At 35.8% G+C, this 43,571-nt stretch carries 33 protein-coding genes, 2 pseudogenes and 1 riboswitch; of the genes and pseudogenes, 12 read left to right on the forward strand and 23 right to left on the reverse strand.

From position 1 onward, the window contains the following. Positions 1-104: 104 nt before the first annotated feature. From csaB to BAU28_RS24775, 3 genes are all read right to left on the reverse strand, one after another. Positions 105-1,202: a polysaccharide pyruvyl transferase CsaB gene (gene csaB / locus BAU28_RS24765; RefSeq protein ID WP_071720448.1), complete on the reverse strand. Its 1,098-nt coding sequence runs from the start codon at positions 1,200-1,202 to the stop codon at positions 105-107. A gap of 164 nt (positions 1,203-1,366) precedes the next feature. Beyond that, entirely contained in the window at positions 1,367-2,887 is a 1,521-nt protein-coding gene (locus BAU28_RS24770; RefSeq protein ID WP_071720450.1) for a putative polysaccharide biosynthesis protein, read from the reverse strand. 561 nt (positions 2,888-3,448) lie between these two features. Continuing rightward, positions 3,449-4,927, reverse strand: coding sequence for a SulP family inorganic anion transporter (locus BAU28_RS24775; protein ID WP_071720452.1), 1,479 nt, complete (start codon positions 4,925-4,927; stop codon positions 3,449-3,451). A 198-nt stretch (positions 4,928-5,125) separates the two neighbouring features. Here BAU28_RS24775 and BAU28_RS24780 point away from each other — a divergent pair, with 198 nt between their 5' ends. Then, positions 5,126-5,590 carry a hypothetical protein gene (locus BAU28_RS24780; protein ID WP_002170575.1) on the forward strand — a complete coding sequence of 155 codons (465 nt, stop codon included), beginning with the start codon at positions 5,126-5,128 and terminating at the stop codon, positions 5,588-5,590. A 63-nt stretch (positions 5,591-5,653) separates the two neighbouring features. On the opposite strand, the gene BAU28_RS24785 is transcribed toward BAU28_RS24780, so the two are convergent. Further along, positions 5,654-6,472, reverse strand: coding sequence for a MerR family transcriptional regulator (locus tag BAU28_RS24785; protein ID WP_002170574.1), 819 nt, complete (start codon positions 6,470-6,472; stop codon positions 5,654-5,656). 111 nt (positions 6,473-6,583) lie between these two features. Here BAU28_RS24785 and BAU28_RS24790 point away from each other — a divergent pair, with 111 nt between their 5' ends. Further along, positions 6,584-7,216 (forward strand): GNAT family N-acetyltransferase, encoded by a 633-nt coding sequence (locus BAU28_RS24790; RefSeq protein ID WP_071720454.1) that lies wholly within the window; start codon positions 6,584-6,586, stop codon positions 7,214-7,216. A 339-nt stretch (positions 7,217-7,555) separates the two neighbouring features. After that, entirely contained in the window at positions 7,556-8,155 is a 600-nt protein-coding gene (locus BAU28_RS24795) for a DedA family protein (protein WP_071720456.1), read from the forward strand. A gap of 518 nt (positions 8,156-8,673) precedes the next feature. On the opposite strand, the gene BAU28_RS24800 is transcribed toward BAU28_RS24795, so the two are convergent. From BAU28_RS24800 to BAU28_RS24820, 5 genes are all read right to left on the reverse strand, one after another. Then, entirely contained in the window at positions 8,674-9,456 is a 783-nt protein-coding gene (locus BAU28_RS24800; protein WP_071720457.1) for a putative protein N(5)-glutamine methyltransferase, read from the reverse strand. A gap of 281 nt (positions 9,457-9,737) precedes the next feature. After that, complete coding sequence (locus tag BAU28_RS24805; protein WP_071720459.1) at positions 9,738-11,294, reverse strand: fatty acid--CoA ligase; 1,557 nt, start codon at positions 11,292-11,294, stop codon at positions 9,738-9,740. A gap of 258 nt (positions 11,295-11,552) precedes the next feature. Further along, positions 11,553-13,043 carry a coproporphyrinogen III oxidase gene (locus BAU28_RS24810; RefSeq protein WP_002170566.1) on the reverse strand — a complete coding sequence of 497 codons (1,491 nt, stop codon included), beginning with the start codon at positions 13,041-13,043 and terminating at the stop codon, positions 11,553-11,555. A gap of 143 nt (positions 13,044-13,186) precedes the next feature. Continuing rightward, complete coding sequence (locus BAU28_RS24815) at positions 13,187-17,662, reverse strand: SpaA isopeptide-forming pilin-related protein (RefSeq protein WP_071720461.1); 4,476 nt, start codon at positions 17,660-17,662, stop codon at positions 13,187-13,189. A gap of 418 nt (positions 17,663-18,080) precedes the next feature. After that, the gene (locus BAU28_RS24820; RefSeq protein WP_071720463.1) at positions 18,081-18,953 is read right to left on the reverse strand and encodes a Cof-type HAD-IIB family hydrolase; all 873 of its coding nucleotides are present in this window, start codon (positions 18,951-18,953) and stop codon (positions 18,081-18,083) included. 134 nt (positions 18,954-19,087) lie between these two features. On the opposite strand from BAU28_RS24820, the gene BAU28_RS24825 reads away from it, so the two are divergent. Continuing rightward, positions 19,088-19,702: a DNA-3-methyladenine glycosylase gene (locus tag BAU28_RS24825; protein WP_071720465.1), complete on the forward strand. Its 615-nt coding sequence runs from the start codon at positions 19,088-19,090 to the stop codon at positions 19,700-19,702. Positions 19,703-19,755: 53 nt separating this feature from the next. On the opposite strand, the gene BAU28_RS24830 is transcribed toward BAU28_RS24825, so the two are convergent. Further along, the gene (locus tag BAU28_RS24830) at positions 19,756-19,941 is read right to left on the reverse strand and encodes an IS3 family transposase (RefSeq protein WP_420271349.1); all 186 of its coding nucleotides are present in this window, start codon (positions 19,939-19,941) and stop codon (positions 19,756-19,758) included. Positions 19,942-20,019: 78 nt separating this feature from the next. On the opposite strand from BAU28_RS24830, the pseudogene BAU28_RS24835 reads away from it, so the two are divergent. Continuing rightward, positions 20,020-20,160, forward strand: a pseudogene (locus tag BAU28_RS24835) (helix-turn-helix domain-containing protein); the annotation flags it as partial. 59 nt (positions 20,161-20,219) lie between these two features. On the opposite strand, the gene BAU28_RS24840 reads toward BAU28_RS24835, so the two are convergent. The 5 genes and pseudogenes from BAU28_RS24840 to alsS all read right to left on the reverse strand — a co-directional run bounded on the left by BAU28_RS24840 (position 20,220) and on the right by alsS (position 25,847). Then, positions 20,220-21,437, reverse strand: a complete 1,218-nt coding sequence (locus BAU28_RS24840) for an alginate O-acetyltransferase AlgX-related protein (protein ID WP_071720466.1) — start codon at positions 21,435-21,437, stop codon at positions 20,220-20,222. 12 nt (positions 21,438-21,449) lie between these two features. Then, entirely contained in the window at positions 21,450-22,844 is a 1,395-nt protein-coding gene (locus BAU28_RS24845) for an MBOAT family O-acyltransferase (RefSeq protein WP_048373520.1), read from the reverse strand. 221 nt (positions 22,845-23,065) lie between these two features. Beyond that, positions 23,066-23,296, reverse strand: a pseudogene (locus BAU28_RS31155) (integrase core domain-containing protein); the annotation flags it as partial. 86 nt (positions 23,297-23,382) lie between these two features. Beyond that, a complete protein-coding gene (gene alsD / locus BAU28_RS24855) occupies positions 23,383-24,141 on the reverse strand; it encodes an alpha-acetolactate decarboxylase (RefSeq protein ID WP_071720468.1) in 759 nt (252 codons plus the stop codon). A gap of 17 nt (positions 24,142-24,158) precedes the next feature. Further along, positions 24,159-25,847, reverse strand: a complete 1,689-nt coding sequence (alsS, locus tag BAU28_RS24860; RefSeq protein WP_071720470.1) for an acetolactate synthase AlsS — start codon at positions 25,845-25,847, stop codon at positions 24,159-24,161. Between the two features lie 584 nt (positions 25,848-26,431). Here alsS and BAU28_RS24865 point away from each other — a divergent pair. Beyond that, positions 26,432-26,992 (forward strand): HAAS signaling domain-containing protein, encoded by a 561-nt coding sequence (locus BAU28_RS24865; protein ID WP_071720471.1) that lies wholly within the window; start codon positions 26,432-26,434, stop codon positions 26,990-26,992. 21 nt (positions 26,993-27,013) lie between these two features. Then, the gene (locus BAU28_RS24870; protein WP_071720472.1) at positions 27,014-27,634 is read left to right on the forward strand and encodes an NDxxF motif lipoprotein; all 621 of its coding nucleotides are present in this window, start codon (positions 27,014-27,016) and stop codon (positions 27,632-27,634) included. Between the two features lie 160 nt (positions 27,635-27,794). Here the strand turns inward: BAU28_RS24870 and BAU28_RS24875 are convergent, their stop codons facing one another. Both BAU28_RS24875 and BAU28_RS24880 read right to left on the reverse strand, forming a co-directional pair. Next, complete coding sequence (locus tag BAU28_RS24875; protein ID WP_002170555.1) at positions 27,795-28,148, reverse strand: YlbF/YmcA family competence regulator; 354 nt, start codon at positions 28,146-28,148, stop codon at positions 27,795-27,797. Between the two features lie 142 nt (positions 28,149-28,290). Further along, positions 28,291-29,436, reverse strand: coding sequence for a DUF445 domain-containing protein (locus BAU28_RS24880; RefSeq protein ID WP_071720473.1), 1,146 nt, complete (start codon positions 29,434-29,436; stop codon positions 28,291-28,293). A gap of 125 nt (positions 29,437-29,561) precedes the next feature. Between BAU28_RS24880 and BAU28_RS24885 the strand changes: the two genes are divergently transcribed. Both BAU28_RS24885 and BAU28_RS24890 read left to right on the forward strand, forming a co-directional pair. After that, positions 29,562-30,614 carry a YheC/YheD family protein gene (locus BAU28_RS24885; RefSeq protein WP_071720474.1) on the forward strand — a complete coding sequence of 351 codons (1,053 nt, stop codon included), beginning with the start codon at positions 29,562-29,564 and terminating at the stop codon, positions 30,612-30,614. Between the two features lie 20 nt (positions 30,615-30,634). Continuing rightward, positions 30,635-32,089: a YheC/YheD family endospore coat-associated protein gene (locus BAU28_RS24890; RefSeq protein WP_071720475.1), complete on the forward strand. Its 1,455-nt coding sequence runs from the start codon at positions 30,635-30,637 to the stop codon at positions 32,087-32,089. 85 nt (positions 32,090-32,174) lie between these two features. Here BAU28_RS24890 and BAU28_RS24895 read toward each other — a convergent pair whose 3' ends face one another. Further along, on the reverse strand, positions 32,175-32,420 hold the full coding sequence (locus BAU28_RS24895; RefSeq protein ID WP_071720477.1) for a hypothetical protein: 246 nt from the start codon (positions 32,418-32,420) through the stop codon (positions 32,175-32,177). A 486-nt stretch (positions 32,421-32,906) separates the two neighbouring features. Between BAU28_RS24895 and sasP the strand changes: the two genes are divergently transcribed. Next, positions 32,907-33,110, forward strand: coding sequence for a small acid-soluble spore protein, SasP family (gene sasP / locus BAU28_RS24900; protein ID WP_000013349.1), 204 nt, complete (start codon positions 32,907-32,909; stop codon positions 33,108-33,110). Positions 33,111-33,160: 50 nt separating this feature from the next. Here the strand turns inward: sasP and BAU28_RS24905 are convergent, their stop codons facing one another. The 5 genes from BAU28_RS24905 to BAU28_RS24930 form a co-directional block, all read right to left on the reverse strand. Continuing rightward, complete coding sequence (locus BAU28_RS24905; RefSeq protein ID WP_002170550.1) at positions 33,161-33,895, reverse strand: amino acid ABC transporter ATP-binding protein; 735 nt, start codon at positions 33,893-33,895, stop codon at positions 33,161-33,163. 28 nt (positions 33,896-33,923) lie between these two features. Further along, a complete protein-coding gene (locus BAU28_RS24910) occupies positions 33,924-34,622 on the reverse strand; it encodes an amino acid ABC transporter permease (RefSeq protein WP_071720479.1) in 699 nt (232 codons plus the stop codon). Then, positions 34,609-35,406, reverse strand: a complete 798-nt coding sequence (locus BAU28_RS24915) for an amino acid ABC transporter substrate-binding protein (protein WP_071720481.1) — start codon at positions 35,404-35,406, stop codon at positions 34,609-34,611. The genes BAU28_RS24910 and BAU28_RS24915 overlap by 14 nt, the downstream gene beginning before the upstream one ends. Before the next feature lie 316 nt (positions 35,407-35,722). Further along, positions 35,723-37,723: an ABC transporter ATP-binding protein gene (locus BAU28_RS24925; RefSeq protein WP_071720483.1), complete on the reverse strand. Its 2,001-nt coding sequence runs from the start codon at positions 37,721-37,723 to the stop codon at positions 35,723-35,725. Beyond that, on the reverse strand, positions 37,720-39,474 hold the full coding sequence (locus tag BAU28_RS24930) for an ABC transporter ATP-binding protein (protein ID WP_071720485.1): 1,755 nt from the start codon (positions 39,472-39,474) through the stop codon (positions 37,720-37,722). Before BAU28_RS24930 ends, BAU28_RS24925 begins: the two co-directional genes overlap by 4 nt. 718 nt (positions 39,475-40,192) lie before the next feature. Here BAU28_RS24930 and gapN point away from each other — a divergent pair. Both gapN and BAU28_RS24950 read left to right on the forward strand, forming a co-directional pair. Further along, positions 40,193-41,632 carry an NADP-dependent glyceraldehyde-3-phosphate dehydrogenase gene (gapN, locus tag BAU28_RS24945; RefSeq protein WP_071720487.1) on the forward strand — a complete coding sequence of 480 codons (1,440 nt, stop codon included), beginning with the start codon at positions 40,193-40,195 and terminating at the stop codon, positions 41,630-41,632. Positions 41,633-41,809: 177 nt separating this feature from the next. Next, a riboswitch (Lysine riboswitch) is annotated at positions 41,810-41,991 on the forward strand. Between the two features lie 147 nt (positions 41,992-42,138). Next, positions 42,139-43,563, forward strand: coding sequence for an amino acid permease (locus BAU28_RS24950; protein WP_071720489.1), 1,425 nt, complete (start codon positions 42,139-42,141; stop codon positions 43,561-43,563). Positions 43,564-43,571: the final 8 nt, after the last annotated feature.

Below are 43,571 nucleotides of genomic sequence, written 5' to 3' on the forward strand. Positions count from 1 at the left end.
TTAAACTATTATGGATTTCGACATTGTTATTATTTCACTTGTACCTTCAACTACAAAAAGGAGAAAGAGCTAGGAAATTTCCCTCTACCTCTCTAAAACTAAGATTACATCCCTCTTTTTATAGACTCTTTTGCATGTAAGTCACTAATAATATGTTTGGATGCTCTTGAAATTTGTTCTCGTAATTCCTCTACCCTTTGCCCTAAAGTTTCTTGCATATATTCTTTTTGTTCTATTTGGTTGATTGCCATGCTATATAGTGTCCCTGGCGTCCAGCCTCCATCTACACTCCCAATACTTGGTTGGTTTACTTGTTGTACAAACGAATCAATCTTTGGATCATATGAAATACCAATCATAGGAGTATTAGCAACTGCCGCTAATATAAGAGCATGGAGCCTCATTCCGATTAGCAAGGAGCATTCTGATAAAATAGAGATTTTTTCATGAATATCCATTTTATAAGGGAGCATGTGTGCTTCTTCTCCCATCAAATTAATGATTTCCCTTGATGCATTTTGATCAAATGGACCATGCATCGGTACAAATAAAATATGATATCCCTCTTGCTTAAGTCTTTTTAGCGTGCCTGCTAACTTCTTCATATAATTTTCTTTTGCATCCCAGTACCGTACACTAACCGCAACAATTTTCCCTTGTAAAGAATGTTTTTGCAGCCAATTGGTCTTCTTTTTTTCTGGCATACAAGCTAATACTGGATCTGGAACAAGTTCGATGTCTTTCTTAATACCAATTTCTTTTAAGTACAAAAAAGAATCTTCATCACGCACTGATATATACTCAGCCTTAGATATATGCCATTTCACCAATAAACGATTTTGCTTCTTCGTAATAGGCCCGATTCCTTGGGCATAAATATAATACGGCTTTTTCAACAAAAGAGCCAACCGCATAATACCTGTATAATATAGAATACTTCTTATACTCGTCTTATCTTGCAAGAGGCTACCGCCTCCACTAATTAAACCATTACTTTTCTTTATTTCTCGGTAAACCGCTCCTATATCCCAACGATTTACCGCCTCTACACCGTACATTTCCCTTGTATAGTCGGGGTCATTAGAAAGTACAACAAGCTCAAGAGTAGGATCCTCTTCATGCAGCGCTTGAATAATTGATTGTAAAATTGCTTCGTCCCCAACATTATAAAAACCATAATATCCTGATAAAACTAACCGCACTCTTAGCCTCCTCCAACGTTTCACAATCAGCTCTTTTGTAATTAAACAAATTGCTATTAATTCCTTACCGAGAAAGGTTTGATAACTTCAAATTGAATTCTTTTAAAAACATATAACAAACCATACTTATTTATAATGCTGTTCATTTTCTATAATAATCGAATTTATTTACGTAAAAACGAAATTTGTTCTTTCGATATCCAGTTTAATTTCAACGCACATACGCCATATAACAAGGAAGCTATTCCTAGCGCTACAGCACTATATATCATTGCAAAAAGTCTAGAATCTGTCACATTGATAAGTGTAGACACAAAGTATAATGCTGCCCCTAAAATACTAGATACTACAATCACCGCTATAAATTTCCCTATATGTATTGGATAGGAAAGGTCTTTTCTAATATAAATGTAATTCGCAATACAAATCAGTATATATATGATTAGAGTACTATACGCTGCTCCATTTATACCAACTTGTTTTACTAGCGTTATATTTAAAATAATTTTTACGAAGCTCGCACCAATGATAATCCATGCCGCTTGCATTGAACGCTTAATCCCTTGCAGAATTCCTATTGATAATACCGTAAGTGATGTGAAATACGAACTACCAATTAAAATGGCTAGCATGCCACTTCCTTTTGTGTCTGTAAATAATCCAACATTAAGCGGTACTGCGAGCGCCATAAGCCATATCGTTAGCGGCATTGTTAAAACATGCGCAAACTCATTTGTGCGCTTTACTGTCAATTTAGCTAAAGCTATATCTTTTTTTGTTAAAGCAGCTGTTAATAATGGAATTAATGGAAATACCATTGCGCTTGCAAGTACAACAATTAATTGCGTAAATGCAAAACCACGGCTATATATACCGAATTGCTCTTGAATAGTTGCAGAAGATTCATGTAGTACATGTGGAATTGTTACGGAATCAACTAAATTTAAAACCGGCATAGATAACGCTCCAATGGCAATGGGAATTGAAACACGGAGTATTTTTTTCGCGTTTTTCTTAAAGTCTTGTAACGAATACGTTTTACTCTTATAACGATACGTGCTTCTCACATATTTTACTCGTAAATATATAAGTGACGTAATAACGCCAAAGCAAGAGCCAATCATTGCTCCACCTGTTATGATATCACTACTTTTATTCAAATATACAAATACATAAGCAATCGTTAGCATAAAGAACACGCGAATCAACTGCTCAATTACTTGTGATACGCCCGTAGGTATCATATCTCCAAACCCTTGGAAATATCCACGATACACTGCCATGTATGGTGCGATTAACAAGGCAAATGAAGTAACAATTAATGGTAGCCTCGTCTCTTGTCCACCAAGCATATTTGCAATACTACTCGATCCAATGATAATAATTAAAAATCCGAATATCCCACATATAACACCGATAATAGATGCGGACGTAAACAATTTAGCAATTCCGTCCTGATCATTTTTTTCATGAAGTTCAGCAATTAGCTGGGATATTGCTAGCGGAACCCCCGCTACTGATAAAGTTAAGGCTATCATATATACAGGAAAAACGAGGCGAAAAATCCCAAGTACTTCATCTCCCGCTATATTTTGCAATGGAATTTGAAAAAAACTCCCCACCACTTTCGATAGGAACGTTGTAATGGTTAAAATTGCAGCGCCTTTTACAAACTTTTTATTCATCTTCTATCTCTTTTCTTTCAAATATGATTTAAATAAATATCAAGTCAGTATTCTTGCTTAATCTAGAGAAACTTCACTCTATTTCATTTAGTTATCATACCAAATTTCTTATATATTGAATACTCTCGTTCCAAATATAATAAGTACAAAACAAGATTATTTCCATCCTATTTTCCCTTAAATTTACTACTTTTACTTATTCAAGATAAACCTGTAATATACTGTAGCTCTTGTCAGTAAGAGGATTGTTTGCAACACGCTAAATTAAGTAAAATAATTCTTAAATTTCCCTTTTCAAGATGAAGTTAAGAAATCCGAAAAAAACAGACGAAATGTGGCTTATTCAATCATCTTAAGTTTATAATTTCGTTAACCGTACACAATTAATTTGTGAAGGTAGCCATTTCTCAAATCCTGAATATAATTTGAAGTTAGATGATCTAACTGATGCTCAACAGATTTATAAAATCCAGACATAAGGATTTTCCACATAAGCAACACATATATAAATAAGAAGAACCCTCACACTCTACAACGCAACTCGTGTGAAGGTTCTTCTTATTATACTGCCTTAACTTCTAAAAACTGTAGTTTCTCTTTTTGCTCATCATTCGCCATCATAACTATCGTCTTTTCAACATGTGGATGTACATTTTCAAGCGTCACACTCGCTCCTACTTTATCTGACTGCTCAACAAAGTTTAATAACGCCATAGCTCCTGATACATCCATATAACGTACATCTTTCATACGTAAAACAACCGGTGACTTCACATCTTGTAAAGAAGTAAAAATACGATCTACTGATAGGAAAGAAAGTGATCCCTGAATCGTGTACGTCGCTTCTTTTTCTTTTATAATAGAAGCTTTCCGTTCTTTACATCTCACCATATATATAATGAAAGAAAGAATAATACCAAACGCAACAGCAACCATTAAATCAAATTTCACTGTCACAAACATCGTCACGAACATAACAATAACATCACCCTTTGGGGCTACGTGCACTTTCCTCATACTTTCCCAATCAAACATCCCTATACCAGTTAAAATTAAAATACCTGATAATACAGCAAGTGGGATATATTGTACCACCGAACCGAGTCCCATAATGAAAATAAATAATATGACACTATGCATACAAGCTGAAAGTGCCGTTTTCCCGCCACTTCTTATATTTACAATAGACCTAACAGTCGCCCCTGCTCCTGCTAATCCTCCGAACAAACCGCTCGCAATATTACCAATACCTTGTCCGATTAGCTCTTTATTACTTTTATGCCGTGTCCCTGTCACATTATCCATTACGACAGACGTTAATAATGAGTCAATGGATCCTAGTAAAGCAATACTTAGAGCTGGTAATACAAGTTCCAACATTCCCGATCCGCTTAAAGCCGGTACGTGAAGAGCTGGCATCGCCTCCGGAATTGCACCTATCTTTTCAATTACCTTATTTAAAGAAATAGTTCCTACAACCGGTAAGTGTACTGTAAGTCCTTGTAGCATAGAAGAAAATAACGGCAATAGTGCTGTAACACCTACTAATGCCACTAAACTTGATGGAATCGCCTTAATCCATTTTCCAGAAACAATCATTACAATAATCGTTAATAACACGAGTAGAAAACTATTTTGTACGTGCTTCATTTCACCTAAAATAATGATAAGTGCAATCCCATTCATAAACCCTGAAACTACAGAGTACGGAATATAGCGAACGTAAGAGCCAAGCTTACATACACCAAATAAAATTTGAAATACCCCTGCCATCATAAATGCAATAAAACTTGCTTCTAATCCGTAAGTTGCAATAACGCCTGTTGCAATAACTGTAATCGGCCCAGTTGGTCCAGTTACTTGCCCTGGTGTGCCGCCAAATAACGCCGCAAACAAACCTGCAAAAATCGCACCATACAATCCGACTAGTGCCCCTTCAGACGTTCCCGTCGCGGCAATACCAAATGCAATTGCTAGCGGCAAAGCAACAATCGCAACAGTAAACCCTGCTAAACATTCCTTTGCTATTTTTTGAATCATAAAAAAACCACCTTCATATAAAGTCCACGTTCCATTGTACACCCAAAAAGATTCATTCGTTAGCGTATTTATAAGAAACTCTTTACAGTCTCGTGAAGTAAACGTATTCAATGAAAAGTTTCTCCCTTACCTTTGGAAACAATTACAACTATGCTATAATGAACAAATTAAATCTTTTACTATACACTTGGAGGCACTATGCTAACTTTTGAAGAAAAATTATCGATTATTGAATCTTTCCCAGAATTAGAAAGAAAGAACGTATCATTAAAACGCGTAAACTTTCACTTTGAAGAAAGTCGTTTAGATAAAAAGAACGTTGTATATCATTTACATCCAAACGGAAACGGATTTGTATACGCAAGCGGTATTAAAGGCTACAAAACGGACGACAAAGGTATGATTAACATCCGTGAATTTTCAGCAGAGGAATTACGTTCAGTAATTGAGCAATCCATTGAACTACTATCACAAGAAGAAATAGTGGTTCCTGCAGAACCTGCGAAAGAAGAAGAATGGCATAACGAAGATGGTCATATTCTTACTCTTATATCTGAGGATGACATGTGGAACGTTTACGCTGGCGTAAACTTAGACGGTACATTCAACTCTTATCCAGAAGCTGCGGAATACCTTGACGAAGAAGGTTTTTCACGTAAATAATAAGCTCTCCACTATGTATGATACCCTCGTAAATTACGGGGTATCATACATCAAATTATGAAATCAAAACTTCTTATTCTCACTATCCCCTATAAAACTTTGAAGTTGACAACTATAAGACTCCGTATTAAAAACATCATTAACTAACTCCACTTCAATAAAACTCTCCACTTCTATATTGTTTTCTTTTACATATTTAATCATGGTATTTCTACGTTCCTCTTCATTCTCTTTACTATACGCTAATGTTAAATATTTCCCGCCCGGTAATATTTTTATATTTTGCTCCTCTTCCATATGTACATTATCTTGCACCTTATTAAAAACATACTTTGGTTCTACATCCCACTTTTCATTTACATTGTATAAAATCCCCATTTCCATTGACATTTTCCCTTCATAATTTTGAATGATTTTCTCCAAATCGGAATAATAAAGTAACTCTTGTAAACTCCCCACTTCTTTACAAGGGGCTACAATTACATAACGCTGTTCAAAGAACTGAATAGATATTTCATCATTCTTTAATATATCCTGTGAACTTCCTACTTTCGCATTTAAACAATCAATCGTTTCGATTACTTCTTTCATTTTCTTTATATTTTCTTCCGCTTCTTCTCTCTTTAATTGTAAAAATTGCAGCAATTTATCCGTATTACATTCCTTAAAAATCTCTTGAAGTTCTACTATACTGGTGTTTAACTCTCTACAGCTTTTTATAATATCAATGTGAATAAATTGATCTATAGAATAATATCTATATCCAGTTGATTCATCAATATGTTTTGGAATAAGAATTCCCATTTTATGATAGTACCTTAATGCTTTTATCGTTATATCCTTTATTTTTGCAACTTCTCCAATAGAAAATAATTTTTTCACTTTAATCTCTTCCTTTATATTTTTTCCCTCACTACCATTGACTCTCCCCTTAGAGGAGACCTTACTATTTATATAATAAGTTATTTACATTGATAAAGGGAGTATACAATTATGAACACAGTAAAATATAGAAGTCTTGTTAAGGAAGACTATGAGCCTATAAAACATTTAATTGGCGAGGCATTTGGATTTAATCAATTCATTACAGATAAAAAATTTTTAAATTCATTATTAAGCTTCTATCTACAAAGTTGTATTTTAGGAAGTTCCTTTAGTAAGGTAGCTGAAAAAGATAATAAAATTATTGGTGTCATTTTAGGCGATTCCGAAAAGGATAAGAACCGTTTAAAGAAATTTCATAATACTTTTAGCTTTGCCTATAACACGCTTAAACTATTCATGACTAATAAAGAGAATAGAGAATTTTTAAAAGCATTTATAAAAGTTCAAAAAACATATAAAGAACTAATTAAAGGAAAAGAAGATCATTTTCAAGGCTGTATACAATTATTCATCGTATCCGAAGAATCTAGAGGTCTTGGAGTTGGGAAAACTTTAATGAATGCATTGTTCCAATATATGACAAAAGAAGATGTGACATCTTTATATTTATATACAGATAACGCATGCAACTATGGATTTTATGACAAACAAAACTTCAAACGTGTACAAGAAAAAGCAATTCATTTTGGACCAAAGGAAGAAGATTTTAATATATTTTTATACCGCTATGATTTTCTCTAATAGCAACATTTACGACTCGACGCTCTTTACTAATTAGTAAAGAGCTATATTAAGTATGATCGATCCTATCTAGAAATATGAAGAGAATGTGGTTATCCAAAAACAATGCCAGCACAAGGTCTCCAGCCAAACTCTTTCACTGCCATCATACAAATTGCGGGTGAACCGTTTGGTGTGGGTTAATAACTAGTAGATGATGCTCTACTAATTAAAGTTTCAATTTATTACAGTGTGATTTAGAGTTTGAACTGTTCAACATGGAAAGAGGAAGATATTTAACAACATCAGTGTACATTGGGTATTGCACATGAGTAATACCGTAAAAAAGGAGAGCACAGCATGGAATGGATTTATGAATTATTTCAGCAATATGGGTATTATGTAGTACTTATTGGATTGCTGTTAGAATATATCGCTCTTCCGTTTCCAGGAGAGCCAACATTAGCCTATGCAGGATTTTTATCGCATCAAGGTGATTTGAGTTTACCAATTTTAATTATTTTATCCTTTATTGGGACAAGTGTAGGTATGACATTCCAATACTTTTTAGGAAATAAACTTGGCATGCCTTTCATTCAGAAATACGGGAAATATGTATTTTTAACACAACGAAAAATTGATTTAACGAAAATGTGGTTTGATAAATACGGATATTTTCTAATCTTTATCGCTTTTTTCATTCCAGGTGTCCGCCACTTTACAGGATACTTTGCAGGAATTATCAACTTACCGTTTCGCCGTTTTGCAATTACAATTTATTCAGGCGCCCTATTTTGGGTATCTTTCTTCTTAATTTGCGGTTACTGGTTAGGCGACAACTTACAAGATATATTCACAGTACTTGGACAGCACATTGGGAAAATTATTTTTGGTATGATTGCCATTATGCTAATCACCCGATTTCGCAAAAAATTAAAGCTTGTGTTTGTAAAAAATTAAAGCACGTATTTGTAAAAAAACATAGTAGAGTAGAAAACTGAAACAGATTATATTTTCTTTAGAGATGGCTCTGCCATCTCTTTTCCGTTTCAGCTTCCCCTCATCAAACCGTACGTGAGGTTTTCCCTCATATGGCTTTCCGATGTTTTTCCTTCTTTGGTTTTCAGTTTGTTCTAGCTTCCGACTTTCACGAGTATGTATGTTGTTTTGTTTGGCATACGATGACAAAGTCATCGGCATATCGAATAAGTTCTGTAAAAAGACAATAAAGTTATTTAATTTTAAAACCTAAAACAAGCATAACCCCGTTCTAAATTTAGGACGGGGTTAAAATATAGTTGTTTAATTTTCGATATAAGATACTTCACTGTACTCAAAAATATAACAATAAAGTCGTTTAATAATCTAAGGTTTATTCAACAATAGCGCCCTTTAATTGAATAAGGATTTTTTGTTTATTTGTATATTGCTAGGAAATTATCATTTCATTTGTGAATAAGACTACGTACTGATTTATGCTAAAAAACAGAATTCGATCCTATAACGACAGTGGCGTCTAGTTCCTCGTCTCTAGCCACTTTCGTGGTAAGCCCAGCACCAGCAAAGATTTCAAAGGTCTGAGTTGCCTGCATTTCGCTCGTCTCTATTAAAAGATGTCCTCCCGGTGCTAGCCAGAGAATTGCTTCTTTTGCTACTCTTCGCTGAATGTCAAGTCCATCCTCTCCTCCGTCAAGCGCCCACTTCGGTTCATGTAGGCGAGCCTCTTGTGGGAGCAGCTTTATTGCCTTGGTAGGAACATAAGGTACGTTCGCAACTAGGGTGTTCACATGGCCTTTAATTGAGTGAGGCAGGGCTGTATACAAGTCACCTTCAAAAACATGGCCACCGAAATCTGTTACGTTGCGGCTTGCACATCGTACTGCGACAGGGTCAATGTCAGCAGAGTACAATTCAACTTGTCCTAAAGCTGCTGCCAGTGCTACACCCACAGCACCTGACCCGCAACATAGATCAACGACGATATCACCAAAACATGACAGAGCTTCTGCCTGGTGAACAAGAAACTCGGTACGTTGACGAGGCACGAAAACGCCTTGGTCCACTTCTATCCGCAACCCACAGAATTCTGCGTATCCAACAACATATTCAAGTGGTAAACCATCGGCTCGCATTTCTACCATTTTCTTGAGGTCCTCTGGAGTTCGTGCCTCTGAAATAAGTAACCGGGTCTCCTCTTCTGCGAAAACACAACCCGCGCTCTGAAGCCTGTTAATTATACATTTTTCCGTTTTATTGTCCAAAAAGAAATTAAATTTTTTTCCTATTTATCTCACCACTTTTGCTTATTTATAACCCTGTATTCGTTAAAAATTGGAGATATCCTTTTTCAACAAAATGGTCCCATTCAAAAAAATACGACTTTATTCAATTAAATGGCCTTGTAGGAAGGAATTATAAATAGAAGGTACATACTATTTTTTTGATCACTCTATTTATCATATCTAATAATTTCCAAAAAAATAAGGCTACCTTTCCTTATTAAGAAAGATAGCCTTATCTGTATAAACGACTGTTCTACTCCCTATTTATTCGATCCTTGTAACGACTCTCTCAGCACAAACTTTTGCAGTTTTCCGCTCGCATTACGAGGAAGTTCATCTACAAATAAGTAATGACGTGGACGTTTATAATCTGCTAATTCATCACTTTCTTTACAATACGTTTCTAAATCAGCCTCTGTAATATTTTCATCTTTCTTTACAACGACCGCAACAACACGTTCTCCCCATAGTTCATCTGGCTCACCAAGTACTGCAACATCTAATACACCAGGGTGGCTATGAAGGAAATCTTCAATTTCACGAGGATAAATATTTACACCACCGCTAATTACCATATCATCAACGCGGTCTGCAACGAATAAATAGCCGTCTTTATCGAAGTAGCCTAAATCACCAGAATGATACCATCCTTTATACATTGATTTTGCATTTGCTTCTTCTCGATTATGATAGCCAGCCATCATAGTTGGACCACGCAAAATAATTTCCCCTACTTCATAAGGAGGCAACATATCATCTGGCTCTGCCGGTGCATCTTCGTTCGGTTTGACAATTCGAATTTCATGGCTAAAGCATGGTGTTCCTGCTGAACCAGCTTTCGTAATCTGATCCTCTTCTACGAGAAACGCAACAACTGGTCCCATTTCTGTCATTCCGTAAATTTGAACAAGATCAATATAAAGACGTTCTTTACATTCCTTCACTAACGCTGGAGCCATTGCAGCCCCGCCATATACGCCAATCTTCATCGAAGTTAAATCATACTCGGCTAGATTTTTTTGCAGTAACATATTCCACATCGTCGGTGCTGCAAAAAACGTCGTAACCTTCTCTTCTTGAATCGTATGTAATACTGTTTTCGTATCAAAGTGATGCAAAATAACATTCTTGCCACCAACTTGAATGCGCGGTATGATTCCAGCGTTTAACTCGCCGCAATGATATAAAGGCGCTACTACAAGCCCAACACTATCCCTGTTATATTTTATGAAATACGTACAAATCATACTATGCTCAGCCATATCACGATGACGATGTAGTACGCCTTTCGGACGACCAGTCGTACCGCTCGTATAAAGCATAGAACAAAAATCCATTTCATCAACTACAATATCTACTTTTTCAGCTGATGCTTCATTTACTTTTTCATGGTAGGAACTAGCATAGGAAGGTGTATCGTCTTCTACATACCAAAAAGATGTATTTGGAAAATCTCGTTCAATCATAGCAACAGTTGATTCGACTTCTTTTTCAAAGACAACTACTTTCGAGGCTGCATCTTGGAGGATATACGATAATTCTTTTGCTTTTAGGCGGAAATTAATTGGGTTAAATATCGCGCCAATTTTCGCACAAGCTAAGTAAACGTTTACAAATTCACGACAGTTATATAAGTAAACAGATACACAATCTCCCTTTCTTACGCCTTCTTTCAATAGAGCTTGCGCTGTTTTATTTATTTGCTCATCCCACTGTTTATATGTCCAGCGAATATTTTTTTCTGGTTCTACTAACGCCTCTTTATTCGGATACTTGCCCACTGCTAAATCAAAAATTCTCCCTATCGTCATGTACATGCCAACAATTTCCCCCTTTTCTCTTTCATAAATCTATCATTTCGTCTATAAGTAGACATTGTCCTCTAATAATTTGACTAATTTTTCTGATTATTATCGACATAGTTTTACAAATGAAGTTAGTTTTTGATCCACATCTCAGTAAATGCAATTATATCGGCGGTTTTTCAAATATATCGATTTATCGACAAAAGCTGATAGCAACATCCCCCTATATTAAAAAGAAGCTATCCCAAAATTGGGACAGCCTTCTTCTCCTTACGCGAATAGCTCTTCTAAAATTTTCAGTTTATCTTCTGTATATTTCACAAAGCCATCGTTATATGATTTTGGATCTTTCGGATTCGCAAAGTGTGTAATTGCTCCTGTTTGTGGGTGAACAAATTTACTTGATGCCCCGCAACCAAGTCCGATAATAGATTGCACTTCTTCCATAATAACAATATTGTAGATACTTTCTTGCGATGGTATTGCATAACCAACGTTTTCTAAGTTACCTAAAATATTCTTTTGACGATATAAATAGTATGGCACGTAATTGTGGTTCTTCGTCCACTCTTCTGCCTCATGCATCATCGCAGTAATTTCTTCACGACCTGCTACTTTATATTTACGTTTGTTTTGCGTCATTTCAGAAGCACGTTTAAATGATAACGTATGAACTGTTAACGATTCTGGCATTAACTTTTCTGTTTCATCTAACGTGTGCTTAAAGATTTCTAATCCTTCACCAGGAAGACCAATAATTAAGTCCATATTAATATTGTTCATTCCCATTTCACGTGCTAAATGATATTTCTCAATTGTTTCTTCTACAGTATGATGACGTCCAATTGCTTTCAATGTTTCTTGATGGTATGACTGCGGATTAATACTAATACGGTCAATATTCCATTTATTTAACACTTCTAGCTTTTCTGGTGTAATCGTATCTGGGCGACCTGCCTCAACTGTTACTTCACGCACATCTTTCACATCTGGGAACGCTTCGTACATTTCTTCATACAGCATATCCATCTCTTCTGCTGTAATACTTGTCGGTGTACCACCGCCGTAATAAATCGTCGTAACTTTAACACCTTTTTCTTTTAAAAACTTACCAATTTCACGAACTTCATAGTGTAAGCCACCTAAGAATGAATCAACAGATCCTTGGCGTCCGTTAATTGCATAAGCCGGGAACGTACAGTACGCACATTTTGTGGGACAAAACGGAATACCAATGTAAATACTTACTTCTTCTTTCAAGCGGTATAAATCCGGAACGACCGCTAATTGGCAATCTACGATACGTTGCAGAAGCTCAATTTTCTCTTCATGAATTAAATAACTTTCACGAAGTTCTTTATGCGCTTCTTCTTTTGACATACCATTTTGAAGCATTTTGTGAAGAAGTTTCGTTGGGCGTACCCCAGTTAAAATTCCCCAACTCTGTTCAAGTCCAGTTAGCTGTTGAAGCACAGAAAGATATACGTAAGAAACAACATGTTTCACTTGCTTCATACGTTCTTTTTCTTCTGTGAAAGCAGATAAATCTTTCGAGAATGTTTCTTCATACACATTTCCGGTTGCAACATCCGTTAAACGGGCCGATGCTGTCACATTACCTTCTATCTGTATATCAACGATCAGATTTGCTTCTTCTTGCTCAAACCCTATCGTGCTCTCTTCAAAAAATAAACCGCCAATATTTTGTAGCGGACGTAAAAAACGATCATCTTGTAACGTTTTAATTGAAATTAACAACATTATCACCTTTTCATTTGCAAACTCTCTTTAGTTTACTTGAAGGGCGTTTGCAGGTCAATACAGAAGCTTTTACCTTATTTTTTCTATATAAAAGCAAAAGGCATAAGAGAAAACATTTTCTCTTATGCCTTTTATAAATCCTATTAACTATTTTTAATCATAAATCTTAAACGTAGCCCTAATAGTACAAGAATTACCCCTATAAACGGAAGATAATTCGTATTATGCCCTGTAGCTGGAAGCTCTTGATCATTAGAGCCGCCTTGTTCTTTCTCTGGTAAGTTAGGCTTTCCTACTTCTTCACCTGGCTTTTCTGTTCCTTCACCCGGTTTTCCTGTTCCTTCACCTGGCTTTTCTGTTCCTTCACCCGGTTTTTCTGTTCCTTCACCTGGCTTTTCTGTTCCTTCACCCGGTTTTCCTGTTCCTTCACCTGGTTTTCCTGTTCCTTCACCTGGCTTTTCTGTTCCTTCACCTGGCTTTTCTGTTCCTTCACCTGGCTTTTCTGTTCCTTCACCTGGCTTTTCTGTTCCTTCACCCGGTTTTTCTGGTTCTTTACCTGTATCTTTTTCATTTGTAATTTGAAGTTTTACAACTTCGATTTTTTGATTAGAAATCGTGAACTTGATTTCTTTATCGGATAAATTGTATCCTTCTGGTGCTTGAATTTCTTTTAAAATATAATCTCCTGGCTCCAGTTTTTTCGAAGTCGCTTTACCATTTTTATTTGTTGTTAATGTGTCTATTTTTGTTCCATCTTTCCAAACTTCAAATACTGCACCAGCTAATGTTTTATCTGTATTATTAGCGTCTACCTTTGTAATTTCTAGTTGACCTGTTATTTTTTCTTTTACTTTTTCATTCATCACTTCGTGTTTTACTACTTCATTCGCTACAACGTTTACTTCCACTGTTACTTCTACCGCTTTGTAGCCTTCTGGTGCTTTCGTTTCTTCTAGCGTGTATTTTCCTGGCACTACGTTTTCGAATGTAACAACGCCATCTTTATTAGTTGTTTTTGCTTCTCCAACTACTTGACCGGCTTCGTTTTTCAGTATAAATTCTGCGCCTTCTAGAACTTTTCCGCTCTCCGCATCCTTTTTAATTACTTGTAAGCTTCCTAGTTCTTTTGCATTTTCTACTTGTACTTGTACTACTTTATTTGCTTCCACAACGACTTCAATTTCTTCTTTTAATAAAGTGTATCCTTGTGGCGCTTTCGTTTCTTTTAATGTGTATTTTCCTGGTTCTAATTTTTTAGAGGTTACTTTACCTGTTTTATCTGTTCGTAACGTATCTATTTTCTTACCATCTTTATACACTTCAAACTCCGCGTCCGGTAGTACCTTCGTTTTATCGTTTGCATCTACTTTTACGATTTCAAATTGACCAAGGCTCTTACTATTCGTTACTTTTACATCAACAACTTTTTCACCATCAACTGTTACTTGAATTACTTGTTTTGTTAACTCATAACCTTCTGGTGCTTTTGTTTCTTCTAACGTATATTCACCCGGCACTAGTCCGTCTACTTTAACAGTTCCAGACTCATCTGTTGTAATTCCTTCTTTTACAACATTTCCTTCAGCATCTTTCAATGTAAATACTGCGCCAGCTAAACGTTTCGCTTGATCTTTATCATCCGTTTTAATAATTTGTAGAGAACCTAAGATTTTTTCGTTTTCTGCCTCTACTTTTACTACTTCTTTCTCGTTTTGAATTGTTACTTTCCATTCTTTATTTGAAAGTTTATAACCCGCTGGTGCCTTCGTTTCTTTCACTGTGTATTCACCTAATGGTAACTTCGGTGACATCACTTTTCCACTCTCATCTGTTTTCAGTTCCGCTACCTTTTTACCATCTTTATATACTGTGAATTCTGCACCTGATAATACTTTCGTTTTATCATTCGCATCTACTTTTACAATTTCAATTTGACCTGTTACTTTTTCGTTCGTAACTTCTTGTTTTACTACTTCATTTGCTACAACGTTTACTCCCACCGTTACTTCTACCGCTTTGTAACCTTCTGGTGCTTTCGTTTCTTCTAGCGTGTACTTACCTGGCACTACGTTTTCGAATATCACAACACCATCTTTATCTGTTGTTTTCGCTTCTCCAACTACTTGACCAGCTTCGTTCTTTAATTTAAATTCTGCACCTGCTAGAACCTTTCCACTCTCCGCATCCTTTTTGATTACTTGTAAGCTTCCTAATTCTTTCGCATTTTCTACTTGTACTTCTACTACTTTATTCGCTTCCACAATGACTTCAATTTCTTCTTTTAGCAACTTATATCCTTGTGGTGCTTTCGTTTCTTTTAATGTATATTTTCCTGGTTCTAATTTCTGAGAGATTACTTTACCTGTTTTATCTGTTCGTAATGTATCTATTTTTTTACCATCTTTATACACTTCGAATTCTGCGTCTGATAATACTTTCGCTTTATCGTTCGCATCTACTTTTACAATTTCGAATTGACCTGTTACTTTTTCGTTCGTAACTTCTTGTTTTACTACTTCATTCGCTACAACGTTTACTTCCACTTTTACTTCTACTGCTTTATAACCTTCTGGTGCTTTCGTTTCTTCTAGTGTGTACTTTCCTGGCACTAGATTTTCGAAGGTAACAACGCCATCTTTATTCGTTGTTTTCGCTTCTCCAACTACTTGACCACTTTCGTTTTTCAGTCTAAATTCCGCGCCTTCTAGAACTTTTCCGCTCTCCGCATCCTTTTTGATTACTTGTAAGCTTCCTAATTCTTTTGCATTTTCTACTTGTACTTCTACTACTTTATTCGCTTCTACAACGACTTCAATTTCTTCTTTTAGTAATTTATATCCTTGTGGTGCTTTCGTTTCTTTTAATGTGTATTTTCCTGGTTCTAATTTCTGAGAAATTACTTTACCTGTTTTATCTGTTCGTAATGTATCTACTTTTTTACCATCTTTATACACTTCGAATTCTGCACCTGATAATACTTTCGTTTTATCATTCGCATCTACTTTTACGATTTCAAATTGACCTGTTACTTTTTCATCGATTTTTTTATTTAATGCTTCTACCGTAACAACCTCATTAGATACTACATCAACACGAACTGAGCTAGATGATAGTTCATAACCTTTTGGCGCTTCAACTTCTTTTAATGTATATGTTCCAACTGGAAGCTGTTTTGATAAAGCCTCACCTTTATCGTCTGTAATAATCGTTTCCACAACATTCCCATCTTTATCTATAACATCAAATTTTGCACCTGGTAGCAGTTGACCAGATTCACTATCCTTCTTCAATAATTTAAATTGGCCATTTTCTACTTTTTTCGTATTCTTCATAACAAGTTCAATTACGTTTGTCTTATCAATTGTTACTTTTACTGGTGTATCAACTTTTATATATCCTTCTGGTGCACTTATTTCTTTTACAAAATAGTCACCAAGTCGTAAGTCTTTAACTTCCGCAATACCCTTGTCGTTTGTTGTAACAGTAGCCACAACAGTATTATCTTTATCTATAACATCAAATTTTGCGTCTTTTAAAACAATATTTTCATCGTTTTCATCAACTTTTTTAATTTGTAAATTTCCTTTTTCAACTGATGGCTTTTTCCATTTCGGCCAGTTAAATTTGAAATTATGAACCTCAAATCCATCTCTTTGGTGTAATCCACCAACATAGGCTTGTCCGTTAATAGAACCACCTTTTGTTTCCACAACTGCGTTAGGCGCAAACACGCTTCCTACTACACCATAACCTTTAGTGGATATTTTAGTAGCATTTGGAAACACCCAAATTACTTTATTAGCTAACTCAGTAAAAGATGAATTAGGATCATATGCTTGAGATGTATTAATTAAGTCTGTTGCCATCCCAGTATTTCTTGTATCATACAAAATTGCACCACTACCAAAATTCACTTCTTCCGCATCTGAATAAATAACAATAAAGTCTTTGTTATCTATGTTCGGAAGATAAACATCTCTTACATCAAATGTTTTCTTTCCTGTTAAGCCTGAAGAAACATAAATATTAGGATTCTTTACATCTTCTCCGATACCAAAGCTCATATTAGGTTTTGGTGTATCTGTATGTAGTTGGCTCGCATCCCCAATTACACCATCAACGTCTTTTCTAAACTCTTTAAATTTGGCATCAATCTCTGCTTGCTCTCTATAAGAGATACGATCATATGATGATTTCATTGCACCTTCAGGGTCACCATCTTTTGTCATCGCCACTGTTCCATCTTGGATAATTACTTGTCCTGTTCCCGCTTTCGTAAATTGACCACCTAGTAATAATGATGGATATCCTTCATCTACCCATGTTGCTCCAGCTAAGTTACTCGCTCCAGTTGCAGCCGCTACGACTGTATAACTTGATGCGTTCATATTCTTTTGAACAGCCATCGCACCCTCAATATCCGCACTTGTTGCACTATGATCTCCAAAAATGATTGCGTTGTAATAAGATACATCACCTAAACCTTTTAATTCTGTTGTAGCTGCCTCTGCTTTGTTTGGTAAATGGATTAAAAAATTCATACATACTAATAATACGACCATAAAACTACTACTTATTTTTTTTACCTTTTGCCTAAATGATTTCTTCAAGAAATTCATTCCCCCTTTTCAAATTTCAAAAACTTATAAAAAGAAGTACATTTCATATGTACTTAAAACCTATTCATACTAATTTACAAATAATCCATTTAGATAAAACAAAGAAGCTCTACAACTAATTGGCGAAACTACTACAATTCATTTTTGAGATAATACGTGAACTAAACTAACATGCGAAAGTGCTTTTACTTATGGGAGCTCAATGAAATTAATCTGAAGAATATTTCATGTGGTGTAACTGTTTTGGCAACATCATCCACTCTACAACAGTTTTCTAAAGTATTCAAGTGAATTGTCTGGATTTCAGACACAATTCACCACCTAAAACGCTTTCATTTTTCATTTGAATATGAATATGAATTTAAATTTTTCAAATAAGGTCGACAAAAAAACGTAGCCAAAAAGCTACGTTTTTCTTTCATCGTTTCGGTGTATGTTTATGATTCTTTAAAAATGGAAGCGGGAATTGTTTACGGAAATGCTCTTTAATCATATACTCTACGCCGTTCTCATTATTAGAGCGTGTAATCCAGTCCGCCGTTTGCTTTAATTCTACAGGAGCATTCCCCATCGCTACCCCGAGCCCAACATTTTCAATCACATCTAAATCTTCTAAACTATCCCCTATCGCCACCATTTCATTTAGCGGTATGTTCAAATGTTCACCAAGCAATTGTAACCCACGTAACTTCGATACATTCTCTGGAAGAATTTCTATTCGTTTCGCATCACAATCGACATATGATATATCTTTAAACGCTTTTTTTAGCGTGTTAAGCCCTCTTTCTTGTTCACCCTTACTATGAAAGACAACGTCAATTTTCGGCGCAGCTACTGGATGATCACGCAGTGCATCTCCTAAAGAATCTACAAATTGAACCGGATAAAATAACGGGTCTGCACTTGATAATACAGTACGCGCAATTAAGTTTGGTGTATTTCTCTCACGATTCCCAATTGAAAATCGTTCATGCGAAATGCGAATATTACAATCAAAATGCTCTAATACTTGCACAATATTAAAGGTTTTCTCTTCAGATAACCTCCTTTGAGCGAACGGCTTATCTAACGATGCTGAAACGAAAGCACCACTATGTGTAACTAATATAGAATCTAATTTTAACGACTTCGCTATTTTATGAGCGGATTGAAAATTACGACTCGTAAACAATGTAACGTATACATCTTTTCTTTTCACAAAGTCAATTGTTTCCCGTAACCCTTTTGCGATTTTTCCGTTGTTGTATAGTAGTGTCCCATCTATATTAAGAGCTAGTAAGCGATAAATCATGTCGCACTCCCCCTCTTCGCTGTTGTACTCTATCCATAATTTATGAAATAAATGTAGTAAATAGAACGAGTTAGAATTACTACTGAAAATTTGGTTTACTATATACATATACAACTGGCAAAGGAGATAGTACTATGCAAGCACCACCTTCTTTTTATGAAGGCGATACGTTAGAAGTCGCCCAAAAGTTACTCGGACATAAACTTGTACATATTGTAGATGGCATAAAGCGGAGCGGAATTATTGTAGAAGTAGAAGCGTATAAAGGTCCAGATGATAAGGCCGCACATAGTTACGGAGGAAGACGGACAGATCGAACAGAAGTCATGTTCGGCGCACCAGGACATGCTTACGTATATCTTATTTACGGTATGTACCATTGTTTTAACGTTATTACAGCACCAGTCGGCACCCCGCAAGGAGTTCTCATTCGCGCTCTTGAGCCTGTAGACGGAATCGAAGAAATGAAACTAGCGCGCTACAACAAAACCGACATTACGAAAGCACAGTACAAAAACTTAACAAATGGCCCTGGAAAACTATGCCGCGCACTCGGAATCACTTTAGAAGAACGCGGGGTATCACTCCAAAGTAATACGTTACATATTGAACTCGTTCCAGAGGAAGAACATTTATCATCCACATATAACATAATAGCCGGCCCTCGCATTAATATTGATTATGCGGAAGAAGCTGTTCATTATCCGTGGCGATTTTATTATGAGAAGCATCCATTTGTTTCAAAATAAAAAAAGGAAGCTTACATTAATCTGTACCCTTTGTAAAGGACATTTTAAAAAAGTTAGGCAACATCAAAAAGATAATTTCTGTATTCAACAGAAGTCATCTTTTTTAAGTTCCATTGATATCTATAGTGATTATAGTACGTCATATATTTCTTAATCTCTTGTTTCAACTTAATAACAGACTCGCGAGTTTCTATGTAGGTAGTAGTTTTGCTACTTGCTAATGTAAATTTAAATTGAATTTATATTTACATTAGATGCGAAATTAAGTTTAGGAGAGGAGAGAAGACAGGAAAGAAAAAGAGCGCTTGATTATAGAGATGGCCATGAAGTTATTTGCGACTACGGGTATAAATGCAACGTCAGTACAAGAAATCGTCACAGCTTGTAGTATATCAAAAGGGGCGTTTTATTTGTATTTTAAATCGAAAGATGAGCTTTTATTAGCGACACTTCGATTTAAATTGAGACTTTAATCAGTGGGATTGAAATCCCACTGATTAAAGTTGAAAATAAGTTTTTATTTTACATTTTGAAATTTATACATATCACCATAAACGTTGGTATCGTTGTATATAAACAACACAATGTCTGCTTTTTGTTCTTCTAGTTGCTGTTTCACACTTTTTCCTTGCGTGTAACGAGGATCAATAAAAGTTGTTTTAGCAAAATTCCGTGCAAATAAAGGATATGTAGCATCGGCATAAGAATCTTTTAAGATAACAATGTGTAAATCGTTTTCTGCCTTTTCGTTAATGATGTTTATTTCAGGGAAATCCGTTTGATAAACACTAGCATATCCAGGAGCAGGCAGATCTTTTTCTTTTCCGTAAAACTGAGCCATAGATTCCTTAGCAGTATCATCTTTAATAGGACCATAGTAAACTGTATAGTCGTCCCAAGATTCATCCGAATTATAATGGACATATGGGATTTGTACAGATGAAGTATCAATTAAGCGGTACAATTGATTATTCCAGCTGCCAACAAACTTCCCTTTCGGTTTTTCCCAGTTAATGGTGTAATCCTCTTTCTTTATTGGTTGTCCTTTATATTTGTTTGAATGAGAATTAATAAAATTCATCGTATCCTCATACGCATAAAAGGCACCTTCCATATTCCAATGATGGTCTGTAGTGAAATACATTCGTTCTAGTTCTTTGTTAGTAAATCTTTCTTTAAACATTGGTAATACATCAATAATAGGGAATTTCGTTTCTGCCATTTTCTTAACAAGGTGATCCCTAAGTATTTGTTCGTACCCAAGGTTTAGGTAAGAGGGAAGCTTATATTGTAAAGCTGTTTGTTTACTAGGAACTAAAGAAAAATAGAATTCTGTTTGTGGAAAATCTTTTTTCAAAGTATTTAATTCATGAACCCCAGCATCAACATCGTTTAAATGATTTTCCATATTAGGTCTATTGAAAATAAATTGATCGTTTGTAACGTGAATGCTGTTTACGAATGTCCGATTCATAGACAGTTGGAATTTTATATAACTTTCAAGAAATAAATCTCTAGGACCAATATGGTCTGTAAATTGTTTTTCGATACCTTTAAATAATTCTCCAGTTTTTATAGTGGAAGCATTTACAGCAGGTCTAATTGCTAAATTTCTGTTCTCAAATTCAGAAAATGTCTTTTTATCTATAAGGATAACTTTTGCTGTCCAAATACCCATTCCAAAAATAACTGTAAGAAACCCCATTATTAAAGTGAGGTTTTGAATTTTTTTCATAGTGAACCTCCTTTAAAAACGGAAATAAATAAATGGATTATAAGTTGCATTTGTTAGGAATACTAAAACAATGACCAAAATGCTTAAATAATATACTGGTGATAAAATAGCAAATCTTTTTGTTGATAACATTTTTTGTAACCATGGAAATACGGGAGCTGCGGTAATAATAGCTAATAAGAAAATGCCCCAATAATTCATTATATAGAAATAACTATTAATATCTGTTAACGGACCGTTAAATCCGAACATGGATTTTAAAAACTCAAAGCAATAACTGAAATTATCTGCACGGAAAAATACCCATCCAATAATAACTAAAAACATTACGTAAATATGTTGGAGAGGACTCCATAATTTTTGAAGTAGGTTTTCAAGTCCAGCTTTTTCAAGTGCAATCAGAATTCCATAATAAATACCCCAAATCATAAAGGTCCAACTGGCCCCATGCCAAAAACCGGTTAATCCCCATACGATGAAGAGGTTACGATAAACTTTCCAAGTTGTAACGCGATTTCCTCCAAGAGGAATATAGACATAATCACGGAACCAAGAACCGAGCGAAATATGCCAACGACGCCAAAATTCAGAAATGGATTTTGAAATATATGGATAATTAAAGTTTTCTAGAAAATCAAATCCAAACATCTTTCCTAATCCAATGGCCATGTCACTATATCCAGAAAAATCAAAGTAAATTTGTAACGTATAGGCAATGGCTCCCATCCAAGCTAATGATACACTCATATCAGAAGGATTCATTGCAAAAATCTCATCGGCTATAGCACCTAATTGGTTAGCAATTAAAACCTTTTTACCTAAACCAATAATAAATCGGCGAATACCTTCAGAGAATTTTTTGGCATCAACAGTTCGCTGGTGTAATTGGTGAGAAATTGTATTATAACGAACAATTGGTCCTGCTACTAATTGTGGAAACACAGTAAAGTATAAAGCTAAATCAAAGATATTTCGTTGAGCATCGACTTTTTTCTTATAAATGTCGATAATATAGCTCATTGCATGGAACGTGAAAAATGAAATACCAATTGGTAAAGGTATTTTTTCAAGAATAATATTGGTATGGAAGATAGAATTAATATTATCCACTAAGAAGTTTGCATATTTAAAATATCCTAAAATAGCGGTATTCATTACAATTGCAAACGTTAACAACATTTTCCTTTGACCATTTGTGAAGCGACTATTCCCTAACAAGATACCAAACCAATAGTTAACAAAGATAGAGAACAGCATTAGGAAAACATAAATGGGCTCGCCCCAAGCATAAAATACTAAACTAAAAAATAATAACACTATATTTTGTAGTTCTTTGCGTACAGCATAATAAATTAAGAGTACAGCAGGTAAAAATAAGCATAAAAAAAAGAGGTTACTAAATACCATTCTAATTAATTCCTTTCCTATTTTATCTAAATTATACCAAAATTATCTTGGTAATGTAAGATAATAGAATTTAGAATGATATTTATATTGCGAGAGATAAAAAAATCCTTTTTTACCGATATGAAATGTAATCTGTACCCTTTGTAAAGGACATTTAAAAAAAGTTAGGCAACATCAAAAAGACGATTTCTGTATTCAACAGAAGTCATCTTTTTTAAATTCTATTGATATCTATAGTGATTATAGTACGTCACATATTTCTTACTCTCTTGTTTCAACTCACTAAAAGACTCGCGAGTTTCTATATGTGCTTCCTCTTTCAGGTGACCCAAAAACGATTTATGTGGGGCGTTATCTCAACAGTTCCCTCCTCTTGACATGGATTGTCCGAGCTTTAACTTTTTGACTAATTTTTGATAAGTAGTGCTTGTATAGTGGGCTCCTTGATCTGACAAATCCTCTTATTATACAAGAAATACCCTATGGAATAGACCTTTTTAAGTGTCTATTCCATAGGGCACATTTTAATAGATTCCTTTTACTCCGCACCTTCCGCAGTCGCAATATCATTCTCTAAGTTTTCTCTTGATAATTCAGCTGTCATAAAATCAGCTGTTTCTGGAAGTGCTAAATGCATATGAGCTTTTTGACAAATTTGGATTGTACAGTTTTCTACAATATAGTCGAAAACATGTCCGCCTCCACTTCTTTCATCATTAATGTAATGTAAGTGAAAACCTGCTACACCGATACCTTGCGCGTAATCGGGTGTCCAAAATCCAGCCAACGTACCTTCTGTATTTTTAAATGAAAAGATTGGTTGTGATTTTGTCACTTCAACGAGCGGCGTATACGGTTTTTCTTGTCTTGGAACGGTTCTCGTTCTTACTTCACGGAACGTACCATCCATTCGAATCGCGTAAAATAAGTTTTTACTAGGCATTAATTCATGTAATAATGCTTCTACTTCTTGGCGATTCATCGGACGCTCTACCCGATAACTCATTTCTTTTTCAAAAAACGTTACAGTCGCAAACGGTGTTGTTTCTTCTGGTTCTACTTGTTCCGCCGAACCGTCTGAGCGTAAATGGTAAAAATCATTATCAAATGCAATCATTTCACCATCTAATTGATCAAATGTACCGATGCCGAAATCCCCGCGCTCTTTTAATTCTTCAAAGTTAATAACACCATCGTATATACCATCTAATAACGCAAGCATTGTAGATGTTTGATATACTTCATTATTCGTTTTCGTTCTTTTTGCATCAATGTCAATTACTTGTGCAACACTCATCTCACTCATGCCCCTCGTTAATTTAATTGGTTTGGTAATAATTTTTCGCTTAATTTAATGTTGTCACGGTAATCGATTGGAATATCAATAATGACAGGGCCCTCTGCTTCTAACGCCGTTTTTAATACATCTTCTAATTCGTCTGGTGTATTGACACGAAGACCTATTGCACCGAAACTTTCCGCATATTTCACAAGATCAACATCGCCAAATTCTGTAGCTGATGTTCTGCCGTATTTCATCATTTGTTGGAACGCAACCATATCATATGTACCGTCTCTCCAAACGAGATGTACAACCGGCGCATTTAAACGTACCGCTGTTTCCAGTTCCATCGAAGAGAATAAGAAACCACCATCACCTGACACGGAAACTACTTTTTTACCTGGTTCTACTAACGTTGCAGCGATTGCCCAAGGTAGCGCAACACCTAACGTTTGCATACCGTTACTAAATAATAGTCTACGTGGTTCATAAGAACGGAAACATCTCGCCATCCAAATAGAATGTGAACCGATGTCACACGTAACAGTTGTATCGTCACTAATTAAAGAACGCAATGTACGAATGACTTGCAATGGATGAGTAACACCTTCTGAAGCACGATTTGGAACTTCCGCTTGTTCTGATAATTTCGCACGCAATCGTTCTAAAACTGCTTCTGATTCCGTCTTTAATACAAGCTTCGGTAATTTCTCTGCAATACTATTTACAGTTAAAGCGATATCACCAATTAATTCGCGCTCTGGTTGATAATCATGGTCGATATCTGCTTGGTGATCGTCAAGATGAATAATTGTTCTGTCTCCAAGCTTATTCCAGAACTTTGGATCATACTCAATTGGATCATAACCGATAGATACAACAAGATCGGCTTCTTCTAGTAAAATATCACCTGGTTGATTGCGGAATAATCCAACGCGGCCGAAGAAATGATCTTCTAACTCACGTGAAATCGCACCCGCTGCTTGATACGTTTCTACAACAGGAAGTTCTGTACCAGCAATTAATTCACGAACCGCTTTCGTTACTTCATTTGTACTCGCTCTCATACCAAGTAAAATAACTGGTAATTTCGCTGATTTTATTTTTTCTACTACATATGTAATATCTTGTGTGGGAGCGATTCCAAGCTGTGGCTTAGAAAGCGCACCGATAGACTCTACAGTCGTTTCCGCAGTCATAACGTCTTGCGGAAGACTTACTAAAGTTGCTCCTGGATTTGTAGAAGTAGCACTTCGAAATGCATTTGATAGTGCTTCTGGCACATTATCAGGATGCTCTACTTCTACGCTATATTTTGTGATTGGTTCGAATAGTGCAGCATTATCCATAGATTGATGCGTACGTTTTAATCGATCAGTACGCGGAACCGCACCAGCTAAAGCAACAACGGGATCACTCTCCGCATTCGCAGTAACAAGACCTGTCGCTAAATTTGATGTCCCTGGTCCTGAAGTTACAAGACATACACCCGGTTTCCCTGTTAATCTACCAATAGCCGCTGCCATAAATGCTGCGTTTTGTTCATGACGACAAACAATTAACTCTGGTCCTCTTTCTTGCAGTACATCAAATACAGAGTCAATCTTCGCTCCTGGAATACCGAAAACATGTGTAACACCTTGTTTAATTAAACAATCAACAACAAGATCTGCTCCTCTTGTTTTTGTTTTCACGTCGTTTGCTTTTACACCTGTACTCAAACTAATCATCCCTTTATTTCATAATGTGTGTAATAAAGATTTTAATTTCACCTAGTTAATTAATGTGGTGAAGTATTGTTTATCATTATATTACAAATACATTATTTTTCCAATGAGATGAATTTGACAGTATTTTGACAACCACTAAAGAATACGCTTACAATTATTTATTTATCTTAAAATACCATTCTGATATTGTCACTTTACCCATAAATTTGCCGGGAATTTTACAAAATAATAAATAAAAATACTTATCAGTGTAGGATATTCGAAATGATTAGCTTATTCATTAGAATCTTTGTGATTTAAACCATAACTTTGCCACTTGGGCAATATTATGCTTCTTGTTATAGATATCCCCCTCTAGGAATATATAAATAGACTTTCACCTATTCATGGTATTAACAATATTACAGTACCTTGCAAAGAACACTAGTAAATGGTATATTTGTAAATAATTGAATAACCATTAATTGGAATCGGTATGTATCCATTTCAAAAGTGCAGAAAGGTTGTGCTGTTTATAAAAAAATAGATAAGATTCTCAGATGGGATTAATCATTTTATAAAGGAAAGTGATTGAAATGAACAAAAGTGAATTTTTAAAACAACTTAATTCTTCTCTAAGGAATATGCCTAATTCAGAAAGACAAGATATTATCTCGGAGTACGAAACTCATTTTATCAGTGGTAAACAGGATGGGAAGTCTGAAGAAGAAATTTCTAAAAAGCTAGGAAACCCTAAAACTATCGCTAAAGAACTTAATGTTACATATGCTATAAGCAACGCCGATCATAAACGCAGCCTCAAAAATATTATAACAGCAATATTTTCTGTTATGAGCCTAAGTTTTTTGAACTTTATATTTATCATTATCGCCTTTTTCTTGTTACTCTTTCTATTACCGATTCTTCTAGCACTTATAATTGCTACTCCATTATTAATCATTTCACCTATCTTATTACTAGGATTAGGATTTTTTAAAGGGTTTCATCAAATCAGTTATTCAGATGTATATAGTGTATTCATAGCTTTTTGCATCGGCTTACTAATCTCTGCAATATATTACCAAATGATAAAACATGTATACTCACTTTTAGTAAAGTATTTAAAATGGAATTTAGCCGTTTTACAAAGATACTAATGAATGAAAAAGGAGATTAAAATGAAGAAATATACTTTATATCTACTCATGCTACTTACTCTTTTATTTATATCAGCTTGTTCACACAATGCACAATCTAATGAAGCAAACGATGCACAAGATGATAAATTCGACGACGTACAATCTATTAAAGATGTTACTATTAAAATTCCAGAAAATATATTCAATTCCTCAAAAAAGAATGAAAATATTAATGAAGATGAAATGAAAAAAAGTATTAAAAATTATTTAGATTATAGTGGTGAGTTATTTGAAAACATCATTCCACTCTCTTCCACAATTACTGATAAGAATGTCACTGAATCCGATCGAGAAAAATTACAAAAACTAATAGATTTAGCGAAACAAAATGATGCGAATTTCTATAATTTTATTAGTACTAATACTATACCTGATGATTATAAACAGCCTTCGAAGGAAATCTATGAATTTGTTTCATCGTCTACGACACTTTCAGTAGAACTAGATCAGGAAATAGACAAACTCGCACAAGATGGTAACTTGTTCAAGACAGATTTTTCTTTCACAAAGCGCTTTGAGAAAGTTAATGGTAGAAAGCAAAAAGAGATTGAAAAGTTTTTGAAGGAAAAGAATATAAAAACTGAGTATTTCAACAAATAATGAAATATTCAAAAATTGTAGAATCTATCATAATCCCATTCAAAATGGCCACTAAAAAAGGCTGTTTTGGATGGGATTTTTTGTGGAAGGACTATCAAAATGCAATTCATCCATTTCCTAAACAAAAAAGACGCTCCCATATTAGGAGCGTCTTCTATCATTACGCTTGTTGCGCGCTATATAATTCTTCAAGTGGCTTCATGATGATTTTGTTAACGTCAGTGATAACGATGTTTAAACGTTGCTCAGTTTCCATTAACTTTGTGATTTTTGCATCTTGTTGAATGCGAGTTACAACTTCTTGTGCCTTTTGGTTATCTTCTTCAGTGATTTCTTGGCCTTGCATCATTTTTTGTTGTAAACCAAGTTGCATTGTACGGAACTCTTCAAATAAGTTCTTTGAAGCTGCATCTCCTTGTACTGCTGCGTAGCTTGCTTTTAATGTTTGGAAATCTTCGTTTTCAGCGATTGCTTTTTGTAATTCATATGCAACATCATGAATGTTTTTTGTCATTTTATTTTTCCTCCTTTAGAAGGCTAGCGCTTTTCGTACGCACTGCCTTTTAAGTGCTTTTTATCCGCACCTCTTCTTACCATATCAAACTATGCAAGAGATGTGAAGAAATTTCACTTTTATTTCTATGTACCCACCTTTATTACTTAAGGAATAAGAGCAACAAGCCTTGAATAAATCCAATCGTTCCTCCTAATAACGCTCCTAAATATGTAATCATTTTTAACTCATTTTTTGTAATAGATAATACGAGATCTTCTAGTCTCTCTGTTGAAAAGGTAGATACTTCTTGCTGGACGATTTCCGCAAGGTGTAGATTTTTCAATATATCTCCGACGTTTTCTGTCCCCCACTTCAAGCCTTTCTGCATCAGGCTAGGGACCACTATTTCAACGATCGTTTCTCGAACCGGCTCACATACTTGCTGAACAGACTGATTTAAAAATCTACTCACTGTTTCCTCTACTTTAACCGCTGACAATATGGAGCTCACAATCATTTCTTTCTCTACGAACGTTTCTAATTCTTTTACGTCTCTTCCTTTTAACTTTTCCCACTCTTTTTGCAGTACATCAGTTAAAAGTTGCCCTGTTCCATCTTGTCCTAAAAACTTAATAACTTCCGGCTGCACACGATCCACTAAACTTACATTCCCTAAAAACATACCAACTAAGTTAAGCAACGTTCCTCGAGAAGCAAAAAAGTCATCAATCATTTTTGAAAGACGGGCCTTTCCTTCTTCACTTTCAAAAAAGCTAATCCCTCTATTCAAAATAAAAGACGCTACATTTGGAATCGCATTCTCTACTTTTTCATGAACAGACTGAGGTAAGGCTTGTTCCCATGTATATGTATAGTACTCTGCTAAAAATGCATGAGTTCTTTCTGTAATAACATGTTCGATTTTTTGAGTCGCCTCTTCTTCTACATGTGCTACATTCCAATTTTCTAACATATCTCGTAACGACTGTTCACTCGTAATTACTTTATCCACTTCCACTTGCGCCCAGTGGATTAAACTTTTTTGAAACTCTTCATTCGTTAGTTTCTTTCCGATTCCTTCTGGTGTTAACAAGTGATCTACAACCATTTTCCCTAATTGAACAGCAAGCTCATCACGGCGCTTCGGAATTAACCCCGGCGTAAATGGAACTTGAAACTTCCCAATATAAATAGGACGATGAGGACGAAATAACATTTTTATCGCTAAATGATTCGTGTATCCTCCAATAATCGCCCCGAGCCCTGTCGTTGTTAACATATTCAACCATATATTCATTATAATCAACCTTTCACTTCTCTAAAACGATAGCATATCGTCATACGGACAAAAGTATAATGGTATAAAAACGTATTTGCAATATATAGCTTCGCCTATTATGCAAACATCTTGTTAATAAAGGAGTGATTTCGTTGGTTCTTGGTCTTTTAACTTCTCAATTTCATCATGAGCAAACGTATTACACCGAAATCGCTAAGCGAGCTCGACTTTATCATAACGTCGTTGCCCAATTCACACCGTTTAGCATTGATTCAAAGACAGATCTTGTTTCCGGTCTTATTTACGATACAGATACAGGAAATTGGATAGATCAAACCTTTCCCATTCCTTCATATATATATGATCGTTGTCATTTCAAAGAGGATGAGGAATTCCAACAAGCAAAACCGATTATTCATTCATTACACAAACGCTCTTCCACTACTTTTTTAAATAACACGCTTATTAATCCAAGCAATTTACACAATCTTTTTCTTGCTAATAAACGTCTTTCCCCTTACATACCAAAAATAAAAAAAGGAACAGTACAAGGAATTTTCAAATTACTACTAGAAACAAGAGATATTATTATAAGACCACTGAATATACATTCCAATGAAGATGTATATCGAGCCACTTACAAAAATAAAACATTTCATATCGATACAATAAATGAACAGTATCATCCTTCTACTCAATTTAAACGGACCGATGAATTTATATCATGGTGCAAATTTAACATACAATTATCCCGTTATATGATTCACCCAATGCTACAACCTCCAAATCAACTATCATATCCAATCCATATTCGAACCATTATACAAAAAAATAAAGAACAGCATTGGGAAGTGCTCGGTCAATTTATACAAAAAGGTTCATTCCCTGCACAATTTTTACTTTCAGCAACAGAACGTTCTATGTTACATCCATTTTCTAAAATTAAATATTTACTTTCTTCAACTGGCGTTCAATTATTGAAAGATGCTTTACATGACGTTGTAACTGAAGTTTTTCAAACACTTGATCAGTCATATTCTTCATTATTTGAACTAGAACTTTCTACCATTATGGATCAAAAAGGGGCCATTTGGCTTATGTACGTCAATACGATGCCGTCATACGAAATTTACACCAGATACAATGATCAGTTAGCTGAGCAAATTTTTCATGGTCCATTAAAGTTTAGCCGTTTCACACCATAATGAAAGGAGGAGAAACTCTGTTGAAAGAGCACGTATATACATTAAACATTTCAGATGAGTATCCAAATAGTATTACTTTACCTTACGTTTTTTCTATTACACCACCGATTACATCCCTTTCCTTTGGTATACGTTATATCGCATGTGAAGATATTAAAATTCATTATTCATTCACTCGCGAAATCACTATTGGAAAACAAATTGCAGACAAACTTTTACTACCGGGTTCAACGACAATCCATGCACTCACACAAAATCAAACAATCATTTTTGGTCCATTAATCGGGATTTTCACAACTGGTTTTAACGATGAATCCAATACTCCTTTAGGAAATCGTTCAACTTCTCTCGGTGAGTTACTAACACTACCATTCACATTGCGACCATTTGTATTTGTCTTTGGCGTTCAACATATAAATTGGGAAGAAGAAACAATTGAAGGGTACTTCTATCAAGAAGAAAGATGGGTAAAAAGCAAAGTCCCTTTACCGAATGTCATTTACGACCGATTACCAAATCGCCAATCAGAAAATTACAAACCAATCGTGAGAGCAAAGAAACGATTAGAAAGCGATTATGCAATCCCATGGTTTAATCCAGGGTTTTTCAACAAATGGGAAGTTCATCAACTCCTAATGAAAGAAAATTCGATTAAACCATTCTTGCCAAAAACAGAAGCTTTTCAACATTTTGAACAAGTAGAACGACTTCTTGGTACGTATAAGTATATTTATATGAAACCGATACATGGTAGCTTCGGGAGAAATATTCATCAAATACTCTATTCTCAAGCAGAGAATCGCTACTATTGTCGTTATCGTGAAAATGACCAAAACAAACTAAGAAAGTATCAATCATTAGAAGCACTTCTTAACCATGTGTTAAAAGGACATGATTTAAAAAATTTTATCGTACAGCAAGGCATCTCATTGCTCCGCTTCGAGGGGCAACCCGTCGATTTTCGCATCCATACAAATAAAAACCATTTTGGCAATTGGATAGTTAGTGCAATTGTCGCCAAAATCGCTGGCAAAGGTAGCTTAACAACTCATGTAAATAGCGGTGGTGATACAAAATTACTTCAGGAACTTTTTCCTGATTCAACAAAGCAAGTTCAAATTGAAAATACATTAAAACAAACAGCCTTACAAATAAGTTATGCACTCGATAAACAAGTAACCGGGAACATTGGCGAAATCGGTTTTGATATCGGTTTAGACACGCTGGAAAAACCATGGCTATTTGAAGCAAATTCTAAACCTGGGCGAACTGTATTCCAAGATGAAAAGTTAAAAGAACAAAGTGAACTTACACGCCAATTATTTTATGAATATGCCATCTATTTAACTGAACATTCTTTGCGCGACACGAAAGAAAAAATGTCTCAAATAAAATCAGAGCCTTCGTCAAACACCGAAAATATCCCTTCCCCTATGATTAACTCACAAATACAAAAACTTCCACCTCACTCATAAGGTGGAAGTTTTCTATTTATCCCGATTGGTGAGGGCTGATAATCAGTGGGGGATGAACAAAACCCCCACTGATTAAAGTTTCACTTTATATGAGCTTCACTACAACTTCCGTTTCCAGATTACATACTCCGCAATAAAACACATGATTGCAATACTCTTGTGAATTATTATTTGTTAAACCGTCTACCGCACTTAATAATTCCTGATCCAAATATGCACTGTAATTATCTAAGTAATCTACAGTTTTCCCATAATCTTGGAGTACACCTTGGCAATTTTGACAAGAATATGTTTGTAATTCTAGTGCGTTGCAAAGCGGGCAAATTCCCATCGCTATTCCTCCATACGTTATCGTTTAAACATCTGTAAAAAGCCTCTTTTTTAGATTGAAGAGAGCATCTAGCCATGCATAGGCGGTCAGTTCCTTTTTCTGCCTCATCCCGGGTTAATACAGAACTATGAAGTTGTTACCGATTTAATTTTTATTTTACTAAGCTGTAATTTATCTCACTTTAACAAATCATAAGTTAAGTAAGCCAAGCTGGTTATACAAAGAAAAAACACTCATATGATATTGCTCTTAGTTTAGCCTTCTTTCTTAAAAATACAACGATTACTCTTATTTCATAATTTACAAAATAGCGAAGATTTTTTACAAAATTTACAAATTATTATTTTGTATATCTTTCTAGGTAACATCCATACTATGAGTACAAACTTAATTACCGATGGATTAGCGCCAAACGGGGCGGCAATCTGGTTCAACTCCAGCTAGTCCAACCAAAAAACTTTTACACTCTAAGGAGGATATATTCCTATGGCAAACCAAAGTTCTTACAATCAATTAGTAGTACCAGGAGCAACAGCTGCAATCGATCAAATGAAGTACGAAATCGCTCAAGAATTTGGTGTACAATTAGGAGCAGATTCTACGGCTCGCGCTAACGGTTCTGTTGGTGGAGAAATTACAAAACGTTTAGTTGCAATGGCTGAACAAAGCCTTGGCGGATTCCAAAAATAAATATATATGGCAAAAAGGTCTCAGGGCATATGCCCTGAGACCTTTCTTATTTACTGCAACATTTGTAAAAACTTCTTCGTTCGTTCTTCTTTTGGATTTGTAAATACATCTTCTGGTGTACCTTGTTCGACAACGACACCGCCATCCATGAAAATAACACGGTTCGCAATTTGATGAGCAAAGCGCATTTCATGCGTTACAATGACCATCGTCATTCCTTCTTTAGCAAGTTCTTTCATTACCTTTAAAACTTCTTGAACTAGTTCCGGATCAAGCGCTGACGTTGGCTCATCAAATAGTAAAACTTCCGGCTCCATCGCAAGTGCACGAGCGATTCCGACGCGCTGTTGTTGTCCGCCTGATAATTGGAACGGATATAAATCTACTTTATCCGCAAGACCAACTTTTTCAAGGAAGTAGTTTGCTTTTTTCTTCGCTTCTTCTTTCCCCATCTTCTTCACTGTAACGAGCCCTTCCATTACATTTTGAAGTGCTGTTAAATGCGGGAATAGATTATGGTGCTGGAATACCATACCTGTTTGCGTACGAAGATTTACAATATCTTTCTTCGATACTTTTTTAGAGAAATCGAGCTCTTTATTACCGATGCGAATGCTACCAGCGTTCGGTGTTTCTAACACATTGAGGCAACGTAGAAATGTCGTTTTACCAGATCCAGATGGCCCGATAATAACAACAACTTCGCCCTTCTCAACTGATAAATCTATATGTTTTAGTACGGTATTATCTCCGAAACTTTTTTGTAAACGTTGAATTGAAATCATAAAAACAAAAACTCCTTTTATGAAAGGATTATTTTAGAGTGTAACGTTCAAAACGTTTTTCTAATATTTGTTGCACAATAGATAATAGGAAGCAAATTACCCAATAAATAAGACCTGCTTCGAAATAAACGATTAAAAACTCATAGTTCATTGCCGCAATTTCCTGCGCTTTTCGGAACATTTCTGTTACTAAAATTAACGATGCTAATGAAGTATCCTTCACTAAACTAATAAATGTATTCGAAAGCGGCGGAATGGATACACGCGTTGCTTGTGGTAAAATAACACGTTTTAACGCTTGCGGGTATGTCATCCCAATTGTGTAAGCTGCTTCCCACTGCCCTTTCGGGATAGAAAGAATAGAAGCACGAATAATTTCAGATGCATATGCACCGACATTTAATGAAAATCCAACAACTGCTGCTGTATATGGCTCAACCTCAATATTAAGAGTTGGAAGACCATAGAAAATAATAAATAACTGTACAAGAAGTGGCGTTCCGCGAATGATAGATACATAGATACGAGCAATCCATTGTAAAATACGACTACCTGAAATACGCGCGAGCGCTGTTAACGTCGCAAGTATAATACCGATAATAAACGTAACAAGCGTTAATGGAATTGTCGTAAACACGGCTTCCTTCAGCATAGGCATGAAGGAAGTTTGCATAATATCTACCCATGTAGACAATCGATCTGAGACCAATGCACTACTTAGATACATTTTCACCGAACCATTTTTTCGCTATTTTATCGTACGTACCATCTTTTTTCATATCTTCTAACGCTTTATTTACTTCTTGTACAAGCTTGTCGCTACCTTTGCGGAATAGGAAACCACTTTGTGATGCTTCTTTTTCTGTATCTACAATTTTAATTTTTGCATCTTTCTTCGTTTCTAAATAGTTCAATACTGATAACTTATCATTGATTGTAAAATCAACGCGACCAGTGTTTAATAATTCTGCTGCTTGGCTAAAGCCTTCTACACTAGTGATTTCTGCACCATTTTTCTTAGCAATATCTGCATAGTTACTTGTTAAAGATTGTGCCGCTTTTAATCCTTTCACATCAGCAAATGTAGCAGGTTTATCTTTATCCTTCGCAATAACTAATACCGCTGAAGATGAAACGTATGGACTAGAGAAGTCGTATTTCTTTTGACGATCTTCACGAATACCAACTTCGTTAGCAACCATGTCGAAACGTTTTGCATCTATTCCTGCAAGTAAGCTATCCCATTGTGTTTCTTTAAACACTGGTTTTACCCCTAAACGTTTTGCAACTTCTTCTGCTAATTCAACGTCAAATCCAGTTAATTTATTGCTTGAATCGTGGAATGTGAACGGCGGATATGTACCTTCTGTTCCAATTACAAGTTCACCGCTTTGTTTTATCTTTTGTAACGCATCTTGACTAGCTGTATCTTTTTTCTCTTCTTTGCCGCAGCCCGCTACAATCCCAATTGCTAATGTAGTTACTGCAAGCACTGAAAATAATTTTTTCATGATCGTGATCCTCCAAGTATTCTGATAGGAATTTAAAAACTATATTGATTGTATGCAATCTTGAACAATTTTTCAATGAAAATGTTCTTATTTAGTTTAACCTTTTTCTTCATAATCAAACAAAATGGAAAAATAACGCTACATACAAAAAATAAGTAACATTTTTTAATATAGCATTTATATAGAAAAAGGTAAAACAATACTTCTTATTATTCTTGCTTGTCATGATTTATCGCAGAATCGATATCCTTTGTCAAAACGTCGATATAATTTTAATCAAAAAAGAACTTGCGAAAATCGCAAGTTCTTCTAAATATTAAGCGCTCTGGTTTCCTTCCATTTGCGTTTTATACATATCGTAATAACGCCCGCGCTTTTTCATTAATTCATCATGAGATCCTTTTTCCAAAATCGTTCCTCTATCAAGCACAATAATTTGATCAGCGCTCTTAATTGTTGAAAGACGATGAGCGATAATAAACGTCGTTCTTCCTTTTTTCACAACTTCTAGCGCTTGTTGAATCATCGCTTCTGTCTCTGTATCAATACTAGAAGTCGCTTCATCTAAAATTAAAATCGCCGGATCAAAAGCAAGTGCCCTAGCAAACGATATAAGCTGACGTTCTCCGGTTGAAAGTGTACTTCCCTTCTCCGTAATTTCTTCATCTAACTTGTTCGCAAATCTTTCAGCACCAACATCACGTAACGCCTTTACGATACGCTCTTTTGAAATATTTTCGTTCTCTAAGCTTACATTGGATGCGACTGTCCCGCTAAATAAAAACGGATCTTGCAATACAATTCCCATATGTTCACGAGTTGCCTGTTTCGGCATTTCTGTTACATCGTGACCATCAATCGTAAGCTTTCCTTTTTGAAATTCATAAAATTGGAAGAGTACATTCATAATGGAACTTTTTCCTGATCCAGTATGACCAACAAGTGCCACTGTCTCCCCTTGTTTCGCTTCAAAAGAAATATTTTTCAATACTTCATCTTTCCCATTATAAGAAAATGACACATTATCGAATTTCACATTTCCGTTTAAACGAGGCATACGTTCTTCTTCTACTGCCTCTCCTTTTTCCTCTAACAATTCAAAAACACGCTCTGATGCAACACGTGATTGCTCTAAATTAGCAAGCTGATTCACCATATTTGTAATCGGCGAGAATAATCTCGTTAAATAATCAACGAAAGCATACAGTACCCCGAGTGAAACAATACCCGTAGCACTTAATGAAGCACCACCAAAATACCAAATCACTCCTGTAAAAGCGATGTTTCTTAATACAGACACTAAGTTATGCGATGTTGCTGCATTTAAATTTAAAATTTTATTTTGATATTTAAAATAATCGCCATTTAACTCTTCAAATTCCTTCTTCGTTTCACGCTCTTGACGGAATGCTTGAATGATCGGCATCCCTTGAATCGATTCATTCACTGTTCCGTTAATATCCGATAAACGCGAACGCATTTTATGATTGTATACAGACGCATACTTTCTATACAGTATCGCCCAAATAATTAAAATCGGGATAATTAATAAACAGAACATCGCGAGTTTTACATCGAGTAAAAATAGCGCGGCAAATATCCCAATAATATAAATAATACTAGAGACGAATGTCGCAAGTACCGTTACATATAAATCACGAATTGCCTCTGTATCATTCGTTACACGCGAAACAATTTTCCCTGCTGGTAAATGATCAAAATAACGAATCGGCAACGTTTGTATATGAGAAAAGACATCCTCTCTCATAATTTGAATAATTTTGTTTGCTGCTTTCTGTAAGAAGAACTGCTTTCCGTACGCAAATAATGATACGACTACTAATAAAGCGAAATATCCACCGCCAAGTAGTAATAGTCGGTTTATTTCTGGTTTATAAAACGCAAATACTTCTTCTTTCGTTAATGCTTTCGCTTTATACACCTGCACGGCCTTACCACTCTGAACGGTAATCACATCACCCTTAACGGACCGAGAACCTTCAAGCGTTATTTTATTCGGCACAAAATAGTACTGAAAACCAACTTGAATAACTCGAACTTCCTTCCCTTTTTTCTCGCCTTCCTCAAAGCGATCGCCTCGCTTATAAAAGGCGCCATTATACGAAACAGCATCCTCACTTTTTTCTGTTCCATACCAAGGCCTCTCTATGCCAACAATATGCTCATCAATCATCGTTTTTGCGACGAACGGACCTGCAAGCTCTGCAATGACGAAAACAAATAGCATCGCCATAGCTGCAAAAATTGGCCCTTTCACTTTCATCGCATATTGAAACAATCGTTTTGAAACGCTCATATTTTCACCCCACTATCCGCACCTTCACCTTGCTGCCGTTCGAACTGCTCAGCATACCAGCCCCCATTTCGAACGAGCGCCTCGTGCGAACCTTCTTCAATAACTTCACCGTTATCCATAACGAGAATCCAATCTGCGTGCTGTACCGCTGATAAACGATGCGTCGTGATAATCGTCGTCTTCCCGCTTCTTTCTGTTCGTATATTTTCAATAATTGCCGCTTCAGTACGAGCATCAACAGCTGATAAAGAATCGTCTAAAATTAAGATTTCCGGGTTTTGAATAACAGCTCTCGCAATCGAAATCCTTTGCTTTTGCCCACCTGATAAAGAAACACCTTTCTCTCCAACAAGCGTTTCTAAACCTTCCGGTAAAAACTCTAAATCCTTTTTAAACGCAGCTATTTCAATCGCTTTTTCAAGTTCTTCTTCAGTCGCTTCTCTGTTTCCGAATAAAATATTTTCCTTCGCTGTTTTTGAGAATAAAATGTGTTCCTGAGGTACATATCCAATCCAGCCAAGTACGTTATCATTCGTAATTTTATCTAGCGTCACATCAGAAACTGCAATATCTCCTTCTCCAAGTGGATATTGACGAAGCAGCTGACGAACGAGCGTCGTTTTCCCGCTTCCTGTTTTCCCAACAACTCCAAGTGTCTCTCCTTGTTTTAATGAGAACGAAACATTTTTTAAATTTGTTTCATTTGATGAAGGATATGAAAAAGAAACATTATCAAACTGAATGTAATTCGGCTCTTGTACAACCTTTGGATTTTTTGGATTCTTTACATCCGGTTCATAAGCTAACGTTTCATTCACACGATCTAACGAAGCATTTCCTCTTTGCATAACATTAATCAATTCACCAATTGCAAACATCGGCCAAATCATCATACCTAAATAGACGTTAAAAGAAACGAGTTCCCCAAGTGTTACTTTTGATTGGAACACGAGATATGCACCGTACACTAGACCAATTAAATAACTAAGACCAACGAGCATTTTTACAGTTGGCTGGAATAACGCATCGATTCTTGCTACCTTCATATTTTTCTCGTATACGTCATCCCCTAAATGGTGAAACCTTTCTTGATCAGCATTTTCTTGTACGTACGCACGAATAACGCGTACACCAGCAATTGATTCAAGCACTTTATCATTCATATCTCCGAACGCATCTTGTGCAACTGTAAATCGTTCATGCAATTTCTTTCCGTATATATTCATCGCATACGCCATAATCGGAAGCGGTATAAGCGCAGCAAATGTTAGCTGCCAACTAATTGAAAAGCCCATCATACAAACGATTGTAAGCATATATAGACTAGAATCAACGAGCGTTAATATACCAAAACCTGCTGTCATCGCAATTGCTTTTAAGTCATTCGTCGCTCGCGCCATTAAATCGCCAGTACGATTTTTTTGATAAAACGTCGGCGTCATCTTGAGTAAATGCCCCATAAATTTTGAACGCATCGTTTTCTCAAGTACGAACGCACCGCCAAATAGTTGATGCTGCCAAATAAAAGTGAGCACATACCCGCCTATCGTTACCCCAAGTAAAATAAAAATATATTGTATAATCGCCTCGTTCGTTAAGGCTCCTGTTTTAATATTATCAATTGTAATTCCTAACACCTTCGGAGGAATTACCTCTATTACGTTTACAATTAAAAGTACCCCAATTGCGATACTATACCTTTTCCAATGTTCTTTAAAAAACCATCCTAATTTTTGCAGTACTGAAAACAATATAACCTCTCCCTTCTCGTTCTCGTTTGACTCACATTTCTTTATCCGCTATCCAAACCCATCACATTTACATTTCGTTTGCCATACAATTTCATCACATTTTTCCACCTTCCAAACGTTTATTTTATCCCGAATTAACGGGCGGTGAAGACTAATCATCAACAAGGAATACAATCTCCCCACCGATGGAAGTTTCACTTTATCGTAACCATACAAAGCATGGGTACAAGGAAAATAAACAAAAAAAAGCATACCGCCGCTTGACGATATGCAAAGGAATGCATAAAAGCGTACGTTACGATATACGCAACGTACGCTTCTCATAAGACAAAAAAGTCCTATATATCCGCACGGGTTGCGTAATGATATGAATGTTTTCCGCCATTTAACAGAGCTAAGCCCATTACATTTACGATTACAATCATTACGCACACCCCTTTCATTTATTTTCCATTTATAATCTTACAACTTTATTGAGTATTCTGTCAATTGTTTTTTTAGCTATAGAATAAAATAATCTTTTATCACAAAAATGAAAGTGATGCATTCTACTTATAATCCAGTTTGAAATAAGAGAATCTTCTGTAAGAAAGGGCATACAAAATAAAAAAAGAATAAGAAATCATTTTCACAAACATTTCATTTGAAAAATATTATCAAACCCCCTACAATCACCTTATACTCACTCTTACAAGTTGCTATTTTAGGAGGACTAATCATGACAACTAGCAATACGTACAAATTTTATTTAAACGGAGAATGGAGAGAAAGCTCTTCAGGAGAAACAATCGACATTCCATCTCCATACTTACACGAAGTAATTGGTCAAGTACAAGCAATTACTCGCGGAGAAGTAGACGAAGCAATTGCATCTGCAAAAGAAGCTCAAAAATCATGGGCAGAAGCTTCTCTACAAGATCGCGCAAAATATTTATATAAATGGGCTGATGAGCTCGTAAATATGCAAGATGAAATTGCCGATATTATTATGAAAGAAGTCGGTAAAGGATATAAAGATGCGAAAAAAGAAGTTGTTCGTACAGCTGACTTCATTCGTTACACTATTGAAGAAGCTCTTCATATGCACGGAGAAAGCATGATGGGCGATAGCTTCCCTGGCGGAACAAAATCTAAACTTGCGATTATCCAACGCGCATCACTTGGTGTTGTATTAGCAATCGCACCATTTAACTACCCAGTAAACTTATCTGCTGCAAAACTTGCACCAGCATTAATTATGGGTAACGCTGTTATTTTCAAACCAGCAACTCAAGGTGCAATTAGTGGTATTAAAATGGTTGAAGCACTTCATAAAGCTGGCCTTCCAAAAGGTCTTGTAAACGTAGCTACAGGACGTGGTTCTGTAATTGGCGACTACTTAGTAGAGCACGAAGGTATCAATATGGTATCGTTCACAGGTGGTACAAACACAGGTAAACATTTAGCGAAAAAAGCTGCAATGATTCCACTTGTATTAGAACTTGGTGGTAAAGACCCTGGTATCGTTCGTGAAGATGCTGACTTACAAGATGCTGCAAATCATATCGTAAGCGGTGCATTCTCTTACTCTGGTCAACGTTGTACAGCTATTAAACGTGTACTTGTACACGAAAACGTAGCGGACGAGCTTGTTGGCTTATTAAAAGAGCAAGTAGCTAAATTATCAGTTGGATCTCCAGAACAAGACAGCACAATCGTTCCATTAATCGACGATAAATCTGCTGACTTCGTTCAAGGTTTAGTTGACGATGCTGCTGAAAAAGGTGCAACAATCGTTATCGGTAACAAACGTGAGCGTAACTTAATTTACCCAACATTAATCGACCACGTAACAGAAGAAATGAAAGTTGCTTGGGAAGAGCCATTCGGCCCAATCCTTCCAATCATCCGTGTTTCTTCAGATGAACAAGCAATTGAAATTGCTAACAAATCAGAGTTCGGTCTGCAAGCAAGTGTCTTCACAAAAGACATTAACAAAGCATTTGCAATTGCTAACAAAATCGAAACTGGTTCTGTTCAAATTAACGGACGCACAGAGCGCGGCCCTGACCACTTCCCATTCATCGGTGTAAAAGGTTCAGGTATGGGCGCACAAGGTATTCGTAAGAGCCTTGAGTCTATGACACGTGAAAAAGTAACTGTATTAAACTTAGTTTAATCTTATATGTAGAAGCTGATCTAATTTTAGGTCAGCTTCTTTTTATTTCAAACCCTCCAAACCTCTAATAACATACTCTTCTCTATAATCTGATTATTACTATATCCATTGACGTATAAAAATTCATTTGTTACTCTTAAATACGTTAATTTAATATTTAAATCCTCATTCGTATCTCGGTGAGGTAGAGGTTGCAATCATTAAGAGTATCATTTCAGGAGATGTAGTGGCATTGATGAATGAATGAGAAAGGAATGGTTGCCGAAGTAAGCCGTGTCCACCATGCACGCTTGCTGGGTCTGCATTTAATAAGTGCAGAACTGTCACAAACGTTTCGTTTGTGGAGAGCTATCGAGAGGTATGTCGTGGGTTTCTTATAAGATAGAAAGCATGTAGCGGCAAGTTTACGTGCTTTTTTTGTTTTGTTTGGAACTTCTCTTCCTTACCTGGAAGACATACATATCTCCTCGCTTGACTTGGTTATACTAACTTTGGAGGTATTTTCTATGCAACAAAAAAAATGGGGCTTTTGGGTACTAACAGCTTTCGTTGTCGGTAACATGGTTGGCGCTGGTATTTTCATGGTGCCAAGTACGTTGGCACAAACAGCAAGCCCTCTCGGTGTCACTTTAGCTTGGTTAACAACAGGGTTTGGTGTTTTAATGCTAGCTCTTGTTTTCGGTAATTTAGCAATTCGTCGTCCTGATTTAACGACAGGACCACAAAGTCATGCATATGCTTTATTCTCATCACCAAAAAAGAAAAAAATGGCTGGTTTCAGCATGGTGTGGGGATATTGGGTTGCAAACTGGGCAAGTAACGTTGCCATCATTACGTCTTTTGCGGGATATTTATCACTCTTCTTCCCGATTATGAAAGATACACGTCTATTGTTTTCAATTGGCTCTTTCGATATAGAAGTTGGAAAACTAATTACATTTACAATTTGTTCCGTCTTACTTTGGGGAACTCATTTAATTTTAACAAACGGTGTAAGCGGAGCAGGAAAACTAAACTTCTTAGCAACAACAACGAAAGTAACTGGATTCCTTCTATTCATCGTCGTTACTTTATTTGCATTCGAAGCTTCAAAGTTTGGACAATGGTACACACCGATGATCGATAAAGAGGGCGTATCACACGGTCTTCTATCACAAGTAAACTTAGCTGCTCTAACAACGCTTTGGGCATTTATTGGAATTGAATCAGCAGTTCTTTTATCAAACCGTGCTGTTTCTCCAAAAACGGTAAAGCGTGCCACTGTTGCAGGTTTATTAATAACTGTTGCAATTTATTTAGGAATTACAATTTTAACAATGGGTGTACTTCATGTTGATAAATTACAAGCTTCTGAACGTCCATTAGCAGATGCATTAAACGCTGCAATGGGTCATGGCGGCGGGAAACTTATGGCATTACTTGCTCTTACTTCCCTATTCGGTTCAATATTAGGCTGGATTTTATTAAGCTCAGAAGTACCTTATCAAGCAGCAAAAGAAGGTTTCTTCCCTTCCTTCTTTACAAAAACAAATAAAAAAGGAAGTCCTATTTATTCACTACGATTAACAAACATTATGTCGCAAGTGTTCTTATTCTCAACATTATCAGGAACAATCGCGGAAGCTTATACATTCGTTATTACAGTATCAACTTTAGCCTATCTCATTCCATATCTCGTTTCACCAATCTTCCAGTTAAAACTAGTCGCAACTGGTGAAACATATAAAAATGAAATGCGGGCAAGAATTACGGATGGCGTAGTCGCAGTTATCGCACTTTGCTATGCACTATGGGTTATTAAAACCGGCGCATCTGATATAAAAACATTCCTTCTCGGAATTGGTTTATTCGTAATCGGCTTTGCCTTCTATCCATTAATGAATCGTGATCAGAAAAAAAATAACGAAAAGAAAAACGAGCAAATTGCATAACGCAATTT

The sequence above is a fragment of the Bacillus paramycoides genome (genome assembly GCF_001884235.1).
In the GTDB taxonomy this organism is placed as follows: domain Bacteria; phylum Bacillota; class Bacilli; order Bacillales; family Bacillaceae_G; genus Bacillus_A; species Bacillus_A paramycoides.

What these genes read in the sequence shown, in the direction of transcription:
- BAU28_RS24875 (WP_002170555.1), bottom strand. Translation starts at nt 28,148, where the DNA reads ATGACAAAAAACATTCATGATGTTGCATATGAATTACAAAAAGCAATC.
- BAU28_RS24925 (WP_071720483.1), bottom strand. Translation starts at nt 37,723, where the DNA reads ATGAGCGTTTCAAAACGATTGTTTCAATATGCGATGAAAGTGAAAGGG.
- BAU28_RS24775 (WP_071720452.1), bottom strand. Translation starts at nt 4,927, where the DNA reads ATGATTCAAAAAATAGCAAAGGAATGTTTAGCAGGGTTTACTGTTGCG.
- sasP (WP_000013349.1), top strand. Translation starts at nt 32,907, where the DNA reads ATGGCAAACCAAAGTTCTTACAATCAATTAGTAGTACCAGGAGCAACA.
- BAU28_RS24780 (WP_002170575.1), top strand. Translation starts at nt 5,126, where the DNA reads ATGCTAACTTTTGAAGAAAAATTATCGATTATTGAATCTTTCCCAGAA.
- BAU28_RS24905 (WP_002170550.1), bottom strand. Translation starts at nt 33,895, where the DNA reads ATGATTTCAATTCAACGTTTACAAAAAAGTTTCGGAGATAATACCGTA.
- BAU28_RS24810 (WP_002170566.1), bottom strand. Translation starts at nt 13,043, where the DNA reads ATGTTGTTAATTTCAATTAAAACGTTACAAGATGATCGTTTTTTACGT.
- BAU28_RS24865 (WP_071720471.1), top strand. Translation starts at nt 26,432, where the DNA reads ATGAACAAAAGTGAATTTTTAAAACAACTTAATTCTTCTCTAAGGAAT.
- BAU28_RS24910 (WP_071720479.1), bottom strand. Translation starts at nt 34,622, where the DNA reads ATGTATCTAAGTAGTGCATTGGTCTCAGATCGATTGTCTACATGGGTA.
- BAU28_RS24915 (WP_071720481.1), bottom strand. Translation starts at nt 35,406, where the DNA reads ATGAAAAAATTATTTTCAGTGCTTGCAGTAACTACATTAGCAATTGGG.
- BAU28_RS24790 (WP_071720454.1), top strand. Translation starts at nt 6,584, where the DNA reads ATGAACACAGTAAAATATAGAAGTCTTGTTAAGGAAGACTATGAGCCT.
- BAU28_RS24840 (WP_071720466.1), bottom strand. Translation starts at nt 21,437, where the DNA reads ATGAAAAAAATTCAAAACCTCACTTTAATAATGGGGTTTCTTACAGTT.
- BAU28_RS24805 (WP_071720459.1), bottom strand. Translation starts at nt 11,294, where the DNA reads ATGTACATGACGATAGGGAGAATTTTTGATTTAGCAGTGGGCAAGTAT.
- gapN (WP_071720487.1), top strand. Translation starts at nt 40,193, where the DNA reads ATGACAACTAGCAATACGTACAAATTTTATTTAAACGGAGAATGGAGA.
- BAU28_RS24950 (WP_071720489.1), top strand. Translation starts at nt 42,139, where the DNA reads ATGCAACAAAAAAAATGGGGCTTTTGGGTACTAACAGCTTTCGTTGTC.
- alsD (WP_071720468.1), bottom strand. Translation starts at nt 24,141, where the DNA reads ATGAGTGTTGCACAAGTAATTGACATTGATGCAAAAAGAACGAAAACG.
- BAU28_RS24870 (WP_071720472.1), top strand. Translation starts at nt 27,014, where the DNA reads ATGAAGAAATATACTTTATATCTACTCATGCTACTTACTCTTTTATTT.
- BAU28_RS24845 (WP_048373520.1), bottom strand. Translation starts at nt 22,844, where the DNA reads ATGGTATTTAGTAACCTCTTTTTTTTATGCTTATTTTTACCTGCTGTA.
- BAU28_RS24825 (WP_071720465.1), top strand. Translation starts at nt 19,088, where the DNA reads ATGCAAGCACCACCTTCTTTTTATGAAGGCGATACGTTAGAAGTCGCC.
- BAU28_RS24895 (WP_071720477.1), bottom strand. Translation starts at nt 32,420, where the DNA reads ATGGGAATTTGCCCGCTTTGCAACGCACTAGAATTACAAACATATTCT.
- BAU28_RS24815 (WP_071720461.1), bottom strand. Translation starts at nt 17,662, where the DNA reads ATGAATTTCTTGAAGAAATCATTTAGGCAAAAGGTAAAAAAAATAAGT.
- BAU28_RS24820 (WP_071720463.1), bottom strand. Translation starts at nt 18,953, where the DNA reads ATGATTTATCGCTTACTAGCTCTTAATATAGATGGGACACTACTATAC.
- BAU28_RS24770 (WP_071720450.1), bottom strand. Translation starts at nt 2,887, where the DNA reads ATGAATAAAAAGTTTGTAAAAGGCGCTGCAATTTTAACCATTACAACG.
- BAU28_RS24795 (WP_071720456.1), top strand. Translation starts at nt 7,556, where the DNA reads ATGGAATGGATTTATGAATTATTTCAGCAATATGGGTATTATGTAGTA.